We start from the raw sequence: 45,947 nt of genomic DNA, 5'->3' as shown, positions 1-45,947 counted from the left end.
GGTACAATCAAGCCGCACACTAAATTCGATGCAGAAGTATACGTACTTTCTAAAGAAGAAGGTGGTCGTCACACTCCATTCCTTAACGGTTACCGTCCACAGTTCTACTTCCGTACAACTGACGTAACTGGCGCGATTTCTTTGAAAGAAGGCGTTGAAATGGTTATGCCTGGTGACAACGTAGAAATGTCAGTAGAATTGATCCACCCAATCGCAATGGACCCAGGTCTACGTTTTGCGATCCGTGAAGGTGGTCGTACAGTTGGTGCTGGTGTTGTTGCTAAAGTAACTGCATAATAGCAACCATAAGTTGAAATTACAGATCGGGGACTTCAGTTCCCGATTTGTACTGTAGGTCAGTAGTTCAATTGGTAGAGCGTCGGTCTCCAAAACCGAATGTTGGGGGTTCGAGTCCCTCCTGGCCTGCCATTTTTTTAAAAAAAAGCTTGATGCTGGTTAAATTGTCATATAATAAGTCGCGAAGCCTACGACGAGTACAAAAATGTCGAATGATAAATCGCGTGACGCATTAAGCGAAGCGCCAATTCCACAAAGAAATAATTCTGCTGAAGTTGTTAATTCTGGTTCCCCTTTAGATATTGTTCTATGGGTTATCGCATTGATTTTATTAATCGGTGCAGCCATAGGGGGGCAGTATTTGCCAGCGTATTGGGCACCAGCCAATAGTGTTTGGGTGCGCGTTGGAATAATTTTGGCTTGTATCGTAGTGGCTTTAGGTTTATTATACGCCACCCATCAAGGCAAAGGCTTTGTTCGTTTGTTGAAAGACGCTCGAATTGAGCTGCGTCGTGTGACTTGGCCGACTAAGCAGGAAACGGTATCCACATCTTGGCATGTTCTTGCTGTTGTTGTAATCGCTGCTATTGTTTTATGGTGTTTTGATTACATCTTGGGCTGGTTAATGAAGTTTTTTATCGGGTAAAAGAGCTATGAAACGTTGGTACATTATTCATGCCTATTCAGGTTATGAAAAACAAGTGATGCGTTCACTTAATGATCGAATCCAGCGTAGCGCTGTAGCCGATAGCTTTGGTGAAGTCCTGGTTCCTACCGAAGAAGTGGTAGAGATGAAGGATGGTAAGAAGCGTAAATCAGAGCGTAAATTCTTTCCTGGCTACGTATTAGTCGAAATGGAAATGAATGATGATACCTGGCACATCGTTAAAGAATGTCCAAAAGTATTAGGTTTCATCGGTGGTACAGCAGAAAAACCTGCACCGATTACGCAAAAAGAAGCTGATGCGATTCTTGCACGTGTACGCAATACTGGTGAAGCGCCTCGTCCTAAGACGATGTTTGAGCCAGGCGAAGAATTACTCGTTATTGACGGTCCATTCACTGACTTTAAAGGTGTGGTGGAAGAGGTTCTGTACGAGAAGTCACGTTTAACGTTGACAATCAATGTATTCAATCGTCCAACTCAGGTTGAGCTCGAATTTCGTCAAGTCGAAAAAGCGAACTGATTTAAGCTGTATTGAAAACGCCCGATTTGTTATGGATCGGGCATTGTTGTTGTAACAGTTTTGTTACGTAGATAATGTTGGGGAGCCTAGCGGCGTTTGCACCCAGAGGTAATTTGAAATGGCTAAGAAGATTGACGGCTATATCAAGCTGCAAGTTCCAGCTGGTAAAGCGAATCCATCTCCACCGATTGGTCCTGCACTAGGTCAACGTGGTGTTAACATCATGGCATTCTGTAAAGAATTCAATGCTGCTACACAAAAACTTGAAGCTGGTCTACCAATTCCTGTAGTGATTACTGTGTACAACGACAAGTCGTTCACATTCATCATGAAAACTCCACCTGCTGCGATTCTTCTTAAGAAAGCTGCTGGTATCCAAAAGGGTTCGGCTGTACCTAACAAAACTAAAGTTGGTAAGTTGACTCGTGCTCAATTGGAAGAAATTGCGACTACTAAAGAACCAGATCTTACTGGTGCTGACTTAGACGCACGTGTACGTACCATTGCTGGTTCTGCGCGTTCTATGGGCTTGGAAGTGGAGCTTTAAGACATGGCTAAATTAACTAAACGTCAAAAAGCGATCGTAGCTGCTGTAGAAGCACACAAAGTTTACACGCTAGAAGAAGCTGTTGCAGTTTTAGAGAGCCTTCCAGCTCCTAAATTCAAAGAATCTTTGGATATTGCAGTAAACCTAGGTGTTGATCCTCGTAAATCTGACCAAGTGGTTCGTGGTGCAACTACGCTTCCTGCGGGTACTGGTAAAACTGTACGTGTAGCTGTATTTGCTCAAGGCGCTGCTGCTGAAGCTGCTAAAGCTGAAGGCGCAGACGTTGTTGGTTTTGATGATCTTGCTGAAAGCATCCAAGCGGGTAACCTTGACTTTGACGTAGTAATTGCTGCTCCAGATGCAATGCGCGTTGTAGGTAAACTTGGTACGATCCTTGGACCACGTGGCTTAATGCCAAACCCTAAAGTGGGTACTGTAACTCCTGACGTTGCTACTGCAGTTAAAAATGCAAAAGCTGGTCAAGCACGTTACCGTGTAGACAAAGCGGGTATCATCCACGCTGCGATCGGTCAAGTAGGCTTTGAAACTGCTGCTGTTCGTCAAAACGTTGAAGCTTTAGTTGCTGACTTGAAGCGTTTAAAGCCAGCTACCTCTAAAGGCGTATACATTCAAAAGATCACTTTGAGCTCAACTATGGGTCCTGGTCTTACTATTGATGTAGCAAACGTATCTAACTAAGTTTGACTTAGAAAAGAATTTTAAAGCCCTGAGTAAGTTTTAAAGCACTACTTTAAAACTTACGCAAGAAACGCTTCGTCGTATTTTGCGAACTTAGGCAAACTTTGAATTGATAAATGTAAATTTGTCAGCGTCAAAGACCTCGGGCGAGGGGAGTTCTTTGGAACTCACTTCTTAAAAGTCCAGTCCGAGTAGACGCGGTGGTGTGATTTGTTCATCCTCCGCGTGTAAGTCCAGTGATGGCCTTACGAATTGGGAGTGTACTTCTTTGTAAGTGCATAAATCACCGTTAGGAGGTTTTACAATGGCTCTTCTTATCGAAGGCAAAAAACAGATCGTAGCTGAAGTAGCTGAAGTTGCTTCTACTGCATTTGCTGCTGTTGTTGCTGACTACCAAGGTTTAACTGTTGAGCAATTAACTGCTCTTCGTGTTGAAGCTCGTAAACTAGGTGTTGCTACACGTGTTGTGCGTAATACTTTAGCTAAACGTGCTCTTCAAGATACTCAATTCAATATCTTGAATGACAACCTTGTTGGCCCAACAATCTTAGCTTTCTCAACTTCTGAAGACGACATGGGCGCAGCTGCTCGCTTGTTTGAAGAATTTGCTAAAACTAACAAAGCATTTGAACTTAAAGCTGCTGCATTTGACGGCAAGGTTTATCAAGGTGCTGAAGTTAGTGTTATCGCAAACCTTCCAAACCAAGAAAAAGCGCTTACTATGCTTGCAAACGTTCTTCAAGCTCCTATTTCGAAATTGGGTCGCCTTATTACTGCGCTCAAAGAGAAAAACGAGTCAGAAGCTGCATAAGCTTAAATTTACTTTCACACCATTCAATCCCCATTTGGAGTTATTCTCATGGCTTTAACTAACGAAGAAATCTTAAACGCAGTTGCTGAAAAAACTGTTCTTGAACTTGTTGAACTTATCTCTGCTTTTGAAGAAAAATTCAACGTATCTGCTGCTGCTGTAGCTGTTGCTGCTGGTCCTGCTGCTGGTGCTGCTGTTGAAGAACAAACTGAATTCAACGTTGAGTTGACTTCTTTCGGTGCTAACAAAGTAGCTGTAATTAAAGCAGTTCGTGAAATCACTGGTCTTGGCTTGAAAGAAGCTAAAGACATGGTTGAAGGCGCTCCTTCAGTTCTTAAAGAAGGCGTTTCTAAAGAAGAAGCTGAAGAACTTAAGAAAAAACTTGAAGAAACTGGTGCTACAGTTACTGTTAAGTAATTTCGATCGGGGTCTAATTTTAAATTGACCCCAAAAATTGGCTGATGGCTCTTGGGTCATCAGCCTTTTTGCGTTACAATTATCGGCTCGATTTTTGTTTGATTGGTGTAAAAAAAGCATCAATTATTATAATAATCAATAATATCAAACGTTTACCAATATTTTTTATATTTGAAAATATTGCTAAGCGTTTTAATACCACTAAAAATTGCAGCATTTGTAAAAAGTGGTGGCCATATCGGCCTGTGTAATTCCTTCTAGGTCCGTTCTGCAGGCGGGCTTAGTTTACTTTCCGAGGACTCCAGATGGCATACTCATATACCGAAAAGAAACGGATCCGTAAGAATTTTGGTAAATTGCCTAGCGTCATGGATGCTCCGTACTTGCTCGCGATTCAGGTCGACTCGTACCGAACATTCTTACAAGATGGCAAAACACCAAAAAACCGCGAAGATATCGGTCTCCAAGCCGCATTTCGTTCAGTTTTTCCTATTGAAAGTTATTCTGGCAATGCTGCTTTAGAATTTGTTGAGTATAGTCTTGGTAAGCCTGAGTTTGACGTGCGTGAATGTATTTTACGCGGTTCAACTTATGCAGCACCAATGCGTGTAAAAATTCGTTTGATCTTAAAAGATCGCGAAACCAAATCAATTAAAGACGTACGTGAACAAGAAGTGTACATGGGTGAAATGCCACTCATGACAGAAAACGGTACTTTTGTCATCAATGGTACTGAGCGTGTAATCGTATCTCAATTACACCGTTCACCAGGCGTGTTCTTTGACCACGATAAAGGCAAAACACATTCTAGCGGTAAAGTTCTTTATTCTGCACGTATCATTCCTTACCGTGGTTCATGGCTGGATTTCGAATTCGATGCTAAAGACCTTGTATATGTTCGTATTGACCGTCGTCGTAAATTGCTTGCGACTGTGGTTCTTCGTGCTTTGGGTTATAGCAACGAACAAATCCTGGATATGTTCTACGAAAAAGTACCTGTGTATCTTGACATGGGTAGCTACCAGATTGACCTGGTTCCAGAACGTCTTCGTGGCGAAATGGCGCAATTCGACATTGCTGACAATGACGGTAAAGTGATTGTAGAGCAAGGTAAACGTATCAATGCGCGTCACGTACGTCAGATGGAAGCTGCTGGTTTAGAAAAACTTTCTGTTCCTGATGAATACTTGTACGAACGTATTGTTGCTGAAGATGTTGCTTTGCGTGACGGTGAGGTGATTGCAGCCAATACAGTATTGAGCCATGAGATCATGGTGAAATTGGCTGAAGGTGGCGTAAAACAATTTAACGTATTGTTCACCAATGACATCGATCGCGGTTCATTCATTGCTGACTCTTTACGTGCTGATACAACTACTGGTCGTGAAGAAGCACTGGTAGAAATCTACAAAGTGATGCGTCCAGGCGAGCCACCAACAAAAGAAGCTGCTGAGAACCTGTTCAACAACCTGTTCTTCTCTTCTGAACGTTATGACTTGTCTCCGGTCGGTCGTATGAAGTTCAACCGTCGTTTGGGTCGTCCTTACGAAGTCGGTACTGATCAGAAGTCTCGTGAAGTTGAAGGTATTCTTTCAAACGAAGACATCACTGATGTATTAAAAACATTGGTTGAAATTCGTAACGGTAAAGGTGAAGTCGACGATATTGACCATTTAGGTAACCGTCGTGTTCGTTCTGTTGGTGAAATGACAGAAAACCAGTTCCGTGTTGGTCTTGTTCGTGTTGAACGTGCTGTTAAAGAACGTTTAAGCCAAGCTGAAACTGACAACTTGTCTCCGCAAGATTTAATCAATGCGAAACCAGTTGCTGCTGCAATCAAAGAATTCTTTGGTTCAAGTCAGTTGTCTCAGTTCATGGACCAAAACAACCCGTTGTCTGAAATTACACACAAACGTCGTGTATCAGCGCTTGGGCCTGGTGGTTTGACACGTGAACGTGCGGGCTTCGAAGTACGTGACGTACATCAAACTCACTATGGTCGTGTGTGTCCAATTGAGACGCCTGAGGGTCCAAACATTGGTTTGATCAACTCACTTTCTGTTTATGCGAAATGTAATAACTTTGGTTTCCTGGAAACTCCATACCGTAAAGTTGTAGATGGTCGTGTAACAGATGACGTTGAATATCTTTCTGCAATTGAAGAAGTAGGTACTGTCATTGCACAGGCCGATTCTGCAATTGATAAAGAAGGTAACCTGACTGAAGAATTCGTTTCTGTACGTCACCAAGGTGATTTCGTACGTATGCCTCCTGAAAAAGTGACGCATATGGATGTATCTGCTCAACAGGTTGTATCTGTTGCTGCATCACTTATTCCATTCCTTGAACACGATGATGCCAACCGTGCATTGATGGGTTCAAACATGCAACGTCAGGCTGTTCCGACGTTGATCGCCGACAAGCCGCTTGTTGGTACTGGTATGGAAGCAAACGTAGCGCACGACTCAGGTGTATGTGTTCTTGCGAAACGTGGTGGTCGTATCGAATTTGTTGACGCGTCTCGTGTGGTAATTCGTGTCAATGAAGAAGAGATGATCGCAGGTGAAGCAGGTGTAGATATTTACAACCTGATCAAATATACACGTTCGAACCAGAACACTTGTATCAACCAGAAAGTTCTTGTGAAACTTGGTGATAAAGTTGGTCGTGGTGACGTTCTTGCGGATGGTCCATCTACGGATGGCGGTGAATTGGCGCTTGGTCAAAACATGCGCGTAGCGTTCATGACCTGGAACGGTTACAACTACGAAGACTCGATCTTGTTATCTGAGCGTGTTCTTCAAGAAGACCGTTTAACGTCGATTCATATTCAAGAATTGTCATGTGTTGCACGTGATACCAAGTTAGGTGCAGAAGAAATTACTGCTGATATTCCTAACGTTGGCGAAGCTGCACTGTCTAAACTGGACGAGTCAGGTATTGTTTACATCGGTGCTGAAGTAACAGCGGGTGACATCCTGGTTGGTAAAGTAACACCGAAAGGTGAAACGCAGTTGACGCCTGAAGAAAAATTGCTTCGTGCAATCTTCGGTGAAAAAGCAGCTGACGTTAAAGACTCTTCTTTACGTGTGTCTTCAGGTGTGAAAGGTACAGTGATTGACGTTCAAGTGTTTACACGTGACGGTCTTGAAAAAGACGAACGTGCTCAAGCCATTGAGAAAGCACAGCTTGATGCTTACCGTAAAGACTTGAAAGAAGAATTTAAAATCTTCGAAGAAGCAGCACGTGAACGTATTGTTCGCCTGTTAAAAGGTCAAGAATCGAATGGTGGTGGTACCACTAAACGCGGTGACAAGCTTACTGAAGAATTGTTATCTGGTTTAGAGCTTGTTGACTTACTGGATATCCAGCCAAGTGATGAAGCAATTGCTGAGCGTTTAACGCAAATTCAGGTGTTCTTGAAAGAGAAGAGCCAGGAGATTGACGAGAAATTTGCTGAGAAAAAACGCAAACTTTCTACCGGTGATGAACTGACCACTGGCGTATTGAAAGTGGTTAAGGTTTACCTCGCAGTTAAACGTCGCATCCAGCCGGGTGATAAGATGGCGGGTCGTCACGGTAACAAGGGTGTTGTATCCAACATCTTGCCCGTAGAAGACATGCCGCACGATGCCAACGGTGTTCCTGTGGATGTGGTACTTAACCCGCTAGGTGTACCATCACGTATGAACGTGGGGCAGATTCTGGAAACTCACTTGGGTATGGCAGCGAAAGGTCTTGGCGATCAAATCGACAAGATGCTGAAAGAGCAACGCACTGTACTTGAGCTTCGTGACTTCTTGGACAAGATTTACAACAAAGTTGGCGGTCAGCAAGAAGATCTTGATAGTCTGACTGATGATGAAATCTTGGCATTGTCTGGTAATTTGCGTGCTGGTGTTCCTTTAGCAACTCCTGTATTCGATGGTGCTGAAGAATCGCAAATCAAAGAATTGCTTGAACTTGGTGGCATTTCACGTACTGGTCAAACGGTATTGTATGATGGCCGTACCGGTGAACGTTTTGACCGTCCAGTAACTGTAGGTTACATGTACATGCTGAAACTGAACCACTTGGTTGATGACAAGATGCATGCGCGTTCTACAGGTTCTTACTCGTTAGTAACGCAACAACCATTGGGTGGTAAAGCCCAGTTCGGTGGTCAGCGTTTCGGTGAGATGGAAGTCTGGGCACTGGAAGCATACGGTGCAGCTTACACGCTCCAAGAAATGCTTACTGTGAAATCGGATGACGTTGAAGGTCGTACTCGTATCTATAAGAACATTGTAGATGGTAACCATTACATGGACCCAGGTATGCCTGAATCGTTCAACGTATTGACCAAAGAGATCCGTTCTTTAGGTATCAACATTGAACTGAAAAATGGTGACTAATTAGTTCCATTGAATCTCCCTTGCGAAGCAGTGCTTCTCACCTCTTAAGAAAGAGGGCAAGGGGGATGATTCAGTTAAAAAACAATATTTGTGACCCAGTTGTGAAGTGAAAATCTCCACAACACACGGAGAAAAAAATTGAAAGACTTGCTCGATATCATGCGCAAAAAGACGGATTCTGATGGTCATGCTCCAGTAGAGTTTGATCGCATCCGTATTGGTCTTGCGTCACCAGAAATGATTAAGTCATGGTCTCATGGTGAAGTTAAAAAGCCAGAGACAATTAACTACCGTACCTTCAAGCCTGAACGTGACGGTTTGTTCTGTGCCAAAATCTTTGGTCCAGTAAAAGATTACGAATGCTTGTGTGGTAAATACAAGCGTATGAAATACAAAGGCGTCATTTGTGAAAAATGTGGCGTTGAAGTAACAACTGCAAAAGTTCGTCGTGAGCGTATGGGTCACATCGAATTGGCTTCTCCAGTTGCGCACATCTGGTTCTTGAAATCATTACCGTCTCGTATTGGTCTTCTTCTAGACATGACTTTACGTGACATCGAACGCGTATTGTATTTCGAATCTTATGTAGTTACTGATCCAGGTATGACTCCAATGGAGAAATACCAACTTCTGAACGATGAAGAATACTTCACGGCGTTAGAAGAGCACGGTGATGAATTCACTGCGAAAATGGGTGCAGAAGCTGTTCAGGACCTGTTGAAAGACATCGATCTTGAAGCTGAAATTTCACGTCTTCGCGAAGAAATTCCTAACACAACTTCAGAAACCAAGCTGAAAAAAGCGTCTAAACGCTTGAAGTTGATGGAAGCGTTCAAAGAGTCAAACAACAAGCCAGAATGGATGGTATTAACTGTATTGCCAGTTCTTCCACCAGACCTTCGTCCGTTGGTTCCGCTTGAAGGTGGTCGTTTCGCGACTTCTGATTTGAACGATCTTTACCGTCGTGTGATTAACCGTAACAACCGCTTGAAACGTCTTCTTGACCTTGCTGCTCCAGACATTATCGTACGTAACGAAAAACGTATGCTGCAAGAGTCTGTAGATGCATTGTTGGATAACGGTCGTCGTGGTCGTGCAATTACCGGTTCGAACAAACGTCCGCTTAAATCTTTGGCTGATATGATCAAAGGTAAGCAAGGTCGTTTCCGTCAAAACTTACTTGGTAAGCGTGTCGATTACTCTGGTCGTTCGGTTATTACTGTAGGTCCAACTTTACGTTTGCACCAATGTGGTCTTCCGAAGAAAATGGCACTTGAATTATTCAAGCCATTCATTTTCGCAAAACTGCAAGCTTCTGGCCAAGCAACAACCATTAAAGCTGCGAAGAAAATGGTTGAGCGCGAAACTCCAGAAGTTTGGGACGTTCTTGCTCACGTGATCCGTCAACATCCAGTGATGTTGAACCGTGCGCCTACACTTCACCGTTTGGGTCTTCAAGCATTTGAACCAACCCTGATTGAAGGTAAAGCGATCCGTCTACACCCACTCGTATGTGCTGCGTTTAACGCCGACTTCGACGGTGACCAAATGGCGGTACACGTACCATTAACACTTGAAGCTCAGTTAGAAGCTCGTGCGTTAATGATGTCGACCAACAACATCTTGTCACCAGCCAACGGTGAGCCAATCATCGTACCTTCTCAGGACGTGGTCTTGGGCTTGTATTACATCACGCGTGATGCGATCAATGCCAAAGGTGAAGGCATGGTGTTCGCGGATACTGATGAAGTAAACCGTGCACTTGCAACAGGTCAGGTAGATTTACACGCTCGCGTTAAAGCACGTGTACACCAGACTGTGATTGACGAAGATGGAAACCGTGAACAGCAAACCATTATTGTTGACACGACTCCAGGCCGCTGTCTGCTTTGGGAAGTTGTTCCTGAAGGGATGGACTTCCAGCAAATCAACGTTGAGATGACGAAAAAGAACATCTCCAAGTTAATTAACTCTTGCTACCGTAAATTGGGTCTGAAAGATACCGTTATCTTTGCTGACCAATTGATGTACCTGGGCTTCCGTCAAGCGACTCGTTCTGGTGTATCTGTTGGTATGGAAGACATGCTCATTCCACCAGCGAAATACTCGATCATCGAAAAAGCAGAAGTTGAAGTTCGTGAAATCGAACAACAATTCGAACAAGGTTTCGTAACTGCCGGTGAACGTTATAACAAGGTAGTCGATATCTGGGCGCGTACCAATGACCAGGTAGCGAAAGCGATGATGGACAACTTGTCTTTCACGACTGTTAAGAACAAACAGGGTGAAGATGAGAAACAGAAATCATTCAACTCGATCTACATGATGTCTGACTCGGGTGCCCGTGGTTCGGCAGCTCAGATTCGTCAGTTGGCGGGTATGCGTGGTTTGATGGCGAAACCAGATGGTTCGATCATTGAAACCCCGATTAAAGCAAACTTCCGTGAAGGTTTGACAGTACTTCAGTACTTCATTTCAACACATGGTGCGCGTAAAGGTTTGGCCGATACAGCACTTAAAACAGCAAACTCTGGTTACTTGACTCGTCGTCTGGTAGACGTAGCGCAGGATTTGGTTATTACCGAGCCGGATTGTGGTACTTATGGCGGTCTGGTCATGACGCCATTCATTCAAGGTGGCGATGTCATCGAGAATCTGGGTGCTCGAGTATTGGGTCGTGTTGTTGCTGAAGATGTGAAACGTGCTGGTTCTGACGAAGTCATTCTTCCACGTAATACTTTAATTGACGAAAAAATTGCTGCCTTCCTTGAAGAAGCAGGTGTCGATGAAGTTAAAGTACGTTCAGTTGTAAACTGTGAATCTACATTTGGCGTATGTGCGAAGTGTTATGGTCGTGACCTTGCTCGCGGTCACTTGGTTAACCCAGGTGAATCTGTGGGTGTAATGGCTGCTCAATCAATTGGTGAGCCAGGTACACAGTTAACCATGCGTACGTTCCACGTCGGTGGTGCTGCGAGCCGAACTTCTGCTGCAAATAGCGTACAAGTTCGTAACAAAGGTACAGTACGTTTCCACAACGTGAAAACAGTACAACATGCCAAAGGTCACCTGGTATCAACTTCACGTTCAGGTGAAATCGGTATTGCGGATGATTTAGGTCGTGAACGTGAACGCTATAAACTTCCTTACGGTGCATCTATCTTGCTGAAAGATGGTGAAGCTGTTGAAGCAGGCGGTATCGTAGCGACTTGGGATCCACATACACATCCATTGGTTACAGAAGTTGCCGGTAAAGTACGTTTCAGCCAAATTGCTGATGGCGTAACAGTGACATCGAAAACTGATGATGCAACAGGTATGACCACGATTGAAATCTTGCCAGTGACTTCACGTCCTGCATCAGGTAAAGATTTGCGTCCAGCGGTTGTATTGGATACCACTGATGGTGGCGAACAGTTCTACTTCTTGCCACAAAATACCATTCTTTCTGTCCGTGATGGCGAAACGATTGGTGTCGGTGACGTTATTGGTCGTGTACCACAAGAAACTTCACGTACCCGTGATATTACCGGTGGTCTGCCACGCGTAGCTGACTTGTTCGAAGCACGTAAACCGAAAGAGCATGCAATTCTTGCTGAAATTTCTGGTGTTGTAAGCTTCGGTAAAGAGACTAAAGGCAAGAACCGTCTGGTGATTACTCCGGATGACGGCTCTGAGATTTACGAAGAGCTTATTCCGAAATGGCGTACCATCAACGTATTCGAAGGCGAGCATGTGAACCGTGGTGAAACCATTTCTGATGGTCCGCAAAACCCGCATGACATCTTACGTCTGAAAGGTGAAGTGGCGTTGACTAACTACATCGTGAACGAAGTTCAGGACGTATACCGTCTGCAAGGTGTAAAAATCAACGATAAACACATCGAAGTGATCGTGCGTCAAATGTTGCGTAAAGTCGACATTACTGACGGTGGCGATACAAGCTTCATCAAAGGCGAACAAGTGGATTACATCCGTGTTATGAGTGAGAACCAAGCCGTTCTTGCACAGAACAAGTTCCCAGCGAAGTTTGAACGTCAATTGATGGGTATTACCAAAGCATCGCTTTCTACTGACTCGTTCATCTCTGCTGCATCGTTCCAGGAAACAACACGCGTGTTAACTGAAGCGGCTGTAACAGGTAAAGAAGATGACCTACGTGGCTTGAAAGAAAACGTTGTTGTGGGTCGCTTGATTCCGGCTGGTACTGGTCTTGCGTACCACTTGGAACGTCGTCGTCAAGAAGCAGAAGCTGCAGAACATGCGCTGGTTAATGACTTCTCTGATGTAGACCAAGCATTAAGCCAAGCATTTAACCAAGAATTCTAATTCGACGTTAAATGACTCAAAAAGCCACCTTCGGGTGGCTTTTTTTATGTACTTATTTTGAGGAGATATTTGGGGATTTACGAGGAAGATAAAAAGTATTTATTAAAAATAGGTGCTTTAATGAGTGCTCAAATCATTTCTAGGTTAAATAAGATTGAAATAAGCTCATTTCTCCGTAGCGGAATGGCTTTGTATAAACTGATTTACTGCTTGAGTATAGGAATTATTTTGCCCAAGTGACTGGTTGATTTCTCTGTGTGAAAGCGGAATAGGCAATAGCTGGGTTTTGGTTCCTGATTTTTGTGCTTGCTGAATAAATTGCTGTGCCTGCATACAGGGTTGGTCTGGCCGAATTGTGGAACAAACAGCGAGAAATGCCGGTAAAGTTTGGTGTAGTTGAGATATAGGAGAAAGTGCTTTCCAGTTTGATGGCTGATTACCAAAGGCTTGATCATAAAACCGTGCATGTCGGGTTTGCATAATGGTTTCGACATTATAGGCAGCACTGTCTAAAGCCACTGTAGCACGCCAGGGCTGAGGCTGCGATGTCAGCCAGAGGGGGCGTGTAGTGAGTAGGCTGACTAAGTGTGCACCTGCTGAATGTCCCATCAGAACCAAACGTTTAGGATCAGCATGCCAATTTGCAGCCTGTTTCTGGATATAAATGAGTGCCTGTGCAATATCTTGGGTTTGTTGTTGTACGCTGACCTCAGGAACCAATCGATAATTGAGGGAAATAAATCCCCAGTTTTGTTTGGTCCAATACGCCACTTTGTTTTTGACTACAGCCGCATTATTTTTATCTCCAATAGTCCATGCTCCTCCATGTACCATCACAATTAACGGTGTCAGCGTTTTATCTGGGAAAGCTTTGGTGGGGAAATAGATATCCATGACCTGTTGAGGATGAGGCCCATAAGCAATATTTTTCAGGACTTTGGTTTTATTCATTAAACTTGTATTGGAAGAATCCGGATAGGCCGATGGATTGCAACAGAACAATGTAAATATCAAGCAAAGGCGTTTTTTCATTCTCGTGATCCTTCCCATTTAAATAATATTAAATAAAGCCGCTGTGTTGTTTAAAATTTTTCTTATAAAGTGATGTATCGATGGGAATACTTTAACTGATTTCTTATTTCTTATTTCTGATTTCTGATTTCGAACAATCGATCTTCCACATGCCGAATCGATTTTTTGGTATTTTAATTAAAATTAAATTACAACATTCAACATTAAAACTTGGAAAAGTAACATTACGCGGATATTAACTTCACACTCATGACGTATGCTGTAACAAATAGCCAAAAGGACATATCTCATGAAAAAGTTAATGAGCGTGATGGCAATGGCAACCCTGTCGACTTTTATGCTGGCAGGGTGTGATTCTATGTCTCCAAGAGAGCAACGTATTGGCGCAGCTGCACTTGGTGGTGCGGTTGGTGGTGGTGTGGGGAATCAGGTTGGTGGCGGTATCGGTGCAGCTGTCGGTGGTGGTGCGGGTGCAGCAGTAGGCAGTAAAACCCAGGGTGGTTCTAACCGTAATGCGACCTATAGTGGTGTCGGTGGTGCTATTGGTTCTGCGGTGGGTAAAAGTATCTTTGGGGGTAATGCCGGGGCTGCCATTGGTGGTGCCATTGGTGGTGGAGCAGGTGCAGCCATTGAAGAGAAAAAACGTTAATAAAGTTTAAAAATTTGATAAAAAGCGCTTGTTAATCAGGCGCTTTTTTCTCAGTTATGGCTGGCCTTTGGTTTTTTTCGGCGGATATAGATGGTCTTTTCTACCTCGGCAATCCGTACGCCCGATTCATCAAAAATATTTACATGATAGTTTCGGTATACCGGGGCGTGATTTTCAGCAAGTCGCTTAATCTGGTCAATTTCTGTTGGATCGAGACGAATATTGGCATATACCGTGCCACGACCGGGTGAGAGGAATTGTATGGATGCAGATTTATCCCACACAATGTATTTTGAACCCAGATGATGCATCAAAATCAGCATATAAAAAGGATCGACCATTGCATATAAACTGCCGCCAAAATGTACACCGACGACATTTTGATTTTTATGGGTTAAAGGCATTTTGATGCGAATATGATAATTCGCCAGATCAACTTTATCGATTTCAATCCCTGCGCCGCGGTAAGGTGCATAGCGATTTAACAAAAATTTATAAATGGCAGGAATTGTCTGTAGTTTTTTTAAAAGGCTCATTTGGGTCAATTATTTTTTTTCGGCTTCAGAACATACTAAAACACAATGATCAGGCTGGCATTGATCGGATTGCCCAAACTCTGCAATAAATAGGCAATAAAAAAATAGGATAAAAATATATGCAAGCTCAAACACAATGGGTGGCTACCTCAGATCAGCAGCGTCTCTATGTCAAAACCTGGGGCAATGAGGCAAACCCTGCTTTAGTCCTGGTTCATGGTTATCCGGATAATCAGGAAGTTTGGGAGCTGGTCATTCAGCAGCTGATTCAAGATTTTTATGTGTTGAGCTATGATGTACGCGGTGCAGGGAAATCCTCCATTCCGAAACGGATTCGTGACTATCGGCTGGAACAGTTATCTTTAGATCTGGAAAGCGTGGTCAATGCTGTGCTGGAAAATCGTCCTTTTCATTTGGCAGCACATGATTGGGGTTCAATTCAGTCTTGGGAATCGGTGACTGAGCCGAAGTTTAGGGATCGGATTTTGTCTTATAGCACTATTTCTGGTCCCTGTCTGGATCATGCCGCTTTTTGGATGCGTCAGCAATTTAAGCAAAATAAGCCCAAATTTTTTAAACAACTGACGAAATCCTGGTATATCGCGGTGTTTCAATTGCCCTTGTTGGCGCCAGCCATCTGGACTTTATTTACGCCTGAAAAATGGGACAAAGTTTTGCAACAGTTAGAGCAGCAAAAAGATTTACCTTTAAACCGCCATATTGCTTCAGATGGAAAACATGGTATTGGACTGTATCGTGCCAACTTCATCCCACGTTTAACCCAACCACGTCAGCGTTTTGCTGTTTGTCCGGTGCAGGCGATTGTGCTGAAAAGAGACAATTTTGTCAGTCCGGAACTAATTGATGAAATGCCGAAATGGGCAGAAAATTTTCAGCGTGTAGAGATAGATGCCAACCATTGGGCAATATTGAGCCAAGCAGAGTTGGTCGCAGAATATATCAAAATATTTGCTCTAAAAAATAATTGAAAATTCTTTTTTGATATAAATTTTAATTCAAATCAATTTCTTGTTGTTTTTTGACTGAGCCGATTTATTTACAGTTTCAAAAGGTCGCATCTGTTAAAATGGCGGCTTTTTATCTTCCTTAAAATTTTCATGAATGCAGTAGTAATTGCGATTGCCGTGATGTTTATACTCTCACTGGCACGAGTTTCTGTTGTCTTGACTTTGGTCATTTCAGCGATTATTGGTGGCTTGGTTGCAGGTCTAAGTTTGTCGGATACTGTAACTGCATTTAATGCGGGTCTGGGTGATGGGGCAGAAGTTGCTCTGGCTTATGCGGTATTGGGTGCTTTTGCTTTAGCCCTGTCAAAATCAGGCTTGCCTGATCTTCTGGCCCATAAATTAATTGGTTTGCTGGGTGCGGAAGCCACGCATCAAAAAACCAGAAAAGTAAAATATTTACTGTTAAGCATTTTACTGGTTGCAGCCATTTTTTCTCAAAACCTGATTCCTGTGCATATCGCCTTTATTCCGGTCTTGGTTCCTCCTTTACTTAAGGTTATGAATCACATGAATTTAGACCGTCGTGCGGCAGCATGTGTACTGACCATGGGGTTGGTCGGAACCTACATTTTCCTGCCAGTCGGTTTTGGTTCCATTTTCCTTGAACAAATTTTGATGGGCAACATCAATAAAATTGGTGCAGCCTATGGCTTACATGTAGATCGCTGGATGATGCCGATGGGGATGGCTATTCCGGTCATTGGCATGCTGATAGGTACGTTGACTGCTGTATTTTTCAGCTATCGCAAACCACGTCATTATATTGATCGTGTGGTTGCTCGTGTGACCACCATCGATCTGGACAAGCCAATTCGTGCGGGCGAAGTGAGTCTGCAAGCGGATGCCGAAGAACTCAAACAGGAAGCAGAACAAGCACCAATTATCGCGAAAAAAACCATCTTTATGGCACTACTCGCGATTTCCTTGACTTTGGTTGCCCAGCTGTATTCAGGCTCGATGATCTTGGGTGGGCTGGTCGGTTTTGCGGTACTGTCTGCTGCGGGTATCTTCAAATGGCAAGAGGCCGATGATGTCTTTGTTCAAGGCATGCGCATGATGGCATTGGTCGGCTTCATTATGATTTCTGCGGCTGGTTTTGCTTCGGTGATGACGCATACTGGTGACATCAATAGTCTGGTGAATGGGGTAGTGCATCTGATTGGTGACAACAAAGCCTTGGCTGCATTTCTGATGTTGTTTATTGGATTATTTGTGACTATCGGGATTGGCTCATCATTCTCCAGTGTACCGGTATTGGCGGTGATTTATGTACCGCTGTGCGTACAATTTGGCTTTTCTCCATTGGCTACTGTGGCTTTGATTGGTACCGCAGCAGCATTGGGTGATGCCGGCTCTCCAGCTTCAGACTCAACTTTAGGTCCAACTGCAGGTCTGGGTGTAGATGGTCAGCATGATCATATTTGGGATACGGTCCTTCCAACATTTATCCATTTTAATATTCCATTATTGGTATTTGGCTGGATTGCTGCAATGGTACTTTAATGAATTTTAAATTCATTTTATTGCTTATTTTAAAACATGTATTTAAAATAAATGTTATTAAATAATTAATATAATAAAACCAAGTAATATACTTGGAATATAATCATTAATCTGATTAACATGGTTGGTATTAAAAACCAACTATGTTGATCTGATTAAAATAAATAACTAATATTTTCAATAGTTTAAAAATAAATAAATTTAAAATAATTAATGGCTATTGCATATTAATAATAGGCATGTTTATTATTAATTAATGTTTAAATTTTGTAGTAATTATCCTTCTAGAGGTGATTTAAAATGTTAAAACAAGTTGCTCTTATCGCGTTAATGGGGATGTCTGCTTCTGCAATCGCAGGTCAATGGCAGGTTAAAGTCGGCGCGAGCTCTTTAGCTCCAACAGAAGACCAGAATGTATTGGCAAACGGTGCATTTACAAATGTAGAAGCTTCCCAAGAATACGGTTTTACTCCATCGGTAGAATATTTCTTTAATGATAATTTTTCTGCTGAATTATTGTTGGCAACTCCTTTTGAACACGATGTAACATCAAATGGTACAAAAATTGCTTCATTTAAGCATTTACCACCAACAATTACAGCAAAATATAATTTCAAAAACTCAACTGGTTTCACTCCTTATGTAGGTGTTGGTGCAACTGTGGTTATTCCTTGGGATGAGGAAATTGTGATTGAAGGGGCAAAATTAAATGCTGATGTCGGCTATGGTGTAGCAGGTCAAGTAGGTCTCAACTTCCAACCAGCTGATGCTAAAAACTGGGGTGTTTTTGCTGATGTACGTTATGCGGATGTGAAATCTGAGCTTGAATTAAATGGCACTGCTATTGGTGACCTTGAAGTTAATCCTTGGGTTTACACAATCGGTTATAGCTACAAATTCTAAAATAAAAATAGATATAAAATAAAAACAATAAATCAGCGCCAAAATCCCCATCCCTGATGGGGATTTTTTATTTCATCATTCAGTCACAATAAAGTACAGAAATTGAGCACTTTTATCCTGTTTAATCATTAAAAATGCGTTTAAGTTGAGAGTCTACAATAAGCTAAAAAAGCAGGAAAAATCATGAAATTATTCATTGTATGCAAAGTGGTCTTTTTTAGTCTTTTAAGTGGATCGGTGTATGCTGCAAGTTTTAATTGTGACAAAGCCCAGACTCCAACTGAATATGCCATATGCGAGCATCGAAGCATTAATGATGCGGATGTCAAAATGGCCACCACCTACAATATTATTAAACGTTTGGTGCCGATGGGAACACGTGGTGTCATTCAGGATGAGCAGGTCAAATGGTTACAGTTGCGTGACCAATGTGGCAATTCAAGCCGCTGTTTAACTGAAGTGTATAAAATGCGCCAGCAAAAGCTGAATCTGTATATGGAGCGTGTGTATCAACAAGGGCCTTTTTAAGAAAAATTTATTTGACCCTATTGAAAATTCTTTAACTTACTCCATTCATTAAGCATCCAATAAAAACCATGTAATGAATTTAAGGAGTGATTTATGAGCGAACAAAGCGCACAAAAACATAGTTTCCAGGCGGAAGTAGCGCAGCTATTGCATTTGGTGACGCATTCTCTCTATTCAAACCCTGAAATTTTCCTGCGAGAACTGATCTCGAATGCTTCGGATGCCTGTGACAAGCTGCGTTTTGAAGGGATTAACCATCCTGAATATTATGAAAATGACCCTGACTTGCATGTACGTGTCAGTCTGGATAAAGAAAATAAAACCATCACTATTTCCGACAACGGTATTGGTCTGACTCAACAAGAAGCGATTGATAATCTGGGCACCATTGCCAAATCGGGCACCAAGGACTTCATGTCTAAATTGTCCGGAGATCAAAAAGCGGATGCGCAGTTGATTGGCCAGTTTGGTGTGGGTTTCTATTCAGGCTTTATTGTAGCTGAAAAGATTACCGTGGAATCGCGCCATGCCGCTGCTGATGTCGCTGATGGGGTACGCTGGATTAGTAGCGGAACAGGTGATTTCGAAGTTGAGCAAATCAATAAGGCTTCACGTGGAACAGACATTATTTTGCATTTGCATGACAATGCACTGGAATATTTAGAATCTTATAAAGTTAAGCAAATCATCAATAAATATTCTGACCATATTAGCCTGCCAATTGAAATGCAAAAAGAAATCTGGCAGCAAGAAGAAGCGGCTGAGGGGGAAGAAGCTAAGCCAGGTCAGATGGTAAAAACAGATGAATGGGAAGCCATTAACTCTGCCAGCGCACTTTGGACCCGCAATAAAAACGAGATCACTGACGAGCAATATACCGAATTCTACAAGAATCTCAGTCATGACTTTGATGCACCTTTGGCCTGGACCCATAACCGTGTAGAAGGCAGCACGGAATACACACAATTGCTTTACATTCCAAGCAAGGCGGCAAGCAATCTCTTTACTCGCGAAGCCAAAGCAGGCATTAAACTGTATGTCAAACGCGTATTTATTATGGATGAAGCAGATAACCTGATTCCAAACTATTTGCGTTTTGTGCAAGGGGTGGTGGATAGTGCCGATCTTCCACTCAATGTTAGCCGTGAATTGCTGCAAGAAAGCCGCGATGTCAAAACAATTCGTGAAGGAAATGCCCGCCGTGTGCTGACCATGCTGGATGGTCTGGCAAAATCTGAAGATGAACAGGATCAGGAGAAATTCAAAACTTTTTATGCTGAATTTGGTTCGGTGATTAAGGAAGGTTTGGGTGAAGACTTTGGTAACCGTGAACGTATCTTAAAATTGCTGCGTTTCTCGACTTCGACTACTGATGAAGTTTCAACCTCATTGGCAGATTACAAGGCACGAATGAAAGACGGGCAAAAGGCCATTTATTATGTGACTGCGGAAAGCCTCAGTGCTGCGAAAAATTCGCCACAGCTGGAGCTGTTCAAGAAAAAAGGCATTGAAGTGCTGTTAATGGCGGATCGTGTGGATGAGTGGGCGATGGAGTTTATTCATGAATTCGACGGAACGCCAATGCAAAATGTGTCCAAGGGTGCAGTAGACTTGGGTGATTTACAGGATGCTGAAGAGAAGAAAGCACTGGAAGTAGCAGCTGAGCAGTTTAAGCCAGTCGTGGATAAGCTTTCGGATTCTCTCAAAGACAAAACTCAACAAGTGCGTGTGACGACCCGTCTGGTGGATTCACCGGCATGTTTGGTGACAGGCGAAGGTGAGCTGTCTCCACAGTTGATTCGCATGCTGAAACAGGCTGGTCAGGCAGTGCCAGAAAGTAAACCAATTCTGGAAATTAATCCTGAACATCCGCTGGTGAAAAAGCTGGAAGGATCGAACCAGTTTGATGACCTGGCCAATGTGATTTTTGATCAGGCAGTGATTGCTGAAGGTGGATTACCTGATGATCCAGCTGAGTATGTGAAACGTATCAATAGTTTATTGTTAAAATAAGTCAGTTTTCGACAATATAAAAAAACCTCCCTCGGGAGGTTTTTTATTGCAGAAAATAGGCGTATGGATGGCTCAACTTATTATATTGCCCAACATTAGAACAATGCTTCCATACGCACTAATACACCGAGGAAATGGCTGCGATCTTCACGATGGTCATTGAGATAGTTTAAATCGCCTTGTAGAAAAAACCATTCACGCACAAAAGGTTGCCGCCATGAAATATAGGGTCCCCAACTGTTCAGGCGAAGGTCGTTATTATTATAAAAACCGCCGGTATATAAGCCATAAGCAAAACGGTTATTCTGGAAAAATTGATGTTGTCTGAATAAATAATTATCCCAAGTGACATCGTCATCTTGTTTGTCGGCATAGGTCAGGCTGAGCTGATTGGATAAAAAGGCCTGATTCGGCCGTGCATGGGTAAGTTCCAGATTAGTTCGCAAGTAGTTTTCACTATCTATGCCATAGCGGTAAATCTGTTCGGCATGAAATCTGAAATCATTTTCCAGTTGCCAGTCTCTGGACGCTTTAAGTCTTACATAAATATCATCCCCTGAACGAATCCCCAAATCCAGATCGGTTTCAAAAGGCAGCCGTTTGGAAAAAGCCGACCAACGCAGGGCCAAGGAACTGTTACTTTCTTGTGTTCGTTCACGGTCTAAAGCTTTACTACTGGTGCTTCCTGGATTTTCATCGGTAATGGCAACATTATTGTTCAGTTCATTATCTAAAGAGTCATCACCGAATACCAAACTGATCTTACGTTCCAAAGTTGGAAGTTTAATTTTTCCGCGCAGACGTGGGCTAACTTCATAACCATCATGTTTATTCCAGCTGTTATCGATAATCAGGCGTAGGGTTGCTGAAGCTGGATCATTTGGATCGGGTTGCCCAAACCATTTATCTATTTTATGGGAGCTACGGTCTGTCCAGTTGCGGATTTCATGTTGTTTACGGTCTAGCCAGCTTTGTTTTTCAGTGGCTTGGATCGGAGGGACAATTACTGCATCTGACTGTTGCGGTAAAACTGTTGGCATCGCATCAATCAGGCTTGGAATCTGACTGAGCAAATTAAAATCTGTTTCTGTTGCGTTAAGCTTTTGTTGATCAACCCCGGTTTCAGCTGAGCTTGACCAGCTGACAGTAGACATGAGTCCAGAGATCAACACACATAAGAGGGGGCTTAATAGAGATAATTTTTTTTTCCGCATATCCTTGCTCTTATATTGTCTGATGATGACTAGTCTGGTAAAAAATCACACTAAAAAGCAAGCTCTTGCTACAAAAAATAAAAACTTAATTTGAAATATGCTTTTGAATCTCTTTATATAATTCCCGGCAATTAATCGGGGAACTGAATTGAGCAGTAATCATCTGAATCATTTGCCAGCTAATGCCATGATGGCGTTCCAATAAAAAATAAGGATAGGCCGATTCATTCTGTGACAGGGCTAAACGTTTGTGCCCATGAATAAGCCGTATTTTTTGCCGTTCTTTGAGTAAAAGTAGCGGTGTTTTAATATCGGCGGTACTTTCATCCAGCTGAATAATTTTTTGGGTTTGAATCAGTTGTGCAGGAATAAATGGCATATAGTTTTCATCATGCCAGATGCAAATGGCTTTATGCGTATAGACATCAAACAGGGATTCAATAGAGTTAAAATGATCGGCCAGGTCTATCCAGGGAATTGTCTTGATTGCAGCCAGGGCATATTGCTCAGCATTATTCAATAATGGCATGAACTGCATGGCCTGCGTCTGGTTTTCTGCACCCAGTAATGCCAAATATCGAACAAAACAACCTTGCTGATTGATCTGCTCTGCCAGATAAATTGGGTAATGCTGCCATTTTTCCAGGTCTGCACCATGTAACAGTAAATCTAGATACGGGGCAATTTCTGGCAGGCTGGGAATGTCTAAACGATATAGCTGCTGTAATGAGGCTTCTTCGCCAGGTAGCGAATGAATACGGGCGACATATTGATTGAGTTCCAGGGTTTCTGCAACATCTTTGATGATAGATGACGGAGCCGCCGTATTCTCTATATCGGTGTGGGCGAGCGTAGAAGCCGCCATCGGCAGATCAGGTTCTACAGCTAACGAAGACGGTTGCTGAATCTCGGCAGGCTGCTGGCTTTGCTGCGCAGATCTTTCAGTGGCTATCGGCTCTTGATCTGAATACAGCTCAGTTATGGATAAATCCATTAAATTGGATTGTTCATGTTCAGCAATGGTTTGAAGCTCATCAGCAGCTACAGTTAGATTGGTCTCAGTCTCGGTTAAAACACTCGTTAGCTTTGGTACAATCAAATTTTGAATCTGTTTGAGTTCGTAGTCTGTTTTTAGGCAACCATAGTTCTGTTGTTGTTGCAACATCCAGTGATAGGCATCCTCCAGATTTTCCCATTCGCTGATCAGGGCTGTACGATTTGCTGCCGGAATTAACCAGATTTGCCAACCGAGTTGAGGATCATGCAAAATAGCCCAGCCAAAATCTGGATGTTGATAAAGGGCTTGCTCTAGCGCTTTACCTTGCTGAAATACGCCACGAAAAGAGAGCTGAAACAGGGTTTGAGCGGCGAAATCTGTAGCTGCTTTTTCGGGCTGGCTATGGGATTTAAATTGTAAAATCTGTTTTTTAAAAATCGGTTCATCACATAAAGCAAAAATGTCTTTTATCCGGGCTTTTGAGCGGGCAATTTCAAAGAAAGATAAGGAACGTTGTTCCAAGCCATCGATGAGTTGATTTAATTCTTGAATCAGCTTGGCTTTTTCTAAGACATTCATGTGCTGATCTCACCTTTAGAGATGCTTTTGCGCTTTTTCTAGATAACTTGCCAATACGATATTAATCGCGAGTTCAAGTAACTTATATTCTGCAGACGTGGGCTGGGAGTAATGCTCAGCAAGCATGATCAACTGATCGGTGTTGATCGTTTGCGGAGGAATCTTGCCTTGAATCAGTGCTTGAAGTTCTTGCATATACACACTTCTTCTTGAGTGAATTATTTATTTAATTGTTTTGATTATATGTATTTAGTAAAAAAAAGCATGAAAAAAATGTCAGTTTTTGAGTATTTATAGACATAATTTGCAAAAAATGTAAATTTTAAATAAAAAATAAGCAATTTTTTGGCAGGAGAGAGCAGAAATCTGCTGATCAGGCTTTAGCTGTCCTGTTATTTTGCAAAGAAAGGGATAAAAAGAAAGTGATGAAATGACAGATTAAAACGATGTTCTGATCGAACATAAGCCGGCGAACAAAATGCCAATTTATGCTGATAAAAAAACCAGACCACATTTGTTTTGTCTGGTTTTTTTTATGGATTTTTAGATTAGGCAGCTGTTTTAGATGCAGTCACACTCTGTGTCTCAGCTTTAGCAACTGGTGCTTTTTGTTCAGCATTCACGGTTTCTGTTGCTTTGTTGACAGGAAAATCTGGGGTATAAACAATTTGAGCAGAAAGGTTAGCAGAGCAAGCCACAATAGCAACAGCGATAAGAGATTTAATCAGGTTCATCATCATTTTCCTTTAGTGAAAGGATGTCTGGTTCATTCAAAAATGAAGCAGGCAAGGAGAGAAATAAAAATAAATTTCATGTGAATGATATCAAGAAGTGATTGAATCAAGTAAGGAGGTGAGAGCAAAAAAAGATGAACGGTGAGTTTAAAATATTATATAAATCATATATTTAGAGTTTTTGCTCTAAGACAGACTGTCTATTAACAATCTGTCTTAACTGCTTTGAAAATATAAAAAAATTATTTTGCATTGCATTTATTTTGGTATTTTTTTTCGTAAACTTTTCCCGCCACACCTCCAATAATGGCACCACTAAACGTACCGAAAACGGGTAATACACTACCAGCCACTGCGCCAATCAGTACACCTTTGAGCGTGGGTGAAAAAGGAGATTTTGCAGATGTGCTTTGTTCTGGACTGGTATCAATCATCGGATCTTGTATTTCAGTGTTCATATTTACCTCTATAAATTTCATGATTAGGAACTCAGATATTCCGCATATTAGCCTAGCGAATTTCGCTTTTAATTGTGTCCAAACCTTGTATAGATAAGTTGTCTTTTGTAAGAGGTTCAAAGCAAATAAGGGTATTGTGACCCGGCTGTAAGTTTTTGCGCTGTAATGTTAAAACTCACTTTTTTGTTTAGAAAATGTCCTATGATCTGGACTCAAAATAATAAAACCTGAGGTAAAAACAATGGCTATCGCAAAAGTGGTTGAAGTGAATTCAAGCAGTAATAAAAGTTTTGAAGATGCTATTCAAAGTGGCATAGATAAAGTGACCGAAACAGTGAAAAATGTGCAGGGTGCATGGATAAATGAACAAAAAGTGGTGATTAAGGATAATAAAATTACAGAATATCGGGTGAATTTAAAAATTAGCTTCTTGGTTGACTGAATTGAATAGATCAATGAATCTTAAAATAAAAAATCCCCAAGGACTGGGGATTTTTTTATTGACTTGCTGTAGTTAAGACTTCAGCTTATTTTTCCGGAACATCACACTGATCTTCTTTACAGATTGCGCTATCTTCAGCAACTATGTTGTCTTGTTGAGGTGCTTCAAGGGCTTTTTTCATCACCTGTAAAAATACTTCACGTGGCTGTGCACCCGCGAGTGCGATCCGTTGATCAAAGACAAAGAAGGGTACTCCGGTCACATTGAGCTGATCACGTGCTACTTCTTCATCAAATTTGACAAAATCTGCAAATTCGTCTGAATTGAGCACATCATCTACTTCAACCGGATTTAAGCCAATACGGGCTGCAACATCTTCCAGAGTTTCACGTTCACCAATGGCTAAACCTTGGGTCATATAACTATAGAAAAAGGCTTCTTTGGCTTCGGAACCCAAGCCTTTGCTTTGTGCCAAATGGATAATACGGTGAGCATTGAAGGTGTTGCCTGAATTGGCATTGTCCCAATTGAACTGAATGCCTTCTTCTGCAGCCATTGCGGCAATATTGCGCTGCATTTCTTCAACTTCAGTCAGAGTACGGCCGTATTTTTGTGCCAGACGTTCAGAGTTGGATACTTCCTGGCGAACAGGTGCTTCCGGGTCAAGTTCATAACTATGCCAATGAACTTCAAGTTCTAAACCTGCCTGTTCAGCAGCAGCTTCCAGACGTTTTTTACCAATATAACAAAATGGGCAAACTACATCTGACCAAATATCTACGCGCATGAGAGTTCTCTTATCTTTTCTTGCTTCTATTGATGGGGATAGAGATTAAAATTTAAAGCATCTAAAAATGAAAAATCATGAATTTATCAAATGGTATAAAAAATATAGGTTTAAGGATAGATTGAAACTTAAAGAAGCGGGGTTCTTATGAAAAAATCGAATAAGCAATTCCATTTTAATTAGATTACAAGACTTACAACAAATAATATTATTAAAAAATATATTATTATTTAATCAATTGTTAGCATGAATATTCACACTTCTCCCCGTTTTTTAGTTGCTTTATTACCATTGATCAGTACTCCTGTATTTGCAACAACTGGATATTTTATGCATGGTTATGGCATTAAGGCTCAAGGGAATGCTGGAGCCTCTGTTGCACATTTTCAAGATGCATTGACTATTGCAAATAACCCAGCAGGGTTGAGCTGGATTGGTTCAAGAATCGATATTGGCGCTACACTTTTTGCTCCTGATCGCTCAGCAGAAATAGTTGGGAATGCTGTACCTGGTGCCAATGGTCATTATGATGGCAATGGTCGAAAGTATTTTGTGCTTCCTGAAATTGCCTATAACCATCAAGTGAATAATCAAGTTAATTTGGGGATCGCTATTTATGGTAATGGCGGTATGAATACCGGCTATAAGCAAAATCCATTTGCTGCATTTGGGAACCAAGGCAGTGCGGGTGTAGATTTGTCACAGGTGTTTATTTCTCCTGCTGTCTCTTGGCAATATGCGAAAAATCAATCGATTGGGGTTGCGACCAATATCTTGTATCAACGTTTTGAAGCCAAAGGTATTAGTGGTTTTGCGGGTCTTTCTGTCGATGGTGATAAGCTCAGTAATAAGGGTAAAGACTCCGCTACAGGCGTTGGCTTACGTGTCGGTTGGGCTGGGAAGTTCTTTGATGAGCGTTTAACTCTAGGTGCAAATTATAGTTCTAAAATTGATGCAGACCGTTTTGATCAATACAGTGGCTTATTTGCACAACAAGGTGATTTTGATGTACCTGAAAGTTACGGTATTGGTGCAGCCTATCAGCTGACAGCAAAGTTGAACGTGGCTGCAGATGTGGAACGTATTAACTATTCAGATGTCGGTTCGGTTGGACATGCGATTAACCCGCTATTCCAGGGGCATGCTTTTGGGTCGGATCAAGGTCCAGGCTTTGGCTGGAATGACATTAACGTGTATAAAGTTGCAGTAAGCTATCAGGCGCATCCAAAATTAACCTTACGTGCCGGGTATAGTCATAACGACCAGCCCATTTCGGCGGATCAAACCTTCTTGAATATCTTGGCACCCGGGGTCGTGCAAGATCATTTGAGCGTAGGTGCAACCTGGAATGTAGATGCTCATCAAGAGCTCAGCATTGCATATACCCATGCTTTAGAAAAAGAAGTAAAGGGCAGTGAGTCCATTCCTGCAAACTTTGGTGGTGGTGAAGCGAATTTGACAATGAGTCAGAACATTTTAGGCTTGGCTTATGGTTATAAGTTCTAACCTGAGGCTTTCAAAAGTTGCGATAAAAGCCCTTTTCATCGGGCTTTTTTAGCTATGCAGTTTAATCTTCAATGAGCCATTTTCTTAAACAAGACATATGGACTTGATTTTAACTCATTTGCTGTCCTGCATACTTTGTGTACTTGTTGTTTGATAAATGAACGATTTAAGGCTGAATCAAGTTATGATGTGAAAAAGGCGGTATAGAGGAGTCTGGTATGCCCAGAATTTTTCTCATCTTGGCATTGGCAACATGCAGCGTATTTGGCTGGATGTTGTATCAATATTCGGTCCAGCAAAAAGAACTCAGCCAACTGCACAGCTACCAAACGGTATTGTATGAAAAAGCCGAACTCATTTATCAACAGGCCCAAGACTGGTCTAAGCCGATCCAGATCAATGTCTCTGATAATCGTCTGCAGGGCGATTATAAAGTGATGGCGGATTTTGTGTTGAGTGAAATGATTCAAAATGCCGAAGCAAGAAATCAGTATTTGCGCGAGCTGAAAGCGATTCACTGGGATCAGTTTTTAAATATCGACCGTTTAGACCAAGACCGCGAGCAGAAATATGTAGAAACCGAGCAGATGTTGCAGCAAGCACATCTGCTCGCGAAGCGCTATCAGCAACAAACCCTACAGCGTGAACAAAATACCTTAGCCCGAGCTAAACAATTATCGATTAAATCACATCTCAGGCATCAGCTCACCGATAGCTTGCGTGAAAGCCGGGATAGTGATCAGACCCATGCGCTATTTGCTCTGGAGCTACAGGTTCTAGATAAGGCGGATGCCTTATTCCAGATTCTTAAAAATAATCAATGGGAGAAAAAGAACAAGACCTTTATGTTTTATCAGGATCAGCCCCTCAAGCAGTTTAATGATTTGTATAAGCAGATTCTGCAGTTAAATGCAGAAATAGAAAAAATTAAAAAGCAAAACCGTCAGGCGGTTGAGCAGCGTTTATAGATTTTGAGTTTCGATTGGGGGATGTCAGCTAAAGCAGCAGTTTAAAATAAAAAAGCGTACCGAAGTACGCTTTTTGATACTATTGAGTGAGGCGATTAAGCACTTTTCTCTTCAGCCTGAGCAGCAAGCATATGGCCGGTTTCTTCGAAGTTTGAATGCCAAGACAGCGCTTCACGAAGAATGTGTGGAGTTTGACCACCTTTAGCACATGCACGATCAAAGTAATTGTTTAGAGCATCACGGTACATCGGGTGAGCACAGTTGTCGATAATCACACGCGCACGTTCACGAGGTGCTAAACCACGTAAGTCAGCAAGACCCTGTTCAGTTACCAGAATGTCTACGTCGTGTTCAGCATGGTCAACGTGAGAAGCAAATGGCACCACAGAAGAAATGTCACCGCCTTTAGCGATAGACTTAGTCACGAAAATTGCCAAGTGGGCATTACGTGCGAAGTCACCAGAACCACCGATACCGTTCATCATTTTGGTACCGCATACGTGAGTTGAGTTTACGTTACCGTAAATGTCGAACTCTAATGCAGTGTTGATACCGATAATACCGAGACGACGAACCAGTTCAGGGTGGTTCGAAATTTCTTGTGGACGAAGCACAAGTTTGTCTTTGTATTGTTCAAGGTTGTTAAATACTTTTTCGCCATATTTAGCAGAAAGCGTAATTGAAGAACCTGAAGCAAATTTCATTTTGCCTGCATCAATCAATTCGAAGGTACAGTCTTGAAGTACTTCTGAGTACATGATCAAGTCTTCGAAGTTCGAATCTTTCAAACCGGTCAATACTGCGTTGGCAATTGAACCGATACCTGCCTGTAATGGACCAAGATTAGAAGGAAGACGGCCTTCAGCCACTTCTTTTTCAAAGAATGCGATCAAGTGGTTCGCAATGCCTTGAGTTTCATCATCCGGTGCAGTCACGGTAGATGGAGAATCGTGGTATTCGCTGTTGAATACGATACCGACAATTTTTGCAGGATCGATATTGATGGCTGTTGTACCAATACGCTCATCCACTTTAGTCAACGGAATAGGTTGACGCGTTGGACGATACGTTGGGATGTAGATGTCGTGTAAACCTTCAAAAGCAGGGCTTAAGTTGGTGTTGATTTCTACAATCACTTTTTCAGCGAAAATAGCAAAGCTAGCAGAGTTACCTACAGATGTGGTTGGAATGATGCCGCCATCTTCAGTAATGGCAACAGCTTCAATCACTGCCACATCTGGCTTTTTAAGTTGCTGGTTACGCATTTGTTCAACAGTTTCAGACAAATGCTGATCGATGAACATCACTTCGCCTTTGTTAATGGCTTTACGTAACGTATTATCTACCTGGAACGGTAAACGGCGAGCAAGTACACCAGCTTCAGTTAACTGTTTATCTAAATCGTTACCAAGACTTGCGCCTGTAATTAAAGTAATTTTCAAAGGATTTGTTTGAGCCTGTTTTACCAGTGCCAGGGGAACAGCTTTTGCTTCACCTGCACGAGTAAATCCACTCATACCTACAGTCATACCATCTTGGATAAAAGTAGCAGCTTGTTCTGCGCTCATGACTTTGTCATGAAGTGACGCTAAACGAATACGATCTAAAGACATGGTCTACGCTCAATTCTTGTTCAAAACTAGACGGATTGTACCGTCCAAAAAACAAATTGTGCATGCCTGTTAGGCTAAGGTCTAATTTTTTGAAAAAATGTTGGTATAACGAATTTTTATGGCTTTTAATACCTTGATTTTAATAGTGTAAAAACCAGGGGGTTAATCATTAAACAAAACTGTTTGTTGATTAATTGATCAAAGCTTAAAAGTGTCCCGTAATCGTTTGTTTAATTTTTTCTAAAGTGCCTTGCGGGATATTTTCCTCAACTTCATCATGCAGTAGAGGTAAAGAAATCAGTGCTTCCAAACCGCCTTGCGGGCGATTTTGAATGGTAAGCTGCCCTTGATGAAGATCAACAATACGTTTTACGATGGCCAAACCTAAACCACTGCCCTGAATGGTCCGGGCTTCATTGCCGCGCACGAAAGGTTGCATCAAATCTTCAATCTGGTCTTCAGGAATACCTTCGCCATGGTCGGCGACACGAATCAGCAGGTGATTGTTTTCCACTTTGGCAGATAACTCGATCGGTTCGGCGCCATAGCGTTTGGAATTGTTAATCAGATTACCAATCAGGCGCTTTAAAGACTGGCTACGTGCTTGAATAATTGGAACTTCCTCAGCTTCAAAACGCACGTCCAGCGGCTTGAACTGAATGACCAGTTCCTGTAACAGCATATTAATATCGGTGTCCTGAAGTTCTTCATCAGAGCCATCACGCATGTAGGAGATGAACTGGTTCAGGATGGCATCCATATCTTCGACATCATAAATGAAGCCTTCTTTCAAAAAGTCATCATCGGGCATCATTTCTGCACTTAAGCGGATACGGGTTAGCGGAGTACGCAAGTCGTGCGAAATCCCCGCCAGCATAATACGGCGGTCACGTTCAGTCTGCTCCAGCGTATAAATCATATGATTGAAGGCCTGATTGACTTCACGAATCTCTTGTGGCCCATGATTGGTTTCCAGATAGGGTGCTGAGCCGGTTTTGCTATAGTTGTTAGCTGCATCCTGCAAACGGCGAAGCGGGCGGTTTAACTGGCGAACTAGAGTCAAAATGATGGCAGCAGCAATCAGTGGAATACCAACTAACCAGCCATAGATCAGTTCGGGACTATAGTTGGCATAGGTTTTTAAAGGTTCACGGACCCAATTTCCATTCATTTCTGGAGTCTGAATCCAGATACTGGGACTGGGTTTAAACTGGAAATAAACCGTTACATTTTCAACTTTCAGTTCTTTCGCCAGCTTTTTTTCTATTTGATTGGTAAAAAATTCGGCAATCACCTTGTCTCTTACACGGGGATATTCTGCGGGATTGGTAATATATTCAATACCGACCCGATTTTTGAGCCATAAATCGGCATCCACTTCGGCATTATTATGAAAAATGCGTAAGTCAGGATTGTTTAGAATTTCCAGCTCGACCCCTAAATAGCGGGCATGCTGCTGAATTTCAGGAAGGTAAAGCGTACGCCAAAAGAACCACAACGACATAAATAAACTGAAAAATACAACGAATAACACCAGCACGGTGGTACGCATTGCAGCAGAACGCGGCTTAATCTTATCCAGAAAGCGTTCCCAGCGGGTTCGCTTCTTTTCTGAATAAGCTTCGTAATCAGTAAATTTTTGCGGGTCGATGGGTTCGAGTTTCACGCCAGCTTCCTGTGGGCATTTTTATTTTTGAAAATCGGCAGTGATGTTCTTGGCTGAGTCTTACTGCTTTGACATTCAATTGAAGGATTTGCTTAAGTTACTTTTTTTTAAAATGAGTAACACAGTTACGCAAGAAAACTTTTGCCATTCGCTGAACTCGCCATCATTCATCTATAAATTCTGTTGAAGGATGGCTCAAACAGCAGCGAATGGCTTTGCCGGACAAGTGTTTGAGTTTGTCTTATCCGATAAAAATTGGCTTATTCAGCACCATCTGGAACAAAGACATAGCCTACGCCCCAAACCGTTTGAATATAACGCGCACGGGCAGGGTTTTCTTCCACCAGACGACGTAAACGTGATACCTGAACATCAATCGAACGTTCCATCGCACCCCATTCACGGCCACGTGCCAAATTCATCAATTTGTCACGGGTTAAGGGTTCACGTGGATGTTGTACCAGTGCTTTCAGTACTGCAAATTCGCCCGTGGTCAGCGTTACCACCTGGCCTTCACGGGTCAGGGTGCGGGTCGACAAATCCAGTGACCAAGGGCCGAAGCTCACGACTTCCATTTGCTGGCTTGGTGCACCCGGGACTTCACGAACCTGGCGGCGCAATACAGCACGGATACGTGCGAGCAGCTCATTCGGGTTAAACGGTTTAGGCAGGTAATCATCAGCACCTGCTTCCAAGCCGGCAATACGGTCAGAATCGCTGCCACGGGCGGTCAGCATGATAATCGGCGTATCGATATTGGATTGGCGTAAACGGCGACAAATACTTAAACCATCTTCAACAGGAAGCATAAAATCGAGCACGATCAGGGAGAAAAGTTCGCGCTGCAATAAACGATCCATTTGCGTTGCATCGTGAGCAGTTTTGACCACGAAGCCTTTATCTTCTAGAAAACGTTGTAACAACGTACGTAAACGCACATCATCATCCACAACGAGAATGCGCTCGACGCGATCAGGGTCGCTTTGTACTGGATCTGTTTTTTCAGCAGGTACCACTAAACTCATGATGTGCTCCTTTATCTTTATTGTCATCGTAAACAAAAGTTCGGATGATCTTGAGTATACGATTCATTTGTATCTGTTTACTATGCTCTAAAGCAACAAATATTGCAGATAAAATCAAGACATAGATACCAAATATATACATCTAAATTATCGCTTATCCTGCTGAATATGTAGAGTTAAAATCTACTTATCACCTAATTTTGTCGCAAATTCTAAAAAAACTGTGAATTGGCAATACTGACCACTGATAAATTTAATCAAAACAGTTGTGGATTTTATGGTCTTGGTCTTTATAATCATGCCATTTAGTACTTATCCTTGTGGGATCAAACACGATGACTGACTTAGTTCAGCAGTTGGCAAAAGAAATTGCCGTACGTCCAAATCAAGTAGAAGCTGCCATCAAGCTGATTGATGAAGGTGCAAGCGTTCCATTTATCGCACGTTACCGTAAAGAAGTAACCCAAGGCTTGGACGATATCCAGTTACGCCAACTCGACACCCGTTTATCGTATTTACGTGATTTATTTGAACGCCGTGAAAAAGTAATTGAATCGCTGAAAGAACAAAATAAATTGTCAGACGATTTATTGGCACGTGTAAATGCTGCTGAAACCAAGAATGCTTTAGAAGAACTTTATGCACCGTACCGTCCAAAACGTACTAGCAAATCATTTAAAGCCAAAGAAGCGGGCTTGGGTCCAATTGCTGAGAAAATCTTTAGCGAGCAAGTTGATCCTGCAGAAGCACTCGCTGGCTTTAGCCATGAAGATTATCCGGATGTGGAAAGCCAGCTTGATGCGATCCAGCACATTCTGATTGATGACTGGGCGCAAAATATTGCCTTAACCACTGAACTTAAAGCGACATTTGCCAAAACAGCTGTATTGAAAAGTCTGGTCGCAAGTGAAGAGAAAAAAGAAGTCGGTAAAAAATTCCGTGATTACTTCGATTTTTCTGAAAACTTAAACAAAGTACCTTCCCACCGTTTATTGGCGATGCTGCGTGGCCGTCAGGAAAATGTCCTGGGCTTAAAAGTGGATGGTGAAGATGATGCCCCACTTGCTCGCATTGAAACTGAATACAACCTGGAAACAGTACAACCGCAAACACGTCAAGATTACTTGAAGCAAACTGCAAAACTGTTCTGGTTAGGTAAGGTTCGTCCACAAATCGAACATTCATTATTGACTGAAAAACGCTTGGCTGCTGAAGCAGAGGCGATGGAAGTCTTTGCTGAAAACCTGCGTCATTTATTACTTTCTGCGCCTGCTGGTGCACGTTGCACCTTAGGTGTAGACCCTGGTATCCGTACTGGCGTGAAACTGGCTGTAGTGAACCAGTCAGGCGATGTGGTTGCGCATAGCACCATTTATCCGTTTGCGCCTAAAGAAGATAAAGCAGGTTCAATTGCAGAGCTTGCCCGTCTATGCCGTGAATTCAATGTTGACCTGATTGCCATTGGCAATGGTACTGCCAGTCGTGAAACTGAAGCGGTTGTGGCTGAAATGATGGCGGCCAATAGCGACCTGAAATTGACGCGCGTTTCCGTCAGTGAAGCAGGGGCATCAGTTTATTCGGCATCTGAACTGGCTTCACAAGAACTTCCAGAACTCGATGTTTCAATTCGTGGCGCAGTTTCAATTGCACGCCGTTTACAAGATCCATTGGCTGAACTGGTGAAGATTGATCCGAAATCGATTGGTGTGGGGCAATACCAACACGACGTGAACCAGGCCGGTTTGGCGAAAACATTAGAAGCAGTTGTTGAAGACTGTGTGAACTCGGTCGGTGTAGATGTCAATACAGCATCTTCAGCAATTTTGGGTTATATCGCAGGTTTAAACAAATCGATTGCCCAACAAATTGTTGACTTCCGTAAGGAAAATGGTCGTTTTGATAACCGTCAGGCACTCAAAAATGTACCACGTTTAGGCGAGCGTACCTTTGAACAGGCGGCAGGTTTCTTACGTATTCAAGATGGTTCTGAACCACTGGATGCATCTGCCGTCCACCCTGAGTCTTATGGCTTAGTGAACAAAATTGTTGCAGCAAAAGCCACTACGGTAAAAGACATTATTGGTAATTCTGAAATCATTCGCCAGGTGAATGCCGAAGAATTTGCCGATGAGCAGTTTGGTTTGCCAACCATTCAAGATGTATTGGCTGAACTGGAAAAACCGGGCCGTGACCCACGTCCGGAATTCCGTACTGCCAAGTTCCGTGATGACATCACTGAAGTGTCACAATTGACTGAAGGCATGCAGCTGGAAGGCGTGATTACTAACGTAACTAACTTCGGTGCCTTTGTAGATGTAGGTGTACACCAAGACGGTTTAGTGCATATTTCTGAACTGGCGAATGAATTTGTATCCGATCCGCACAAAGTGGTGAAACCGGGTCAGATCGTACAAGTACGTGTACTCACTGTCGATGCTGAACGTAACCGTGTGAACCTGTCGATGCGTCCTGAAGGTTCAGAAGCTCCGGCTAAAGCACCACGTCAGCCACGCCGTGACAATGCTCAGAATGAACAACGTGCTGAACGTAAGCCTCAAGCTAAACGTCCACAGCATGCACGTCCGCAAGGCGACCGCTCACAAGGTCATAAAAAGCCTCAAGCGGCTAAACCACAAGAAAATAAAATTGGTGGTTTGGGTGCATTATTACTTCAAGCCGGGATTAAAGGTTCGAAATAATCTTTGATGGTTCAAATAAAAAACCTCCCCATCGGGAGGTTTTTTATTTGATCTTTATGAATTAATGATTGGCACAATCCAGCTACAGATAATCAGAATAATACCCAAATGACCCAACTTACGCGTGATTTTTTCTATCGTTGAAACCCGAACAGCAGGCTGCTGATAAGCATTTTTCATTTTTAGCGATACCAGAGACTTATTGAAATGTAGGAATACGCCTAAATCGATACAAATTAAAATAGTACCGATATCGCTGATGATATCCATCAATTTATAATCTTGCAGGTATATAGAAGTACCGACTTGATAGCAAAGAAAAAGAGCAAAGGCAAAACAGCCATATTGGAAAATAAGAGCAGCAGTCCGCATAAAAATCTAAAAGCAAAAATGATGGGTGTTTATAACATAAAAAAGCCAGTCTATTGACTGGCTTTCGTATTGCACAATTTTACCAATGTTCACCCGGGAACAAACGTGCATACGCTTTTTGAACCCAATTCAGCTTCTGTGGTTGACCTACCGAAGCAGAAGAGCTTGGGAACAGGTTATAACCAATCGACATCAATTTATTGTTAATGTCTGGAGCAATAGAATAGGTAATTGAAGCCAAACGGCCTAAGTGGGTCGCAACTTTTTTCGGGCGTTTCACAATCGCATAAGCAATTAAATCGGCTGCCTGTTCCGGAGACAGGGTGGGTACGTATTTATAGATTTTGGTTGGTGCAATCATTGGGGTACGAACCAATGGCATATAAACTGAAGTAATGGCAATTTTATGCGAATGGACTTCGGCAGACAGACAGCGGCTAAATGCATCCAGTGCAGCTTTAGAAGCCACATAAGCGGAAAAACGTGTCGCATTGGCCAAGACACCAATCGAGCTGATATTGATGATATGGCCATCCCGGCGAATCATCATTTGTGGCAGAATGTTCATCACTAAACGTACTGCACCAAAGTAATTCAGCTGCATGGTGCGTTCAAAATCATGGAATCGGTCGGTCGATTCATGAACCGCACGACGAATTGAGCGTCCTGCATTGTTGATCAGGATATCAATATGGTCTACAGAGGCTAAAATCTCTTTTGATACCTCATCAATAGATTCCATGTTATTTAAATCACATGGGAAAACAGATGCTTTGCCGCCCTTGGCTTCTATTTCTTGTTTGACTTGATCTAATGTTTCTTTGGTACGAGCCACCAACAGAACATGTGCACCGGCATCGGCGAGTTTATGTGCAGCGGTTAAACCAATACCACTAGATGCACCAGTAATTAAAACAACTTTGCCGTTGACTCGATTCTGAAAAAGTTTCTCTAGTTTAGAATTCACAATATTTTCCTGGTTTCAATAGAATAAAAATTTAGATTATTTTTTTAGTTGATTCTAGCGCTCAAAATTTGGGGAATTTAAGCTATTCTCGAGCCATTTATAATAGCGAATGTTAGGAAAAAATCTACAAATAAGTAATTGAATTTACAAATATAATTAGAGTAATTGCTCTATTATTGTTTTAACTGTTATTTAATTTTTACCATGAATTAAAACCAAAGCAAAGAGAAATAATCAAAAAATTATACTCAAATAAAAGTAGCCTTCTTTCGTTTAGAAAGAAGGCTAAATTGTACTCTAATCAAAAGCTTTAAACTTGTGCCAATGCCTGTTCCAAATCTGCAATTAAATCATCAATATGTTCAATACCCACAGATAAACGGACCATATCAATACTCACCCCTGCAGACTTCAGTTCTTCTTCATTGAGCTGACGATGGGTGGTGGTGGCAGGATGGCAGGCCAGGCTTTTGGCATCACCAATATTGACCAGGCGGGTAAAAAGTTGCAGGGCATCAATAAAACGTGTTCCACCTTCACGGCCATCTTGTACACCAAAAGACAGAATTGCTGAAGGTTTACCTTTCACGTATTTTTGTGCCAGCGCATGCTGAGGATGATCTTTTAAACCAGCATAATTGACCCATTTGACTTTCGGATGCTGCTGTAAATATTCCGCGACCTTTTGTGCATTTTCAGTATGACGCTCCATTCGCAGATTCAATGTTTCTAAGCCTTGCAGGATCAGGAATACACTGAGGGGGCTAATGGCAGCACCGGTATTGCGTAGAGGGACCACACGCGCACGGGCAATATAGGCAGCCGCACCTAAGGCTTCGACATAATTAACCCCATGATAACTTGGGTCAGGTGTATTTAATACTTTGAAACGTTCAGGATATTTGCCCCAAGGGAATTTACCGCTATCAACAATGGCACCGCCGATTGAATTGCCGTGACCACCAATATATTTGGTCAGTGAATGCACGACAATGTCGGCACCATATTCAAAAGGTTTAAGCAGGGCAGGCGTGGCAACGGTATTATCCACAATCACTGGTACACCATATTCATGGGCAATTTTAGAGATGGCTTCCAGATCGATGATATTGCCGAGTGGGTTGCCGATCGATTCGACAAACACCAGTTTGGTTTTCTCGTCAATTAAACCACGCAAGGCTTCAGGGTTTTGGTAATCAAAGAAACGGACTTCAATACCCTGTTTAGGCAAAGTATGGGCAAACAGGTTGTATGTACCGCCATATAGCGTTGAAACCGACGCAATATTGTCACCAGCTTCGGCAATGGTTTGAATGGCATAGGTAATCGCTGACATCCCTGAGGCTAAAGCCAAAGCGCCAATCCCGCCTTCCAGTGCTGCCAGACGTTGTTCTAAGACAGCGGTCGTCGGGTTCATAATCCGGGTATAGATATTACCCTGAACCTTTAAATCGAACAGATCAGCCCCATGTTGAGTATTGTCAAAGGCATAAGAAGTGGTTTGATAAATGGGTACGGCGACCGCTTTTGTGGTCGGTTCTGGGCTGTACCCTGCGTGAATCGCTAAAGTTTCATCTTTATAAGTCATGTTTACATCATCTAAGTGAGTTAATTGTTTCGGTGGGTTATGCCATCAGTCTATCACCTGTGGATATGAATAAAAGTGCGTATTCTAGAAAAGAATATCTAATTTTCTTATATCTATGGGTTTTATTCAGTCACAATTCAATAAAACTGAGTATCTGCGATTGTGTTTAAAAAACCAACACGCCATTAGTTGTAACATTCTATTGAAGATGAAGGCTATGCCTTATTTTTTTTGTACTTTCATCGTATAATGCCCGCCAAATATTTGTTCGCATACTGCTGTGGGTAGAGTGCGAATGTTGCTTTTTCTATAGAGGAGTCCTACGTGGCCCAATATATTTACACGATGAACCGTGTGTCGAAGATGGTTCCGCCTAAGCGCGAAATCTTAAAAGACATCTCTTTATCATTCTTTCCAGGCGCAAAAATTGGTGTGCTTGGTTTAAACGGTGCAGGTAAATCGACCTTGCTCCGTATTATGGCTGGCGTAGATAAAGATTTCTCAGGTGAAGCCCGTGCTCAACCGGGTATTAAAATCGGCTACCTTGAGCAAGAACCACCACTTGATCCTAACAAAGACGTTCGTGGTAACGTTGAAGATGGTTTACGTGAACCATTGGATGCTTTGGCTCGTCTGGATGAAGTATTTGCTGAATATGCAGCGGAAGATGCTGACTTCGACAAACTTGCAAAAGAGCAAGAAAAGTTAGAAGCCATCATTCACGCTTGGGATGCGCATAACCTGACCAACCAAATGGATCAAGCAGCTGCTGCGTTAAACCTTCCAGCTTGGGATGCAGATGTCACCTTGCTTTCAGGTGGTGAACGTCGTCGTGTTGCACTGTGCCGTTTATTGCTTTCTAAGCCGGACATGTTACTTCTTGATGAACCGACCAACCATTTGGATGCAGAATCTGTATCTTGGTTAGAGCGTTTCTTGAAAGATTTCCCTGGCACAATTGTTGCGATTACGCATGACCGTTATTTCCTGGATAACGTTGCAGAGTGGATTCTGGAGCTTGACCGTGGACATGGTATTCCTTACCAAGGTAACTATTCTTCTTGGCTTGAGCAGAAAAATGCCCGTTTAGAGCAAGAGAACAAGCAGGAAGAATCTTTTGCCAAAGCATTGAAAAAAGAACTTGAATGGGTTCGTTCAAATGCTAAAGGGCAGCAAAAGAAAAACAAAGCGCGTATGGAGCGTTTTGAAGAGCTTAACTCACGCGAATTCCAACAGCGTAATGAAACCTCTGAAATCTACATTCCACCTGGTCCACGCCTAGGTAACAAGGTTGTAGAAGTTGAAGGGATCAGTAAATCGTTTGGCGATAAATTACTGTACAAAGACTTGTCTTTCACAGTTCCACCAGCTGCGATTGTAGGTATTGTTGGTCCTAACGGTGCGGGTAAAACGACTTTATTCCGTATGATGACTGGCGAACAGCAACCCGATACCGGTACGGTAACCCTGGGTGAGTCAGTTAAAGTCGCTTACGTGGGTCAGATCCGTGACACCTTGGACGATAACAAAACCGTTTGGGAAGAAGTGTCGGGTGGCCTGGATATCTTGAAGATTGGTGATTACGAAATCGCATCACGTGCGTATATCGGTCGCTTCAACTTCAAAGGTCAAGATCAGCAAAAACGTGTAGGCAGTTTATCAGGTGGTGAGCGTAACCGTTTACAACTGGCGAAAATCCTGCAAATGGGCGCAAACGTGATCCTGCTGGATGAGCCATCGAACGACTTGGATATCGAAACCTTACGTGCACTGGAAGATGCAATTCTGGTATTCCCAGGTACTGTGATGGTGGTATCGCATGACCGTTGGTTCCTCGACCGTATTGCAACGCACATCTTGTCATTTGAAAATGAAACACCAGAGTTCTTCACTGGTAATTATACCGAGTTTGAGGAATATCGCCGTAAGCGCGATGGTGATGACCTGGCAACACGTCGTCAAAAATATCGTAAAATCGGTGCTTAATTCCCGATTTTGATATGAAAAAAACCAGCCTTCGGGCTGGTTTTTTGATTAAAATGCAATTTGCGAATAACTATACATTAAAGTCTTTATTGCTTCCGGGTGACCTTGTTTGGCGGCTTTTTCGAGCCATTCCTGAGCATGGGTATAATTTTTATCTAGACCCAATTCACCATTCAAATAACACAGGCCCAGTTTATATTGAGAATCACGATGACCTTTGAGTGCCGCACTTAAAAAGTTCCAGACTGCATTGCGTTTATCCTGAATGGCAGGATTGTTTTCTGATGTGGGTTGATAGGCATGCAGGCGTTCAAAGGTCTGATGATGTTCAAGCGCTAATTTTTCGTAATATTGTCCTTGTGCATATTCTGCCTGCACTTCGGAAAGGGCATTTTGTCTTCCTTGTCTTGTTGAGTCGAATAAAGGTAACCAAGCGTAAACGATCTGTTCTATTTTATGCAGGATCATATTCAGCTCCTTATCATCTGGATTAAATGATTTTTATCCAATATTCTTAATATATATAGGTTTTTAAGAAATTAAATCTCTTTTATTTGTAAGTTAATTTTTATTTGAAAACAATGATGTACTTTTTATTTTAATTTTTTGTTTTTAAATGATTTTTTTATTAAATCTGGATTATAGAAAAGCCATTATTGAACTTCTTTTATCAGTGCCTTTGTTCTGCCGATGAGGGTAAAACCAAGAGAGACAGGACTTATGAAAGAAATCTCTTGTGTTGAGGTTTAATTTTATTGCTCATGGTATTAGGGTAAGAATGCCATACTATTACCTTATGGTCGTATGATTATTAAATTGAATCGCTATCACAAAAACCAGAAAAAATAGAGTAATAGAGGAGTAGGTATGGCTGAACAGCATGGGCATAATCATAGTCATGCAGTGGTGACGGAAGCGAATGCCAAAAAGCTGACCTTTGCCCTGGCGCTCACCAGCATTTTTCTTATTATTGAAGTCATTGCAGGTTTTATCACTCAAAGTTTAGCCTTGCTTTCTGATGCTGCCCATATGTTTACCGATGCGGCAGCATTGGCCATTGCCTTGGTGGCGATCAAAATCGGCAGAATGCCGGCAGATGATAAAAGAACTTTTGGCTATCAGCGTTTTGAAATCCTGGCCGCCCTGTTTAATGCTTCGATGCTGTTTGTTGTAGCGATGTACATTCTGTTTGAAGCTTATCAGCGTTTTAGCCATCCACCTGAAATTCAAAGTCTGGGCATGCTGGTGGTTGCGGTGATTGGCTTAATGATCAACCTGATTTCTATGCGGATTTTATTTTCCAGCGCTACAGAAAGCCTGAATGTAAAAGGGGCTTATCTGGAAGTTTTAAGTGATGCTGTAGGTTCGATCGGTGTGATTATGGGCGCAGCGATCATCTATTTCACTGGCTGGATGTGGATAGATACCCTAATTGCGGTGCTGATCGGTCTCTGGGTATTGCCAAGAACCTGGATTTTACTCAAACAAAGTATCAACATTCTGCTGGAAGGAGTTCCTGAAGAAATTGATATTGAGCAGTTGCGTAATGACCTTTTGGCGTTAAAGGATGTGGAGAATATCCATCAACTGAAGGTATGGGCCATTAGTTCCAGAAATGTCCATCTGACGGTACATCTTTATGCGCCTCAGGCAGATCGCACACTGTTATATCAGCAAGCTTTGGAGATGTTGCAGCATCAGCACGGTATTCGGGAAATCACGCTACAGATTGAAGATTATGAATGCGGGCTGCATTCATCCTGTCATCGCCATGATGATCACGAAGAACATTCACCTCATCAGGAAGATTCACACCAGCACTGAAACTGATGTGAAATCAAATCTATTTTAGATTTCCCATTCGTGATTACATTCACGGCATTTCCATTTCTTTTGCGATTGCATAAAGCCTTGCATGGAAATTTTAAAATCTGGCAGGTCGCGGTAAAACAGGAAACCGGCGATGACGCAGATGATAAAAGCCACTACGGTTGCAACTTGTAGGGTAGAGCCTGCACCATCGCCAAAAATCCACATCGCAATACTAATTAAAACCAGCAGTAATAAGATAAATACTGCGGGAATAAGAAAGACCAGGCTTTTAGGAACTACAGGTCGTACTGCAGGGCTACCGGCTTGAGCGACAGGCATAATTTTAGGGCTTTGGCATTTTGGGCAACGGTATTGCATTACAACTCCATCATTTTAATTTATCGCTTATTTTAATCGGAATGACACAGAAAGCAAAAACAGCGCAAATAAAAGTTGATAAAAGATTGAGACAATAAAAAACCCAAGTCGCAATGCTTGGGTTTTTTATCAGATCAGCATAACCATATTATGATGATCTTGAATATGGCGTCCCTACGGGGATTCGAACCCCGGTTACCGCCGTGAAAGGGCGATGTCCTAGGCCTCTAGACGATAGGGACAATTGAGGCAACACAAAAAAAGGTGGAACTTGGTGGAGTCAAGGAGGATCGAACTCCTGACCTCTACAATGCCATTGTAGCGCTCTACCAACTGAGCTATGACCCCAGTTTGTGTGAGCGCAATATTAGGGGTATTGCGCTCACACGTCAACTATAAAATCAATTATGCTTCATCAACTGCATTATTTTTCGGCAATTTTAAGCTTTCATTGAGTTTTTCCCAGATTTTTGCTTCTTTTTTACTCGGTCCGCCAACAATTTCCAGAGCATGACGTAAGCGTGCGAAAGTTAAGTCAGGACCAATCGTCACCATCGATTGCATGACTGGGGTTGAACTGGTTGAACCGGCAATGGCAATAAAGAAGGTGGGCATAAAGTCACGCAGCTTAATTTCCATCTGGTTGGCCAAGTCCATTAAGGTTTGACTCACCGTGTCGTTATTCCAGGTGAACAGGCTTTCCAGACGCCAAATGGCAAACTGCAAGCTTTGACGAACCTGTTCTTCAGACAATTTCTTGCTTTCAAATTGTTCTTTGCTAATGCTTGGGAACTGGTTGAAATAGAAACCAGCCCAGTTCACTGCTTCAGAAAGCAGGTTGATACGCGGCTGAATGGCAGCAGCAATGTCTTCTAGGGTATTGCGGTCAGATTTCCATGCCAATAAAGTATTTAACAGCTCTGCAGGCGAGAGCGCTTTAATCCATTGACCGTTGAGCCAGTTGAGTTTTTCCACATCAAAGATCGGACCGCCGAGGGATACACGCTTAATGTCGAAATGCTCAATCATTTCTGCCAAAGTGAACTTTTCACGTTCATCTGGCATTGACCAGCCCATACGACCTAAATAGTTCAACAAGGCTTCAGGTAACACACCAATGTCTTTGTAGTAATTGATAGAGGTTGGGTTTTTACGCTTAGACAGTTTTGATTTGTCCGGGTTGCGAAGTAATGGCATATGACCCAGTACTGGCATTTCCCAGCCAAAGTATTGGTAGAGCAACTGGTGTTTTGGTGCCGATGGTAACCATTCTTCACCACGGAAAACGTGAGTGATTTGCATCAAATGGTCATCAACCACATTGGCAAGATGGTAAGTCGGTAAACCATCGGTTTTGAGCAAAACTTGCATGTCGACTTGAGCCCAAGGAATTTCAACTTCCCCACGCAGTAAGTCGTTGACTTTACAAATGCCTTCTTCAGGTACTTTCATACGAATCACGTGGGGCTCACCTGCGGCAAGGCGACGCTGCACTTCCTCTGCCGACAGCTTTAAACCACGACCATCATAACGTGGTGTTTCGCCACGCGCCTGCTGTTCAGCACGCATTTGATCCAGTTCTTCTGGTGTTGCGAAGCAGTAGAAAGCATGACCTTTTTCTACCAGTTCCAAGGCATATTGTTTATAGATGCCCATACGTTCAGATTGACGGTACGGTGCATGTGGACCGCCCACATCTGGCCCCTCTGACCAATTTAAGCCTAACCAGCGTAATGAATCTAAAATCATTTTTTCGGATTCAGGGGTTGAGCGCAGTTGGTCGGTATCTTCAATACGAAGAATAAATTCACCGCCATGCTGTTTAGCAAAACATAAGTTAAACAAGGCAATATAAGCAGTGCCTACGTGTGGAAAGCCAGTAGGAGAAGGCGCAATACGAGTACGAACAGTCATAACCAATATTTTTCAGAATGTGAATGAAGGCTATTATAACGAAAAAGCCTAATCACTTAATGTTAAATTCAACATTGAAATGATTAGGCTAGATAGGAACTTCTAAAGGGGAATAAGTTCGCTGTTGAGTTAAGAGCTGCTTTGAGGGAACAGTGCTTGCACAAAACGGCTGAATTTCTGGTTTTGAGCAGCAAAGAAGCTTTGAGTTGGTGCCACTTTAATTTCGGTCAACATCTTTAAATCATTATCGGCACGTAACGTATTTCCACCTTGCTTTTGCTGTTGCAGGGCTTTTTCAATCAATGAAGACTTTTCAGGACCTAAAGTTACTTTGGCTTCGCTACCTTTGATTGCTGCTGCATGTCCCAGCTGAGCCATAAACCCTAAAGTTAAACTTAAGCTAAGCGCTTGTATAATTGCTGTATATCTCATTTCCACATCCCCCTTTTTTTCCGTTGCTGGAATTTTATATATTGTTTTAATCCGATGAGCGAGTACCATTTAACCATACAAAAAAATACAAAAGTAGAACTAGCTCACACTTTTTTACAAAATAATAAATACCTGTAAATATTGTGCTCTTTGTATCAAAAAAATATGGAGACACCATGAAGAATCAGGAAAAACAACAAGCTGTAGATTTATGCTGATATTTTTTAGTACTAAAAGTGCATTTCAAAGCATTTTTATGGATATCTTTAAAACCGATTTTTAATCAATAAAATATTATAAGTTTATGATTGTTAAAAATATTTATGATTTATATAGTGTTCTCATTGTTAAATAAAAGTTACATAAGAGTGTTACACATGAAAAAAATAATCGCCTCTGCTCTTTTGGTATTGCTTGGGGGAATAGGGACACAGAGTTTTGCCGCGAAAGATTTCCTGAATGTGTCTTATGATCCGACCCGTGAGTTTTATCAGGAATATAATCAGGCCTTTGGTGCGTATTGGAAACAACGTACCGGACAGGACATTAATTTCAAGCAATCTCATGGCGGTTCAGGTAAACAGGCACGTTCCGTGATTGATGGTTTGCAGGCTGATGTCGTGACCCTGGCTCTAGCCAACGATATTGATGAAATTGTAAAGGCAGGCCTGATCCATAAAAACTGGCAAAAGCAGTTTCCGAACAATTCTGCACCGTATACCTCGACTGTGGTTTTTCTGGTTCGCAAGGGTAATCCCAAAAATATTAAAGACTGGAACGATTTAGCCAAGCCGGGTGTGGAAATTATTACACCAAATCCGAAAACCGGCGGTGCACCACGCTGGATTTATCTGTCGGCATGGGGCTACGCGTTAAAACAGCCGGGTGGAAATAATGTTAAAGCACGTGAACTGGTTAAAAAGCTCTATGGTAATGT

Annotated in this window: 40 protein-coding genes and 3 tRNA genes (1 of these 43 only partly in view); 23 read left to right on the top strand and 20 right to left on the bottom strand. The window is 42.3% G+C overall.

Going from position 1 to position 45,947, the window contains the following annotated elements:
* The 10 genes from B9T38_RS13305 to rpoC form a co-directional block, all read left to right on the top strand.
* Positions 1-297 (top strand): EF-Tu C-terminal domain-related protein (locus B9T38_RS13305; RefSeq protein ID WP_086197257.1); only part of this gene is annotated, 297 nt, incomplete at its 5' end.
* Positions 298-353: 56 nt separating this feature from the next.
* Positions 354-429: transfer RNA gene (locus B9T38_RS13300), tRNA-Trp, on the top strand.
* 73 nt (positions 430-502) lie between these two features.
* Positions 503-943 carry a preprotein translocase subunit SecE gene (secE, locus tag B9T38_RS13295; RefSeq protein ID WP_086197256.1) on the top strand — a complete coding sequence of 147 codons (441 nt, stop codon included), beginning with the start codon at positions 503-505 and terminating at the stop codon, positions 941-943.
* A 7-nt stretch (positions 944-950) separates the two neighbouring features.
* Positions 951-1,484: a transcription termination/antitermination protein NusG gene (nusG, locus tag B9T38_RS13290; RefSeq protein WP_086197255.1), complete on the top strand. Its 534-nt coding sequence runs from the start codon at positions 951-953 to the stop codon at positions 1,482-1,484.
* Positions 1,485-1,602: 118 nt separating this feature from the next.
* Positions 1,603-2,031, top strand: a complete 429-nt coding sequence (rplK, locus tag B9T38_RS13285; RefSeq protein WP_004813566.1) for a 50S ribosomal protein L11 — start codon at positions 1,603-1,605, stop codon at positions 2,029-2,031.
* A 3-nt stretch (positions 2,032-2,034) separates the two neighbouring features.
* Positions 2,035-2,730 (top strand): 50S ribosomal protein L1, encoded by a 696-nt coding sequence (rplA, locus tag B9T38_RS13280; RefSeq protein ID WP_086197254.1) that lies wholly within the window; start codon positions 2,035-2,037, stop codon positions 2,728-2,730.
* Positions 2,731-3,034: 304 nt separating this feature from the next.
* Complete coding sequence (rplJ, locus tag B9T38_RS13275; RefSeq protein WP_086197253.1) at positions 3,035-3,541, top strand: 50S ribosomal protein L10; 507 nt, start codon at positions 3,035-3,037, stop codon at positions 3,539-3,541.
* Between the two features lie 48 nt (positions 3,542-3,589).
* Positions 3,590-3,958, top strand: a complete 369-nt coding sequence (rplL, locus tag B9T38_RS13270) for a 50S ribosomal protein L7/L12 (protein ID WP_086197252.1) — start codon at positions 3,590-3,592, stop codon at positions 3,956-3,958.
* A 305-nt stretch (positions 3,959-4,263) separates the two neighbouring features.
* Entirely contained in the window at positions 4,264-8,352 is a 4,089-nt protein-coding gene (rpoB, locus tag B9T38_RS13260; RefSeq protein WP_086197250.1) for a DNA-directed RNA polymerase subunit beta, read from the top strand.
* 138 nt (positions 8,353-8,490) lie between these two features.
* Positions 8,491-12,681, top strand: coding sequence for a DNA-directed RNA polymerase subunit beta' (gene rpoC / locus B9T38_RS13255; RefSeq protein ID WP_086197249.1), 4,191 nt, complete (start codon positions 8,491-8,493; stop codon positions 12,679-12,681).
* Between the two features lie 165 nt (positions 12,682-12,846).
* Here the strand turns inward: rpoC and B9T38_RS13250 are convergent, their stop codons facing one another.
* The gene (locus B9T38_RS13250; protein WP_086197248.1) at positions 12,847-13,713 is read right to left on the bottom strand and encodes an alpha/beta hydrolase; all 867 of its coding nucleotides are present in this window, start codon (positions 13,711-13,713) and stop codon (positions 12,847-12,849) included.
* 289 nt (positions 13,714-14,002) lie between these two features.
* Between B9T38_RS13250 and B9T38_RS13245 the strand changes: the two genes are divergently transcribed.
* On the top strand, positions 14,003-14,362 hold the full coding sequence (locus B9T38_RS13245; protein WP_086197247.1) for a YMGG-like glycine zipper-containing protein: 360 nt from the start codon (positions 14,003-14,005) through the stop codon (positions 14,360-14,362).
* 50 nt (positions 14,363-14,412) lie between these two features.
* Here the strand turns inward: B9T38_RS13245 and B9T38_RS13240 are convergent, their stop codons facing one another.
* A complete protein-coding gene (locus B9T38_RS13240; RefSeq protein WP_086197246.1) occupies positions 14,413-14,898 on the bottom strand; it encodes a PaaI family thioesterase in 486 nt (161 codons plus the stop codon).
* A 119-nt stretch (positions 14,899-15,017) separates the two neighbouring features.
* Here B9T38_RS13240 and B9T38_RS13235 point away from each other — a divergent pair, with 119 nt between their 5' ends.
* From B9T38_RS13235 to htpG, 5 genes are all read left to right on the top strand, one after another.
* On the top strand, positions 15,018-15,887 hold the full coding sequence (locus B9T38_RS13235; RefSeq protein ID WP_086197245.1) for an alpha/beta fold hydrolase: 870 nt from the start codon (positions 15,018-15,020) through the stop codon (positions 15,885-15,887).
* A gap of 129 nt (positions 15,888-16,016) precedes the next feature.
* On the top strand, positions 16,017-17,429 hold the full coding sequence (locus tag B9T38_RS13230; RefSeq protein WP_086197244.1) for a Na+/H+ antiporter family protein: 1,413 nt from the start codon (positions 16,017-16,019) through the stop codon (positions 17,427-17,429).
* Between the two features lie 300 nt (positions 17,430-17,729).
* Positions 17,730-18,332 (top strand): OmpW/AlkL family protein, encoded by a 603-nt coding sequence (locus B9T38_RS13225; RefSeq protein WP_086197243.1) that lies wholly within the window; start codon positions 17,730-17,732, stop codon positions 18,330-18,332.
* Positions 18,333-18,515: 183 nt separating this feature from the next.
* Entirely contained in the window at positions 18,516-18,860 is a 345-nt protein-coding gene (locus B9T38_RS13220) for a lysozyme inhibitor LprI family protein (RefSeq protein ID WP_086197242.1), read from the top strand.
* Between the two features lie 93 nt (positions 18,861-18,953).
* Complete coding sequence (gene htpG, locus B9T38_RS13215) at positions 18,954-20,873, top strand: molecular chaperone HtpG (protein ID WP_086197241.1); 1,920 nt, start codon at positions 18,954-18,956, stop codon at positions 20,871-20,873.
* Between the two features lie 95 nt (positions 20,874-20,968).
* On the opposite strand, the gene B9T38_RS13210 is transcribed toward htpG, so the two are convergent.
* From B9T38_RS13210 to B9T38_RS13190, 5 genes are all read right to left on the bottom strand, one after another.
* Entirely contained in the window at positions 20,969-22,027 is a 1,059-nt protein-coding gene (locus B9T38_RS13210) for a hypothetical protein (protein ID WP_427930237.1), read from the bottom strand.
* A 145-nt stretch (positions 22,028-22,172) separates the two neighbouring features.
* A complete protein-coding gene (locus tag B9T38_RS13205) occupies positions 22,173-23,663 on the bottom strand; it encodes a hypothetical protein (RefSeq protein ID WP_086197239.1) in 1,491 nt (496 codons plus the stop codon).
* Positions 23,664-23,678: 15 nt separating this feature from the next.
* Positions 23,679-23,858: a hypothetical protein gene (locus tag B9T38_RS13200; RefSeq protein WP_086197238.1), complete on the bottom strand. Its 180-nt coding sequence runs from the start codon at positions 23,856-23,858 to the stop codon at positions 23,679-23,681.
* A gap of 353 nt (positions 23,859-24,211) precedes the next feature.
* Entirely contained in the window at positions 24,212-24,397 is a 186-nt protein-coding gene (locus B9T38_RS13195) for a hypothetical protein (RefSeq protein ID WP_086197237.1), read from the bottom strand.
* A 242-nt stretch (positions 24,398-24,639) separates the two neighbouring features.
* Positions 24,640-24,855, bottom strand: coding sequence for a hypothetical protein (locus B9T38_RS13190; protein ID WP_086197236.1), 216 nt, complete (start codon positions 24,853-24,855; stop codon positions 24,640-24,642).
* Positions 24,856-25,096: 241 nt separating this feature from the next.
* Between B9T38_RS13190 and B9T38_RS13185 the strand changes: the two genes are divergently transcribed.
* Positions 25,097-25,297, top strand: a complete 201-nt coding sequence (locus B9T38_RS13185; protein ID WP_086197235.1) for a dodecin family protein — start codon at positions 25,097-25,099, stop codon at positions 25,295-25,297.
* Between the two features lie 85 nt (positions 25,298-25,382).
* On the opposite strand, the gene B9T38_RS13180 is transcribed toward B9T38_RS13185, so the two are convergent.
* Positions 25,383-26,084, bottom strand: coding sequence for a DsbA family oxidoreductase (locus B9T38_RS13180; RefSeq protein ID WP_086197234.1), 702 nt, complete (start codon positions 26,082-26,084; stop codon positions 25,383-25,385).
* Between the two features lie 246 nt (positions 26,085-26,330).
* Here B9T38_RS13180 and B9T38_RS13175 point away from each other — a divergent pair, with 246 nt between their 5' ends.
* Together B9T38_RS13175 and B9T38_RS13170 are read left to right on the top strand one after the other, a co-directional pair.
* Positions 26,331-27,590 (top strand): OmpP1/FadL family transporter, encoded by a 1,260-nt coding sequence (locus tag B9T38_RS13175; RefSeq protein WP_086197233.1) that lies wholly within the window; start codon positions 26,331-26,333, stop codon positions 27,588-27,590.
* A 218-nt stretch (positions 27,591-27,808) separates the two neighbouring features.
* Complete coding sequence (locus tag B9T38_RS13170) at positions 27,809-28,558, top strand: hypothetical protein (protein WP_086197232.1); 750 nt, start codon at positions 27,809-27,811, stop codon at positions 28,556-28,558.
* Positions 28,559-28,653: 95 nt separating this feature from the next.
* Here B9T38_RS13170 and scpC read toward each other — a convergent pair whose 3' ends face one another.
* The 3 genes from scpC to ompR all read right to left on the bottom strand — a co-directional run bounded on the left by scpC (position 28,654) and on the right by ompR (position 32,862).
* Positions 28,654-30,171 carry a succinyl-CoA:acetate CoA-transferase ScpC gene (gene scpC, locus B9T38_RS13165; RefSeq protein WP_086197231.1) on the bottom strand — a complete coding sequence of 506 codons (1,518 nt, stop codon included), beginning with the start codon at positions 30,169-30,171 and terminating at the stop codon, positions 28,654-28,656.
* Positions 30,172-30,376: 205 nt separating this feature from the next.
* On the bottom strand, positions 30,377-31,837 hold the full coding sequence (locus B9T38_RS13160) for an ATP-binding protein (protein ID WP_086197230.1): 1,461 nt from the start codon (positions 31,835-31,837) through the stop codon (positions 30,377-30,379).
* A 260-nt stretch (positions 31,838-32,097) separates the two neighbouring features.
* Positions 32,098-32,862: an osmolarity response regulator transcription factor OmpR gene (gene ompR / locus B9T38_RS13155; RefSeq protein WP_086197229.1), complete on the bottom strand. Its 765-nt coding sequence runs from the start codon at positions 32,860-32,862 to the stop codon at positions 32,098-32,100.
* Positions 32,863-33,197: 335 nt separating this feature from the next.
* Here ompR and B9T38_RS13150 point away from each other — a divergent pair, with 335 nt between their 5' ends.
* Positions 33,198-35,561 (top strand): Tex family protein, encoded by a 2,364-nt coding sequence (locus B9T38_RS13150; protein WP_086197228.1) that lies wholly within the window; start codon positions 33,198-33,200, stop codon positions 35,559-35,561.
* Between the two features lie 54 nt (positions 35,562-35,615).
* Here the strand turns inward: B9T38_RS13150 and B9T38_RS13145 are convergent, their stop codons facing one another.
* From B9T38_RS13145 to B9T38_RS13135, 3 genes are all read right to left on the bottom strand, one after another.
* Positions 35,616-35,933: a hypothetical protein gene (locus tag B9T38_RS13145; protein ID WP_086197227.1), complete on the bottom strand. Its 318-nt coding sequence runs from the start codon at positions 35,931-35,933 to the stop codon at positions 35,616-35,618.
* A gap of 79 nt (positions 35,934-36,012) precedes the next feature.
* Complete coding sequence (locus tag B9T38_RS13140) at positions 36,013-36,900, bottom strand: SDR family NAD(P)-dependent oxidoreductase (protein WP_086197226.1); 888 nt, start codon at positions 36,898-36,900, stop codon at positions 36,013-36,015.
* Positions 36,901-37,210: 310 nt separating this feature from the next.
* A complete protein-coding gene (locus B9T38_RS13135; RefSeq protein ID WP_086197225.1) occupies positions 37,211-38,488 on the bottom strand; it encodes an O-acetylhomoserine aminocarboxypropyltransferase/cysteine synthase family protein in 1,278 nt (425 codons plus the stop codon).
* Positions 38,489-38,812: 324 nt separating this feature from the next.
* Between B9T38_RS13135 and ettA the strand changes: the two genes are divergently transcribed.
* The gene (ettA, locus tag B9T38_RS13130) at positions 38,813-40,474 is read left to right on the top strand and encodes an energy-dependent translational throttle protein EttA (RefSeq protein ID WP_086197224.1); all 1,662 of its coding nucleotides are present in this window, start codon (positions 38,813-38,815) and stop codon (positions 40,472-40,474) included.
* Between the two features lie 48 nt (positions 40,475-40,522).
* Here ettA and B9T38_RS13125 read toward each other — a convergent pair whose 3' ends face one another.
* The gene (locus tag B9T38_RS13125; RefSeq protein WP_086197223.1) at positions 40,523-40,942 is read right to left on the bottom strand and encodes a tetratricopeptide repeat protein; all 420 of its coding nucleotides are present in this window, start codon (positions 40,940-40,942) and stop codon (positions 40,523-40,525) included.
* A 399-nt stretch (positions 40,943-41,341) separates the two neighbouring features.
* Between B9T38_RS13125 and B9T38_RS13120 the strand changes: the two genes are divergently transcribed.
* Entirely contained in the window at positions 41,342-42,298 is a 957-nt protein-coding gene (locus tag B9T38_RS13120; protein ID WP_086197222.1) for a cation diffusion facilitator family transporter, read from the top strand.
* Positions 42,299-42,322: 24 nt separating this feature from the next.
* Here B9T38_RS13120 and B9T38_RS13115 read toward each other — a convergent pair whose 3' ends face one another.
* The 5 genes from B9T38_RS13115 to B9T38_RS13095 form a co-directional block, all read right to left on the bottom strand.
* The gene (locus B9T38_RS13115) at positions 42,323-42,664 is read right to left on the bottom strand and encodes a zinc-ribbon domain-containing protein (protein ID WP_086197221.1); all 342 of its coding nucleotides are present in this window, start codon (positions 42,662-42,664) and stop codon (positions 42,323-42,325) included.
* 166 nt (positions 42,665-42,830) lie between these two features.
* A tRNA-Glu gene (locus tag B9T38_RS13110) sits at positions 42,831-42,906 on the bottom strand.
* Between the two features lie 30 nt (positions 42,907-42,936).
* Positions 42,937-43,012: transfer RNA gene (locus B9T38_RS13105), tRNA-Ala, on the bottom strand.
* A 57-nt stretch (positions 43,013-43,069) separates the two neighbouring features.
* Entirely contained in the window at positions 43,070-44,578 is a 1,509-nt protein-coding gene (gene gltX / locus B9T38_RS13100) for a glutamate--tRNA ligase (protein WP_086197220.1), read from the bottom strand.
* Between the two features lie 129 nt (positions 44,579-44,707).
* The gene (locus B9T38_RS13095; RefSeq protein WP_086197219.1) at positions 44,708-45,010 is read right to left on the bottom strand and encodes a hypothetical protein; all 303 of its coding nucleotides are present in this window, start codon (positions 45,008-45,010) and stop codon (positions 44,708-44,710) included.
* Between the two features lie 377 nt (positions 45,011-45,387).
* Here B9T38_RS13095 and B9T38_RS13090 point away from each other — a divergent pair, with 377 nt between their 5' ends.
* Positions 45,388-45,947, top strand: the 5' portion of a protein-coding gene (locus B9T38_RS13090) for a sulfate ABC transporter substrate-binding protein (protein ID WP_086197218.1). Its footprint extends 442 nt past the window's final position; the window shows 560 of its 1,002 coding nt (coding positions 1-560); its start codon is at positions 45,388-45,390; its stop codon lies beyond the right edge, outside the window.

Origin of the sequence: Acinetobacter sp. ANC 4218, assembly GCF_002135245.1 — a bacterium.
GTDB lineage: Bacteria > Pseudomonadota > Gammaproteobacteria > Pseudomonadales > Moraxellaceae > Acinetobacter.
Note: the sequence above shows the minus strand (reverse complement) of the source record. Positions and strands in the feature narration are given on the sequence as shown.

Coding starts and splice junctions, on each gene's coding strand:
- secE (WP_086197256.1), top strand. CDS start 503: ATGTCGAATGATAAATCGCGTGACGCATTAAGCGAAGCGCCAATTCCA.
- nusG (WP_086197255.1), top strand. CDS start 951: ATGAAACGTTGGTACATTATTCATGCCTATTCAGGTTATGAAAAACAA.
- rplK (WP_004813566.1), top strand. CDS start 1,603: ATGGCTAAGAAGATTGACGGCTATATCAAGCTGCAAGTTCCAGCTGGT.
- rplA (WP_086197254.1), top strand. CDS start 2,035: ATGGCTAAATTAACTAAACGTCAAAAAGCGATCGTAGCTGCTGTAGAA.
- rplJ (WP_086197253.1), top strand. CDS start 3,035: ATGGCTCTTCTTATCGAAGGCAAAAAACAGATCGTAGCTGAAGTAGCT.
- rplL (WP_086197252.1), top strand. CDS start 3,590: ATGGCTTTAACTAACGAAGAAATCTTAAACGCAGTTGCTGAAAAAACT.
- rpoB (WP_086197250.1), top strand. CDS start 4,264: ATGGCATACTCATATACCGAAAAGAAACGGATCCGTAAGAATTTTGGT.
- B9T38_RS13250 (WP_086197248.1), bottom strand. CDS start 13,713: ATGAAAAAACGCCTTTGCTTGATATTTACATTGTTCTGTTGCAATCCA.
- B9T38_RS13245 (WP_086197247.1), top strand. CDS start 14,003: ATGAAAAAGTTAATGAGCGTGATGGCAATGGCAACCCTGTCGACTTTT.
- B9T38_RS13240 (WP_086197246.1), bottom strand. CDS start 14,898: ATGAGCCTTTTAAAAAAACTACAGACAATTCCTGCCATTTATAAATTT.
- B9T38_RS13235 (WP_086197245.1), top strand. CDS start 15,018: ATGCAAGCTCAAACACAATGGGTGGCTACCTCAGATCAGCAGCGTCTC.
- B9T38_RS13230 (WP_086197244.1), top strand. CDS start 16,017: ATGAATGCAGTAGTAATTGCGATTGCCGTGATGTTTATACTCTCACTG.
- B9T38_RS13225 (WP_086197243.1), top strand. CDS start 17,730: ATGTTAAAACAAGTTGCTCTTATCGCGTTAATGGGGATGTCTGCTTCT.
- B9T38_RS13220 (WP_086197242.1), top strand. CDS start 18,516: ATGAAATTATTCATTGTATGCAAAGTGGTCTTTTTTAGTCTTTTAAGT.
- htpG (WP_086197241.1), top strand. CDS start 18,954: ATGAGCGAACAAAGCGCACAAAAACATAGTTTCCAGGCGGAAGTAGCG.
- B9T38_RS13210 (WP_427930237.1), bottom strand. CDS start 22,027: ATGTCTACTGTCAGCTGGTCAAGCTCAGCTGAAACCGGGGTTGATCAA.
- B9T38_RS13205 (WP_086197239.1), bottom strand. CDS start 23,663: ATGAATGTCTTAGAAAAAGCCAAGCTGATTCAAGAATTAAATCAACTC.
- B9T38_RS13200 (WP_086197238.1), bottom strand. CDS start 23,858: ATGCAAGAACTTCAAGCACTGATTCAAGGCAAGATTCCTCCGCAAACG.
- B9T38_RS13195 (WP_086197237.1), bottom strand. CDS start 24,397: ATGAACCTGATTAAATCTCTTATCGCTGTTGCTATTGTGGCTTGCTCT.
- B9T38_RS13190 (WP_086197236.1), bottom strand. CDS start 24,855: ATGAACACTGAAATACAAGATCCGATGATTGATACCAGTCCAGAACAA.
- B9T38_RS13185 (WP_086197235.1), top strand. CDS start 25,097: ATGGCTATCGCAAAAGTGGTTGAAGTGAATTCAAGCAGTAATAAAAGT.
- B9T38_RS13180 (WP_086197234.1), bottom strand. CDS start 26,084: ATGCGCGTAGATATTTGGTCAGATGTAGTTTGCCCATTTTGTTATATT.
- B9T38_RS13175 (WP_086197233.1), top strand. CDS start 26,331: ATGAATATTCACACTTCTCCCCGTTTTTTAGTTGCTTTATTACCATTG.
- B9T38_RS13170 (WP_086197232.1), top strand. CDS start 27,809: ATGCCCAGAATTTTTCTCATCTTGGCATTGGCAACATGCAGCGTATTT.
- scpC (WP_086197231.1), bottom strand. CDS start 30,171: ATGTCTTTAGATCGTATTCGTTTAGCGTCACTTCATGACAAAGTCATG.
- ompR (WP_086197229.1), bottom strand. CDS start 32,862: ATGAGTTTAGTGGTACCTGCTGAAAAAACAGATCCAGTACAAAGCGAC.
- B9T38_RS13150 (WP_086197228.1), top strand. CDS start 33,198: ATGACTGACTTAGTTCAGCAGTTGGCAAAAGAAATTGCCGTACGTCCA.
- B9T38_RS13145 (WP_086197227.1), bottom strand. CDS start 35,933: ATGCGGACTGCTGCTCTTATTTTCCAATATGGCTGTTTTGCCTTTGCT.
- B9T38_RS13135 (WP_086197225.1), bottom strand. CDS start 38,488: ATGACTTATAAAGATGAAACTTTAGCGATTCACGCAGGGTACAGCCCA.
- B9T38_RS13125 (WP_086197223.1), bottom strand. CDS start 40,942: ATGATCCTGCATAAAATAGAACAGATCGTTTACGCTTGGTTACCTTTA.
- B9T38_RS13120 (WP_086197222.1), top strand. CDS start 41,342: ATGGCTGAACAGCATGGGCATAATCATAGTCATGCAGTGGTGACGGAA.
- B9T38_RS13115 (WP_086197221.1), bottom strand. CDS start 42,664: ATGCAATACCGTTGCCCAAAATGCCAAAGCCCTAAAATTATGCCTGTC.
- gltX (WP_086197220.1), bottom strand. CDS start 44,578: ATGACTGTTCGTACTCGTATTGCGCCTTCTCCTACTGGCTTTCCACAC.
- B9T38_RS13095 (WP_086197219.1), bottom strand. CDS start 45,010: ATGAGATATACAGCAATTATACAAGCGCTTAGCTTAAGTTTAACTTTA.